The sequence below is a fragment of the Pseudolabrys sp. genome, from assembly GCF_035943735.1.
GTDB lineage: Bacteria > Pseudomonadota > Alphaproteobacteria > Rhizobiales > Xanthobacteraceae > Pseudolabrys.
The window spans coordinates 57,672-114,983 of sequence record NZ_DASZBV010000017.1; the positions used below are offsets into that span (position 1 = coordinate 57,672).

Annotated in this window: 51 protein-coding genes and 2 pseudogenes (1 of these 53 cut by a window edge); 39 read left to right on the forward strand and 14 right to left on the reverse strand. The window is 64.7% G+C overall.

The genetic code is table 11. From position 1 onward, the window contains the following. Positions 1 to 350: 350 nt before the first annotated feature. From VGV41_RS11385 to VGV41_RS11410, 6 genes are read left to right on the forward strand one after another with little or no spacing between them, the layout of a single operon-like run. Positions 351 to 1,916, forward strand: coding sequence for a GMC family oxidoreductase (locus VGV41_RS11385; RefSeq protein WP_326863953.1), 1,566 nt, complete (start codon positions 351 to 353; stop codon positions 1,914 to 1,916). Beyond that, positions 1,913 to 2,386, forward strand: a complete 474-nt coding sequence (locus VGV41_RS11390; protein ID WP_326863954.1) for a DoxX family membrane protein — start codon at positions 1,913 to 1,915, stop codon at positions 2,384 to 2,386. Before VGV41_RS11385 ends, VGV41_RS11390 begins: the two co-directional genes overlap by 4 nt. Beyond that, a complete protein-coding gene (locus VGV41_RS11395; protein ID WP_326863955.1) occupies positions 2,383 to 2,829 on the forward strand; it encodes a cupin domain-containing protein in 447 nt (148 codons plus the stop codon). Before VGV41_RS11390 ends, VGV41_RS11395 begins: the two co-directional genes overlap by 4 nt. 7 nt (positions 2,830 to 2,836) lie before the next feature. After that, on the forward strand, positions 2,837 to 3,739 hold the full coding sequence (locus tag VGV41_RS11400) for an SMP-30/gluconolactonase/LRE family protein (protein WP_326863956.1): 903 nt from the start codon (positions 2,837 to 2,839) through the stop codon (positions 3,737 to 3,739). After that, entirely contained in the window at positions 3,736 to 4,551 is an 816-nt protein-coding gene (locus VGV41_RS11405; protein WP_326863957.1) for a VOC family protein, read from the forward strand. The genes VGV41_RS11400 and VGV41_RS11405 overlap by 4 nt, the downstream gene beginning before the upstream one ends. Positions 4,552 to 4,555: 4 nt before the next feature. Further along, entirely contained in the window at positions 4,556 to 5,473 is a 918-nt protein-coding gene (locus VGV41_RS11410) for an SMP-30/gluconolactonase/LRE family protein (RefSeq protein WP_326863958.1), read from the forward strand. A gap of 139 nt (positions 5,474 to 5,612) precedes the next feature. On the opposite strand, the pseudogene VGV41_RS11415 reads toward VGV41_RS11410, so the two are convergent. Further along, positions 5,613 to 5,822: pseudogene (locus VGV41_RS11415) on the reverse strand (hypothetical protein); the annotation flags it as partial. Between the two features lie 5 nt (positions 5,823 to 5,827). On the opposite strand from VGV41_RS11415, the gene VGV41_RS11420 reads away from it, so the two are divergent. From VGV41_RS11420 to VGV41_RS11450, 7 genes and pseudogenes are all read left to right on the forward strand, one after another. Then, positions 5,828 to 6,238: a globin family protein gene (locus VGV41_RS11420; protein ID WP_326864107.1), complete on the forward strand. Its 411-nt coding sequence runs from the start codon at positions 5,828 to 5,830 to the stop codon at positions 6,236 to 6,238. A gap of 180 nt (positions 6,239 to 6,418) precedes the next feature. Further along, positions 6,419 to 6,991, forward strand: a complete 573-nt coding sequence (locus VGV41_RS11425) for an ANTAR domain-containing response regulator (RefSeq protein WP_326864108.1) — start codon at positions 6,419 to 6,421, stop codon at positions 6,989 to 6,991. Further along, the gene (locus VGV41_RS11430) at positions 6,988 to 8,175 is read left to right on the forward strand and encodes a CmpA/NrtA family ABC transporter substrate-binding protein (protein ID WP_326863959.1); all 1,188 of its coding nucleotides are present in this window, start codon (positions 6,988 to 6,990) and stop codon (positions 8,173 to 8,175) included. The genes VGV41_RS11425 and VGV41_RS11430 overlap by 4 nt, the downstream gene beginning before the upstream one ends. A gap of 344 nt (positions 8,176 to 8,519) precedes the next feature. Next, positions 8,520 to 9,176, forward strand: a pseudogene (locus VGV41_RS11435) (ABC transporter ATP-binding protein); the annotation flags it as partial. Next, positions 9,176 to 10,390, forward strand: a complete 1,215-nt coding sequence (locus VGV41_RS11440) for an NAD(P)/FAD-dependent oxidoreductase (protein WP_326863960.1) — start codon at positions 9,176 to 9,178, stop codon at positions 10,388 to 10,390. The pseudogene VGV41_RS11435 and the gene VGV41_RS11440, both read left to right, overlap by 1 nt. A gap of 8 nt (positions 10,391 to 10,398) precedes the next feature. Beyond that, positions 10,399 to 13,110 (forward strand): molybdopterin-dependent oxidoreductase, encoded by a 2,712-nt coding sequence (locus tag VGV41_RS11445; RefSeq protein ID WP_326863961.1) that lies wholly within the window; start codon positions 10,399 to 10,401, stop codon positions 13,108 to 13,110. A gap of 126 nt (positions 13,111 to 13,236) precedes the next feature. Beyond that, positions 13,237 to 14,331, forward strand: a complete 1,095-nt coding sequence (locus VGV41_RS11450) for a 2-hydroxyacid dehydrogenase (protein ID WP_326863962.1) — start codon at positions 13,237 to 13,239, stop codon at positions 14,329 to 14,331. 16 nt (positions 14,332 to 14,347) lie between these two features. Here VGV41_RS11450 and VGV41_RS11455 read toward each other — a convergent pair whose 3' ends face one another. The 6 genes from VGV41_RS11455 to VGV41_RS11480 form a co-directional block, all read right to left on the reverse strand. Next, on the reverse strand, positions 14,348 to 15,373 hold the full coding sequence (locus VGV41_RS11455; RefSeq protein ID WP_326863963.1) for a tripartite tricarboxylate transporter substrate binding protein: 1,026 nt from the start codon (positions 15,371 to 15,373) through the stop codon (positions 14,348 to 14,350). Next, positions 15,373 to 15,906 carry a carboxymuconolactone decarboxylase family protein gene (locus tag VGV41_RS11460; RefSeq protein WP_326863964.1) on the reverse strand — a complete coding sequence of 178 codons (534 nt, stop codon included), beginning with the start codon at positions 15,904 to 15,906 and terminating at the stop codon, positions 15,373 to 15,375. Before VGV41_RS11460 ends, VGV41_RS11455 begins: the two co-directional genes overlap by 1 nt. A 139-nt stretch (positions 15,907 to 16,045) precedes the next feature. After that, the gene (locus VGV41_RS11465; protein WP_326863965.1) at positions 16,046 to 17,776 is read right to left on the reverse strand and encodes a CocE/NonD family hydrolase; all 1,731 of its coding nucleotides are present in this window, start codon (positions 17,774 to 17,776) and stop codon (positions 16,046 to 16,048) included. A gap of 32 nt (positions 17,777 to 17,808) precedes the next feature. Continuing rightward, positions 17,809 to 18,555: a GntR family transcriptional regulator gene (locus VGV41_RS11470; protein ID WP_326863966.1), complete on the reverse strand. Its 747-nt coding sequence runs from the start codon at positions 18,553 to 18,555 to the stop codon at positions 17,809 to 17,811. 25 nt (positions 18,556 to 18,580) lie between these two features. Beyond that, positions 18,581 to 19,279, reverse strand: a complete 699-nt coding sequence (locus tag VGV41_RS11475) for a dienelactone hydrolase family protein (RefSeq protein WP_326863967.1) — start codon at positions 19,277 to 19,279, stop codon at positions 18,581 to 18,583. A gap of 8 nt (positions 19,280 to 19,287) precedes the next feature. After that, positions 19,288 to 20,289 carry an amidohydrolase family protein gene (locus tag VGV41_RS11480; protein WP_326863968.1) on the reverse strand — a complete coding sequence of 334 codons (1,002 nt, stop codon included), beginning with the start codon at positions 20,287 to 20,289 and terminating at the stop codon, positions 19,288 to 19,290. Positions 20,290 to 20,377: 88 nt separating this feature from the next. On the opposite strand from VGV41_RS11480, the gene VGV41_RS11485 reads away from it, so the two are divergent. From VGV41_RS11485 to yghU, 10 genes are all read left to right on the forward strand, one after another. Beyond that, complete coding sequence (locus VGV41_RS11485) at positions 20,378 to 21,151, forward strand: alpha/beta fold hydrolase (protein WP_326863969.1); 774 nt, start codon at positions 20,378 to 20,380, stop codon at positions 21,149 to 21,151. 96 nt (positions 21,152 to 21,247) lie between these two features. After that, positions 21,248 to 22,624, forward strand: coding sequence for an MFS transporter (locus VGV41_RS11490; RefSeq protein WP_326863970.1), 1,377 nt, complete (start codon positions 21,248 to 21,250; stop codon positions 22,622 to 22,624). A 237-nt stretch (positions 22,625 to 22,861) separates the two neighbouring features. Beyond that, positions 22,862 to 23,002 carry a hypothetical protein gene (locus VGV41_RS11495; protein ID WP_326863971.1) on the forward strand — a complete coding sequence of 47 codons (141 nt, stop codon included), beginning with the start codon at positions 22,862 to 22,864 and terminating at the stop codon, positions 23,000 to 23,002. Positions 23,003 to 23,011: 9 nt separating this feature from the next. Continuing rightward, complete coding sequence (locus VGV41_RS11500; RefSeq protein WP_326863972.1) at positions 23,012 to 23,101, forward strand: K(+)-transporting ATPase subunit F; 90 nt, start codon at positions 23,012 to 23,014, stop codon at positions 23,099 to 23,101. 70 nt (positions 23,102 to 23,171) lie between these two features. Beyond that, entirely contained in the window at positions 23,172 to 24,875 is a 1,704-nt protein-coding gene (gene kdpA / locus VGV41_RS11505; protein WP_326863973.1) for a potassium-transporting ATPase subunit KdpA, read from the forward strand. Positions 24,876 to 24,899: 24 nt separating this feature from the next. Beyond that, positions 24,900 to 26,972: a potassium-transporting ATPase subunit KdpB gene (gene kdpB / locus VGV41_RS11510; protein WP_326863974.1), complete on the forward strand. Its 2,073-nt coding sequence runs from the start codon at positions 24,900 to 24,902 to the stop codon at positions 26,970 to 26,972. 13 nt (positions 26,973 to 26,985) lie between these two features. Further along, positions 26,986 to 27,588, forward strand: a complete 603-nt coding sequence (locus VGV41_RS11515; RefSeq protein WP_326863975.1) for a K(+)-transporting ATPase subunit C — start codon at positions 26,986 to 26,988, stop codon at positions 27,586 to 27,588. 82 nt (positions 27,589 to 27,670) lie between these two features. Beyond that, positions 27,671 to 30,340, forward strand: a complete 2,670-nt coding sequence (locus VGV41_RS11520; protein ID WP_326863976.1) for a sensor histidine kinase KdpD — start codon at positions 27,671 to 27,673, stop codon at positions 30,338 to 30,340. Then, positions 30,337 to 31,026 carry a response regulator gene (locus VGV41_RS11525; protein WP_326863977.1) on the forward strand — a complete coding sequence of 230 codons (690 nt, stop codon included), beginning with the start codon at positions 30,337 to 30,339 and terminating at the stop codon, positions 31,024 to 31,026. The genes VGV41_RS11520 and VGV41_RS11525 overlap by 4 nt, the downstream gene beginning before the upstream one ends. A 155-nt stretch (positions 31,027 to 31,181) precedes the next feature. Beyond that, a complete protein-coding gene (gene yghU, locus VGV41_RS11530) occupies positions 31,182 to 32,060 on the forward strand; it encodes a glutathione-dependent disulfide-bond oxidoreductase (protein ID WP_326863978.1) in 879 nt (292 codons plus the stop codon). A 31-nt stretch (positions 32,061 to 32,091) separates the two neighbouring features. On the opposite strand, the gene VGV41_RS11535 is transcribed toward yghU, so the two are convergent. Further along, the gene (locus VGV41_RS11535; RefSeq protein ID WP_326863979.1) at positions 32,092 to 32,664 is read right to left on the reverse strand and encodes a sterol desaturase family protein; all 573 of its coding nucleotides are present in this window, start codon (positions 32,662 to 32,664) and stop codon (positions 32,092 to 32,094) included. Positions 32,665 to 32,975: 311 nt separating this feature from the next. Between VGV41_RS11535 and VGV41_RS11540 the strand changes: the two genes are divergently transcribed. Then, entirely contained in the window at positions 32,976 to 34,004 is a 1,029-nt protein-coding gene (locus tag VGV41_RS11540) for an alpha/beta fold hydrolase (protein ID WP_326863980.1), read from the forward strand. Positions 34,005 to 34,019: 15 nt separating this feature from the next. Here the strand turns inward: VGV41_RS11540 and VGV41_RS11545 are convergent, their stop codons facing one another. Continuing rightward, positions 34,020 to 35,276, reverse strand: coding sequence for an MFS transporter (locus VGV41_RS11545; protein ID WP_326863981.1), 1,257 nt, complete (start codon positions 35,274 to 35,276; stop codon positions 34,020 to 34,022). Between the two features lie 86 nt (positions 35,277 to 35,362). Between VGV41_RS11545 and VGV41_RS11550 the strand changes: the two genes are divergently transcribed. Continuing rightward, positions 35,363 to 35,920 (forward strand): MOSC domain-containing protein, encoded by a 558-nt coding sequence (locus VGV41_RS11550; protein ID WP_326863982.1) that lies wholly within the window; start codon positions 35,363 to 35,365, stop codon positions 35,918 to 35,920. Between the two features lie 133 nt (positions 35,921 to 36,053). Beyond that, positions 36,054 to 36,809, forward strand: coding sequence for a DUF1194 domain-containing protein (locus VGV41_RS11555; protein ID WP_326863983.1), 756 nt, complete (start codon positions 36,054 to 36,056; stop codon positions 36,807 to 36,809). Positions 36,810 to 36,818: 9 nt separating this feature from the next. Here the strand turns inward: VGV41_RS11555 and VGV41_RS11560 are convergent, their stop codons facing one another. Beyond that, positions 36,819 to 37,781 carry a tripartite tricarboxylate transporter substrate binding protein gene (locus VGV41_RS11560; protein ID WP_326863984.1) on the reverse strand — a complete coding sequence of 321 codons (963 nt, stop codon included), beginning with the start codon at positions 37,779 to 37,781 and terminating at the stop codon, positions 36,819 to 36,821. Positions 37,782 to 37,928: 147 nt separating this feature from the next. Between VGV41_RS11560 and VGV41_RS11565 the strand changes: the two genes are divergently transcribed. Continuing rightward, on the forward strand, positions 37,929 to 38,900 hold the full coding sequence (locus tag VGV41_RS11565) for a tripartite tricarboxylate transporter substrate binding protein (protein WP_326863985.1): 972 nt from the start codon (positions 37,929 to 37,931) through the stop codon (positions 38,898 to 38,900). A 159-nt stretch (positions 38,901 to 39,059) separates the two neighbouring features. Continuing rightward, positions 39,060 to 40,577, forward strand: coding sequence for a L,D-transpeptidase (locus tag VGV41_RS11570; RefSeq protein ID WP_326863986.1), 1,518 nt, complete (start codon positions 39,060 to 39,062; stop codon positions 40,575 to 40,577). A gap of 46 nt (positions 40,578 to 40,623) precedes the next feature. Here the strand turns inward: VGV41_RS11570 and VGV41_RS11575 are convergent, their stop codons facing one another. Then, positions 40,624 to 41,586, reverse strand: a complete 963-nt coding sequence (locus tag VGV41_RS11575; protein ID WP_326863987.1) for a hypothetical protein — start codon at positions 41,584 to 41,586, stop codon at positions 40,624 to 40,626. A gap of 224 nt (positions 41,587 to 41,810) precedes the next feature. On the opposite strand from VGV41_RS11575, the gene VGV41_RS11580 reads away from it, so the two are divergent. After that, complete coding sequence (locus tag VGV41_RS11580; RefSeq protein ID WP_326863988.1) at positions 41,811 to 42,449, forward strand: hypothetical protein; 639 nt, start codon at positions 41,811 to 41,813, stop codon at positions 42,447 to 42,449. A gap of 1 nt (position 42,450) precedes the next feature. Then, a complete protein-coding gene (locus tag VGV41_RS11585) occupies positions 42,451 to 42,927 on the forward strand; it encodes a hypothetical protein (protein ID WP_326863989.1) in 477 nt (158 codons plus the stop codon). A gap of 78 nt (positions 42,928 to 43,005) precedes the next feature. Here the strand turns inward: VGV41_RS11585 and VGV41_RS11590 are convergent, their stop codons facing one another. Continuing rightward, entirely contained in the window at positions 43,006 to 43,716 is a 711-nt protein-coding gene (locus tag VGV41_RS11590) for a Spy/CpxP family protein refolding chaperone (protein ID WP_326863990.1), read from the reverse strand. A gap of 195 nt (positions 43,717 to 43,911) precedes the next feature. Here VGV41_RS11590 and VGV41_RS11595 point away from each other — a divergent pair, with 195 nt between their 5' ends. Further along, positions 43,912 to 44,628, forward strand: coding sequence for a response regulator (locus tag VGV41_RS11595; RefSeq protein ID WP_326863991.1), 717 nt, complete (start codon positions 43,912 to 43,914; stop codon positions 44,626 to 44,628). Continuing rightward, positions 44,625 to 45,938, forward strand: coding sequence for a HAMP domain-containing sensor histidine kinase (locus VGV41_RS11600; RefSeq protein WP_326863992.1), 1,314 nt, complete (start codon positions 44,625 to 44,627; stop codon positions 45,936 to 45,938). The genes VGV41_RS11595 and VGV41_RS11600 overlap by 4 nt, the downstream gene beginning before the upstream one ends. Positions 45,939 to 45,979: 41 nt before the next feature. Here the strand turns inward: VGV41_RS11600 and VGV41_RS11605 are convergent, their stop codons facing one another. Further along, positions 45,980 to 46,888: a VOC family protein gene (locus VGV41_RS11605; protein WP_326863993.1), complete on the reverse strand. Its 909-nt coding sequence runs from the start codon at positions 46,886 to 46,888 to the stop codon at positions 45,980 to 45,982. Positions 46,889 to 47,037: 149 nt separating this feature from the next. Here VGV41_RS11605 and VGV41_RS11610 point away from each other — a divergent pair, with 149 nt between their 5' ends. The 6 genes from VGV41_RS11610 (at position 47,038) to VGV41_RS11635 (ending at position 53,923) form a co-directional block, all read left to right on the forward strand. Next, on the forward strand, positions 47,038 to 48,051 hold the full coding sequence (locus VGV41_RS11610) for an alpha/beta fold hydrolase (protein WP_326863994.1): 1,014 nt from the start codon (positions 47,038 to 47,040) through the stop codon (positions 48,049 to 48,051). 256 nt (positions 48,052 to 48,307) lie between these two features. Continuing rightward, entirely contained in the window at positions 48,308 to 49,624 is a 1,317-nt protein-coding gene (locus VGV41_RS11615; RefSeq protein WP_326863995.1) for a lipopolysaccharide biosynthesis protein, read from the forward strand. A 1-nt stretch (position 49,625) separates the two neighbouring features. Further along, on the forward strand, positions 49,626 to 50,924 hold the full coding sequence (locus VGV41_RS11620; protein WP_326863996.1) for a GNAT family N-acetyltransferase: 1,299 nt from the start codon (positions 49,626 to 49,628) through the stop codon (positions 50,922 to 50,924). After that, positions 50,917 to 52,116 carry an NAD(P)/FAD-dependent oxidoreductase gene (locus VGV41_RS11625; protein ID WP_326863997.1) on the forward strand — a complete coding sequence of 400 codons (1,200 nt, stop codon included), beginning with the start codon at positions 50,917 to 50,919 and terminating at the stop codon, positions 52,114 to 52,116. Before VGV41_RS11620 ends, VGV41_RS11625 begins: the two co-directional genes overlap by 8 nt. 47 nt (positions 52,117 to 52,163) lie before the next feature. After that, on the forward strand, positions 52,164 to 53,483 hold the full coding sequence (locus VGV41_RS11630) for a GNAT family N-acetyltransferase (RefSeq protein WP_326863998.1): 1,320 nt from the start codon (positions 52,164 to 52,166) through the stop codon (positions 53,481 to 53,483). 137 nt (positions 53,484 to 53,620) lie between these two features. After that, positions 53,621 to 53,923, forward strand: a complete 303-nt coding sequence (locus VGV41_RS11635; protein ID WP_326863999.1) for a hypothetical protein — start codon at positions 53,621 to 53,623, stop codon at positions 53,921 to 53,923. Here the strand turns inward: VGV41_RS11635 and VGV41_RS11640 are convergent. Next, positions 53,920 to 54,393 (reverse strand): DUF6455 family protein, encoded by a 474-nt coding sequence (locus VGV41_RS11640; RefSeq protein ID WP_326864000.1) that lies wholly within the window; start codon positions 54,391 to 54,393, stop codon positions 53,920 to 53,922. The genes VGV41_RS11635 and VGV41_RS11640 overlap by 4 nt on opposite strands. A gap of 524 nt (positions 54,394 to 54,917) precedes the next feature. On the opposite strand from VGV41_RS11640, the gene VGV41_RS11645 reads away from it, so the two are divergent. Beyond that, positions 54,918 to 57,312, forward strand: partial view of a HAMP domain-containing protein gene (locus tag VGV41_RS11645; RefSeq protein WP_326864109.1) — the beginning only. It continues 3,779 nt past the right edge of the window; the window shows 2,395 of its 6,174 coding nt (coding positions 1-2,395); the start codon lies at positions 54,918 to 54,920; its stop codon lies off the right edge, out of view.

Sequence of the window (57,312 nt, forward strand, 5' to 3'; positions counted from 1 at the left end):
AAAAAGCCTGGCGGTCAGCCTACCGTAGTACCGGGTCGGTTGGGGAATGCCTTCGTCTCGCTGGCAAATCTGCGGTTCGTGCATGCCACGGGCGGAGCCGCTTAGCCGTGACCAGCAAGCTTGTGCCCCGCCAGGGGCGCGCACCCGCCACCGCTCCTCGGCGCGTGCACTTGCGATGGCGCTTTTCCGACCCAGGAGCAGGATGCCTCGGGCGAATAATGGCCGCACGGGGGCGCTAGGTTACTACCGGCGCGGAACTGCGAGGTTGCCCGGTCGTTCCCCACTGGGGCGAAGCGTGCCGGCCAAATTGGTCGAACACCAGTCTCGGCATTTAGCGCAGAGGTCTACGGTTGGGCTCGGATCATTTCGACGTCATTGTCATTGGTACCGGACCCGGTGGTGCCTCGCTGGCGCATCGGCTGGCTCCATCCGGCAAGCGTATTTTGCTCCTGGAAAGAGGGGGCTACCTGCCGCGCAGCGAGCGAAATTGGAATTCGCAGACCGTTTTCGTCGATGCGGCCTATCAGGCCGAGGAGACCTGGACAAACTCGACCGGAGATACGTTTAGACCCGCATTGCACTATTATGTTGGCGGCAATTCGAAAGTTTATGGGGGAGCGCTTTTTCGCCTTCGCGAGCGCGACTTCGGCGAGGTCGCTCATTCGGGCGGCCTATCGCCTGCTTGGCCCGTCGGGTACGACGTCTTCGAACCTTATTATACGCAAGCGGAACGACTGTTTCACGTGCACGGCGAGCGCGGTGAAGATCCTCTCGAGCCGTGGACGAGCGGACCGTACCCGTTTCCCGCCGTAAGCCACGAGCCGAAAGTTGCGGAGCTCGTTCATAACCTCCGTGGCATCGGTCTTCGCCCGTTTCATATCCCCCTCGGCATCCTCCTCGATGAAAAGGACGGCCTGGCCACCCCAACGAGCCCCTGCATTCGTTGCAGCTTTTACGACGGGTTTCCCTGCCCGTTGAACGGCAAGGCTGATGCGCAGGTCATTTGTGTCGATCCGATGCTTGCCAAGCATCCGAACGTGACACTTCTTACCGGCGCCTACGTTTCGAAGCTTGGAACGGATTCGACCGGACGAGCGGTTAAAGGCGTTCACGTAACGCGAGGGGGCCGCGAGGAGGTCTATTCCGCCGACATTGTTGTTGTGGCCTGCGGCGCGCTCTCATCCGCGCTGCTGCTACTGCGATCGGCATGCGATACACATCCGCATGGCCTCGCAAACCAGTCAGGACAACTCGGACGCAACTACATGCGGCACAACATGAGCGTGCTCATGGCGGTGATGCCTGAGGCGAACGAAACCGTGTTTCAAAAGACAATGGCCTTTAGCGATTACTATTTCGGGTCCGATGATTGGGAGTATCCGCTCGGGCTTGTGCAGATGTGTGCGACGAGTCATTCCGATCAGGTCCGCGGCGAGGCCCTGCCGGAATGGCTGCACTGGCTACCCGAAATGCCGTTTGAGGAGATTGCCAGGCATTCCATGGACTTCTGGCTGCAGGCCGAAGATCTTCCGCATCCCGACAATCGCGTCTATTACAGAGACGGGAAAGTGCATCTCGATTTGATCGAAACAAACACGGAGGCGCTGGCGCATCTCAAGCGCAAACTGAAGCAGGTATTGGACCGATGTGGTCATAATGCGATCTTTCTGAACCGTAGCTTGTACCTCGGCAAAGATATTCCACTCGGGGGGACCGCGCATCAGGCCGGAACGGCGCGTTTCGGAGTAGACCCCGCCAGTTCAGTTCTCGATCTCGACTGCAAGGCGCACGATTTGGATAATCTCTACCTGGCCGATGCGAGCTTTTTCCCCTCCATCGCGGCGGTTAACCCGACATTGACGATTATAGCCAACGCGTTGCGTGTCGCCGACTGCATTGCGGAGCGATTGAAATGACCGTCGCCGGCGTCGTCACTCTTGTCGTTCGATACGGGCTTGTCATGCTGTTTCTGCCGTTCAGCGCCCTCGACAAGGTTTTGAACTTCCAAGGAGCCGTTACCCAGGCCCAAGAGGTCTTTAAGCCTCGCGCCATCGCGACCATTGTTTTGATGTGTGGGCTTTCTATCGAGGTCTTGGCGTCTCTCGGCGTGGTCACCGGCGTCGCCGATCGCTTTTGCGCGCTTCTGATTGCGGGGTATTGCGCGGCCACTGCGGTGCTCTACAAGCGGTTCTGGGCTCCCGGAGATTTCTGGGCGCGGGGCGACAGCAAGGCCCGCAACCTGTTCTGGGATTTTCTCAAGAACCTGTCGCTGGGAGCCGGCTTTCTTTTGCTTGTCATCGGCACCACTGGCGCCGGACTGAAGCCCTTCCTCGCGCATCCATTCGAATCGAGCCACCCCTATGCATTAGCGGGGCATCATCCATGAGCGATATCGGATCCAAGCCATCGATTGCATATTGGCACTTGTGGGTGGATGCAGATGGCGTAAGCCACCAGACGCAATGCCATCTTACAAACTTCGATATGAAGCAAATCGGACCTGCGGACCCGCAGTGGAATAACGAGCAGCGCAGCCATTCCTCTACAGTGGTGTTCACAGTTCAGCCGGTCGGCTGGATCGGCGAATGGCACGAGAACCCGGCCCCACAGTGGATCGTTGTGCTTTCCGGACGTTGGTTCATCGAGAGCATGGACGGGACGCGCATCGAGCAAGGGCCGGGCGAATTCTCGTTCGGCGAAGATCAGAACTGCGTGGAAAAGAAGGGAAAAAAAGGCCACCGCTCCGGTACCATCGGCGACGAACCGGCCGTGTTGATGACGGTCCAGTTGCACGTTTCGCCGTCGCGCGATCCTTGTCGTATCAAATAGACCTTCCATGAACAGTTTCGAAATCAGCCTCGACCCGTTCCGCGCCATGGTGCTGATGAACGCACCGATTGAGCTCCTGGGGGAGGGCTTCCGCTGGTTGGAAGGGCCCGTGTGGTTTGCCGATCATGATTGCCTCTACGTCAGCGACATCCCGAACGACAGGGTTCTGCGGTGGACGCAGGATGGCGGCGTGTCAGTCTTCCGGCGCCCTTCGGGCTTCGCGAACGGTCACGCGCGGGACAGGGAAGGGCGTTTGATCGGCTGTTCACACCAGAATCGTTGCATCACCCGGCTCGAACTTGACGGCACATTGACGGTGCTGGCGAGCCATTATCGCGGCAAACGCCTCAATTCACCCAATGACATCGTTTGCAAATCGGACGGCTCGATATGGTTCAGTGATCCGCCCTACGGCATCAACACCGACTACGAAGGCGGAAAGCAGGCTTCGGAGTTGCCGCCTTCGCTTTATCGCCTGGACGGCGTGACCGGCGCCCTATCGGTTGTGGCAGATGATTTCAATGGGCCGAATGGATTGGCGTTTTCCCCCGACGAAAGACTGCTTTACGTCGCGGAGACCGGCCGCCAGTTCGATCCAGCGGCAAGCCAGTACATCCGCCGGTTCAACGTCTCTGCTGACGGCCGGCTCTCCGGCGGCGATCGTTTCTACAAGGTCCACCCCGGCTTTGCGGACGGGTTTCGTCTGGATGAGGATGGCAATATTTGGTCCAGCGCAGGAGATGGGGTGCATTGCATCAGCCCGCAGGGAGAATTGCTCGGTAAGATCTTGACCGGCTGTGTCGTCTCGAACGTCGCTTTTGGGGGACGCAACCGCTCGCGGCTGTTTATCTGTGCTTCGCAGCAACTGCTGGCGATCTACACGAACGTCAGAGGTTGCATAAGGCCGTGAGCGCCCGTGTTTCCGGCATCATCTCGTTTGGGCTCACAACGCAGAGTTTGGAGCGACTTGGACACTTCTATGAGGACTTGGGGTTCACGGCGGGTCCGTCGGAGCGCATTCCCTCGCACGAGACCGCGCTCTTAGGACTGACCGGCGGCGGGACGCGCCTGCCACTGCGGCTTGGGAAGGCGTGCGTCGCGTTGGATTGCTTCGACGAACGTGGCCGCGAATACCCGGCAGACGCGAGCGCTGCCGATCTCTGCTTTCAGCACTTCGCGCTTGTCACTTCTGATGCTGCTGCTGCCTGGGAGCGCGCGCTAAAGAGTGGGGCGACGGCAATCTCGAAGCACGGCCCGGTCACATTGCCCGAGTCGGCAGGCGGAGTGACAGCCTGCAAATTTCGCGATCCTGAGGGCCACCCGCTTGAGCTATTGCAATTTCCCGCCGCGACCCAAATGAAGTGGCAAGGCGATGGCATGCTCGGAATCGACCATTCCGCGATCAGCGTGTCCGATGCTGCCGCGAGCGAACGTTTCTATGTGGCGCTCGGCCTGTCGGTGCGCAGCACAACGCTAAACCAGGGCGAAGCTCAAGCGGCTCTTGACGGGCTGCCGAAGCCGATCGTTCAGGTCGTGCCGATGCTGCCGCCTCAGGCCCCCCCGCATCTTGAGCTACTCGCCTACCGGGTTCCGCTCGGCCTGTCGGCCGGCCCGGTAAGGGCGAATGACGTCGCCGGGACGCGTACGGTCTGGGCGTCCGATCGGGACGCCCTCTTATGTGACCCCGACGGGCATCTCCACGTGCTCAGAAAACGGAGTTGACCCAATGATCGATGTGGAAGTCGCGGTTGCCGCACATGCCACGATAGGAGAGTCGCCGACCTGGTCGGCGTCCGAGCGAGCGCTCTACTGGATTGATATTAAGAAGCCTGCACTGCATCAATATATTCCAGAAAGCGAGGCCCTTCGGACTTGGCCGCTGACGAGCGATGTCGGCGCTTTTGCGTTTTGTGAAGATGACTCCGCAATCGTTGCGCTGCGTCACGGAATCTACCATCTTGACTTGTCTTCCGGAGAACTCGATTTACTCGCGCCGCCGCCTTTCGACCCGAGGCTGTTTCGCTTCAACGAGGGAATTTGCGATCGCACCGGACGCTTTTGGGTGGGTGTCATGTTCGACCCCGTCGCGCCCGCTCCCGCGCACCAGAAAGGGCACCTGCACAGCTTTACCTTCCAGGGCGGCCTCAGGTGCGAAGACGATATTGCAGAATTGCACAACGGCATGGCGATAAGCGAAGACGGGAAGCAGTTCTTCCTGTCGCACAGTCGGGAAGGCATCATCTACAGATTCGACTTTGATTCCGCATTGGGCGGCCTCGGCGGCCGCAAGGACTTTGCGCAAATCCCGACCGGTATCGGACTGCCGGACGGGGCGGCCATTGATCGTGAAGGTTGCTATTGGTGCGCGCTCCACGGGGCCGGCCGTCTTCGGCGCTACACACCAGATGGCAACGTAGATCGCGAGATCAAACTGCCCGTGAGCAAGCCGACGATGTGCGCATTCGGTGGAGAGGATCTCGACGAGATGTATGTGACGAGCGCTGCTGAGGGGATCGATATTGCCGAGGAACCTCTCGCCGGGGCTTTGCTGCGGTTTCGCCCCGGCGTGAAGGGAATAGCACGATCGTGCAATACGGGCGCTGTCGCAAAAATGGCGCGTGTTGCGAAACGGCGCATTGATTAAGTTCGAAGCTAAGTTGACGTGGTGCGTCGACCGCCGGTGGCGCGAATGCCCATCCGCCAGTGGCGAATCCCGGATACAATGTCATGCCGCCGTCAACAAAAAGGGTGGCGCCGGTCACATAATCGGCGGCATCGGACACCAGCCAAGCCGCAGCTCGCGCAACGTCATCGGGCTCGCCGATGCGCTTGTAGGGCACCAAGGTCATCAGGTCGCGATAGGCGTCAGTCGTGGCCCAAGCATCGGTATTGATGGGTTTGCGGATCGCGCCCGGAGCGACGGCAATACCTCGTGCGTGGCGGACGCGGGCGCGTCGGCGCGCGTGTCGATGCCGCGGCCAATGACGCAGCAGCCGAGATGAGCCCCGACCAGATCGCGCTCGTTCAGGACAGCTTCAGGAAGGTGGTGCTGATCGCAGCGACCGCCGCCGACGTCTTCTACGACCGTCTGTTCGAAATCGCGCCGGACGTCCGGCCACTGTTCCCGGACGACCTGAAGGAGCAAAAGAAGAAGCTCGTCGCCATGCTCGCGACCGCCGTCACCAACCTGCATCAGGTCGAAATCATCGCGCCCGCCGTGGCCGACCGTGGCAAGCGGCACGCCGCCTACGGCGTCAAACTGGAGCACTACGAACCGGTCGGTGCAGCGCTTTTGTGGACGCTGGAGCAGGGGCTCGGACCGGCCTTCACGCCGCCGGTCAAGGACGCCTGGACCAGCGCCTATCTCCTGCTCGCGGGCGTCATGCAGGACGCGACCGCGGCCGCCTGAGCCAGGTCGATGGTATCTTCTAACCCATTGAAGGGCCGCAAATTCCGCGCCGGTCGCGTGGAACGGGACTTGCTTGGCAAGGACGGGGGAAGGCCAGCAGGACCAGGAGCCGTGGCTGAATTTCATAAGGATGCAGCGACCGCGCGTGCACCGTCGGCAGACGGTGCGCGCGACGCGTCGTTGAAAATCCTCATCGTCGACGAAAGCCCGATCCGTGCCGCCATTCTGGCCGACGGGTTGCGCGAGGCCGGATTCCTTCTGGTGGAGCGGCTAGCGGAGACGCGCAATCTGCTCGACCGCATCTACACCATCGATCCGGACGTGATCCTCATCGATCTGGAGAACCCCAACCGCGACACGCTGGAGCAGATGTTCCAGATGAGCCGTGCGGTGCGCCGGCCCGTGGCGATGTTCGTCGACCACAGCGACCGCGCCTCCATTCAGGCGGCGGTCGACGCCGGCGTCTCCGCCTATATCGTCGGTGACCTGAAGAAGGAGCGCGTCACCAGCATCCTCGATCTCTGCATCTCGCGCTTCAATGCCTTCTCGCGGCTTCAGGCCGAGCTCGAAAGCGCGAAGGATGCGTTGGCAGAGCGCAAGGTCATCGACCGCGCCAAGGGTCTGTTGATGAAGGCGAAAGGCCTGAGCGAGGAGGGCGCCTACGCGCTGCTACGCAAGACGGCCATGAACGAGAACAAGAAGATCGTCGACATCGCCCAGTCGGTGGTCACGGCGGCGGAATTGCTCAAATGAGCACGCGATTGCGCATCGGCTTTATCCCGCTCGTCGACGCGGCTGCCCTGATCGTCGCCGTGGAATGCGGCTTCACCGCCGCGGAAGGCCTCGACGTGTCGCTCGTCCGCGAGGTGTCGTGGTCGAACGTGCGCGACAAGCTCAACATCGGCCTGTTCGATGCGGCGCATATGCTCTCGCCGATGGCTATCGCCTCCAGCCTCGGCATCGGCCACCTGCGGGTGCCGCTCATCGCGCCGTTCAATCTCGGCCTGAACGGCAACGCGATCACTGTTTCCGAGCCGCTTTATGCCGCCATCCTGGCGCATGCCGATGGCGACATCACCGATCCGGGAGTGTCGGCGCGCGCGCTTGCCCGCATCGCCGCCGAGCGCAAGACCGCCGGCGAGGACCAGCTTACCTTCGGCATCACCTTTCCGTTCTCGAACCACAATTACCAGACTCGTTTCTGGATGGCGGTCGGCGGCATCGATCCCGACGAAGACGTCAGCCTGGTGGTCTTGCCGCCGCCATACATGGTCGAGAGCCTGCAAAGCGGGCAGATCGACGGCTACTGTGTCGGCGCGCCGTGGAATTCGGTGGCGGTCGGGCAGGGCATCGGCCGCATCCTGCTTTTCGGATGCGCCATCATGGCGCGCGCGTCGGAGAAGGTGCTGGCCGTGCGCGAGCGCTGGGCTGACAAAAATCGCGACACGCTCGATGCGCTGCTGCGCGGGCTGGCCCGCGCGGCTGCTTTCGTCGAGGACGCCGGCAACCGTGCCGACGTTGCGCGCATGGTGGCGGCGCGGCTGGACGTCGCGGACGGCATCATCGCGCGCACGCTCGCCGGGGACCTGCAAATTGCCGTCGATGGATCGACGCGGAGCAGTGACCGCTACCTGATAATCGGCCGCGACGGCGCCGGCCGGCCCGACACCGTGCAGGCGGCCTGGATCTACGCGCAGATGGTGCGCTGGCGGCAAACGCCATACAGCGACGCGTTGCTGAACGATGCGCGCGCCGTGTTCCGGCCGGACCTGTACGATGCGGCGCTGGGACTGCAGGCCTCGCCCGCCGGCAACCTGCCGCCCGACGGCATAGGCTGCTTCTCCGGGCCGGCGTTCGGCCCTGCAGACGTTTGCGGCCACCTCGCGGCATGGCCGAAGCGCCCGGCGGCGCGCCCGCGTCTGTCGGTGGTGCGCTGACTGCCGCGTTGCACAAACTTTCTGCATTCGCCGCCTGAGCTTCACGCAGCGGTACCGGCGCGGACCGCTCCGGAAATCATCGCCGTATGCCGCCAACCCTCTGAAAAAGTTGATGTCTTTCCGAAGCCGTGCCGTCTGGCACGACACTTGTATTGTACCGGTTGAACGGCGCCCCGCTTGGGTCGCCGGGTCCAACGATGGGCCATCAGCAACGCCGCTGTCCTGACACCGCGCATGCGGTTCGCAGGGCTGCGGCTTTTTTATTGGTGCGAACGGCGAGGCGATCATCGATGGCGAACAGCGACAGGCGTGGCCGCAACGGCATCAGCCGCCGCAATCTGCTCAGGGCCGGCCTCAACGAGCTCACCTCCGGCGGCATCGTGCTCGACAACAAGGAGGTGACGAGCGCCGGCCCGGATCGTGCCGTCGTGTTCCAGAACCCTTCGCTACTGCCGTGGATGAGCGTGCGCGAGAACATCGCACTCGGGGTCGACCGCGTCTATCCGAAGGCGAGCCGCGCCGAGCGCGCGGATATCGTCTCATATTATCTGTCGCGCGTGGGCCTCGCCGACGCGATGGACAAGCGCGCCTCCGAACTGTCCAACGGCATGAAGCAGCGCGTCGGCATAGCGCGCGCCTTCGCGCTCTCGCCGAAACTGCTGTTGCTCGACGAGCCCTTCGGCATGCTCGACACGCTAACCCGCTGGGAGCTCCAGGAGGTGTTGATGGACGTGTGGTCACGCACCAAGATGACGGCGATCTGCGTCACCCACGACGTCGACGAGGCCATTCTGCTCTCCGATCGCGTGGTGATGATGACGAACGGCCCCAAGGCGCGCATCGGCTGCGTGATGGCCGTCGATATCCCGCGGCCGCGCACGCGGCGCGAACTGCTCGATCATCCCCGCTATTACGATTATCGCCGCGAGCTGCTCGACTTCCTGGCCGAGTACGAGCATGGCAACACGTCCGCCGCGCCCAAACAGCCGGCGGCCGCGTGATGAGCGAGCCACTGGTCATCGTTGGCAACGGCATGGCGACGGCGCGGCTCGTCGATGAACTCAGCCGCCGTGCCCTTGGCCGCTACGCCATCGCCGTCGTCGGCGCGGAGCCGAGGCTCGCCTACAACCGCGTGCTGCTGTCGTCGGTGCTGGCCAAGGAGGTGGCGCCGGCCGAGATCGAGTTGCGCAGCGCCGACTGGTGGCGGACGCGTGGCGTCACGCTGCTCTATGGACGGCAGGCGGTGAGCATCGATCCGTCGCTGCGGCGCCTGCGGCTCGACGGCGGCGCAACCCTGCCTTACACGCGGCTCGTGCTCGCGACCGGCTCGCAGCCGATCCGCCTCGACGCGCCCGGCATGGGACTGGCTGGCGTGATGACCTTCCGCGATCTCGCCGACGTCACCGCGATGGAGGCGGCCGTCGCCAGACACAGGAACGTCGTGGTGATCGGCGGCGGCCTGCTCGGCCTCGAGGCCGCCTACGGCCTCGCCATAGCGGGCGCCAATGTCAGCGTCGTTCACCTGATGGACCGGCTGATGGAACGCCAGCTCGATGCGCGCGCCGCGGCCATGCTCAAGCACGAGGTCGAGGGCCGCGGCATCGCCGTGCATCTGAACGCCCAGACGACCGCCATTCGCGGCCGCGGCCGCGTCGAAGCAGTCACGCTGGAAGACGGACGCAATCTCGCCGCCGATCTGGTGGTGGTCGCGGCCGGCATCCGTCCGAGCGTCGACCTCGCTCGCACCGCCGATCTCGACATCAACCGCGGCATTGTGGTCGACGATCATCTACAGACCAGCCGTCCCGGTATCTTTGCCATCGGCGAATGCGCCGAGCACCGTGGCGTCTGCTACGGGTTGGTCGAGCCGGCCTACGAACAGGCGCGCGTGCTCGCCGAACATCTCGCCGGCGCTCCTGCCGCCTACCAGGGCAGCGCCATTGCCGCCAATCTCAAGGTCGCGGGCGTCAGCGTCTATTCTGCCGGCGACTTTCTCGGCGGCGCGGGCAGCGAAGCGATCGTCTTCTCCGATCCCGGTCTCGGCCTCTACAAGAAGCTGGTGCTGCGCGACGGCCGGCTGACAGGCGCCGTGTTGTTCGGCGATACTTCCGACGGCCTCTGGTATCTCGACCTCATCCGCTCCGGGGCGGCAGTGGCCGCGTTTCGTGACGATCTGGCGTTCGGCCCACCGCCGGTACAACGCCGGGCGGCGTGAGGCGCGCGGTGAACGCTCCCCTCCAGCACCCGCCGCCGATCCGCAGCACGTGTCCGTATTGCGGCGTCGGTTGCGGCGTGCTGGCGCGGCCCGACGGAGAAGGCGGCGCGGCGATATCCGGCGATCCCGACCATTCGTCGAATTTCGGACGTCTATGCTCGAAGGGCTTGGCGCTCGGAGAGACGCTCGGCCTCGCGCCGCGCCTGCTGCATCCGATGCTGCGTGCGGCCGACGGATCGCTGCAGCAGATTGCATGGGACACGGCCATCGATCGGGTCGCGAGTGGCTTCGCCGAGACGCTGGCGAAGCACGGGCCCGATTCGATCGCCTTCTATCTGTCCGGACAATTGCTGACCGAGGACTACTACGTCGCCAACAAATTGATGAAAGGCTTCCTCGGCTCGGCGAACGTCGACACCAATTCGCGGCTCTGCATGGCGTCGTCGGTCGCCGGCCATCGCCGCGCCTTCGGCAGCGACACGGTGCCCGGTTGCTACGAGGATCTCGACGAAGCCGATCTCATCATCCTCGTCGGATCGAATGCCGCCTGGTGCCATCCGGTGCTCTACCAGCGCATGGTCGCCAACCGGCGCAGGCGCGGAGCGCTGATCGTCGTCATCGATCCGCGCCGCACCGCAAGCGCGGAAGACGCCGATCTGTTCCTGCCGATCGCGCCGGGCATGGATACCGCGCTGTTCAGCGGCCTGCTGGTTCACCTCGCCGACACGCTCGCGCTCGACTACGTCTATATCGAGCGGCACACGACCGGCCTCGCCGATGCTTTGGCGCGCGCGCGGGAAATCGCACCCGACCTCGACGCGACGGCCGCCGCGACCGGCCTCGATCCCGCCGACGTGGGCCGCTTCTTCGACCTGTTCCGCACGATCCCGCGCGTCGTGACCTGCTATTCGCAGGGCGTGAACCAGTCGGCGCAAGGCACCGACAAGGTCAACGCTATCGTCAATTGCCACCTTGTCACCGGCCGCATCGGCAAGACCGGCACGGGGCCGTTCTCGCTCACCGGCCAGCCGAACGCCATGGGCGGCCGCGAGGTCGGCGGACTCGCCAACCAGCTCGCCGCGCATATGGACTTCGTGCCTCTCGACGTCGATCGCGTCGGCCGCTTCTGGGGCGCGCCCAACATCGCGCGCCGCGAAGGGCTGAAGGCGGTGCGCATGTTCGAGGCGATCGAGCGCGGGCAGATCAAGGCGTTGTGGGTGATGGCCACCAACCCCGCGGTGTCGCTGCCGCGCGCCGCGTCCGTGCGGCGCGCGCTCGGCAAACTCGACCTGTTCGTCGTCTCGGAAAACGTGCGCGACAATGACACGGTCAATGCCGGCGCGCATGTGCTGTTGCCGGCGGCGGCGTGGGGCGAAAAAGACGGGACGGTGACCAATTCCGAGCGGCGGATCTCGCGGCAGCGGCCGTTCCTGCCGCTGCCGGGCGAGGCGCGGCCCGACTGGCGGATCGTCACCCAAGTCGCGCGTAGCCTCGGATTTGCGAACGCGTTTCCTTATGAAAGCGCCGCCGACATTTTCCGCGAACACGCCGCGCTCTCGGCGTTCGAGAACTACGGCACGCGCGCATTCGACATCGGCGCGGTGGCGGATGTCGGCGACGACGCCTTCGACGCGCTCGCGCCGATGCAGTGGCCGGCGCGCAAGCACGAGGCGCCGGCGGCGCGCATCTTCGGGCGCGGTGGTTATTTCACCATGAACGGCAAGGCCCGGCTGGTCGCGGTGGACAAGCCGGCGCCGCGCGCGGCGACCTCGCGGCAATTCCGTTTTCGCCTCAACACCGGCCGCGTGCGCGACCAATGGCACACGATGACGCGATCGGGCTTGAGCCCGCGGCTCGCCGACCACCTGCCGGAGCCGTTCGTCGAGGTGCATCCGCGCGACGCCGCGCAGGCGCAGCTCGCCGATGGCGGCTACGCGCGCGTGAGCACGGCGCATGGGTTATGCGTGCTCAAGGTCGTGGTCAGCGCCGGCCAGCGGCGCGGCTCGCTGTTCGCGCCCATCCACTGGAGCGACGCGACCGCCTCGTCTGCGCGAGTATGCGATCTCGTGGCGCCGGCCTGCGATCCGCATTCTGGCCAGCCGGAGGCGAAGGCGACGCCGGCGGCGATTGGACCGGTCGATTTCCGCTACGCCGGCTTCGCGCTCGGCTTGACGGCGGGCGATCTTCCGCCCGGCACCTGGTGGGCGCGCGTGACCGTGCCGAATGGAATGGGCTTGCTACTGGCGAGCAACGACGCGCCGGACAAGTGGCGCGCGCATGCCGCGGCCGCTTTCGCCGGAGCCGAAATCGCCGAGTACTCCGACGAGGGCGGCGTCTACCGCGTAGCCGCGTTCCGTGACGGGCGGCTTGCCGGCTGCATCTTCATCGGACCGCAGGCGGCGGCGCCGCGCTGGGACGCGGTAAAGCCGCTGTTCGCCACCGAAGCGCTTGCGCCGGCGGAGCGCCGCGCCGTGCTGTCCGGCAAATCGCCGGACGGCCGTGCCGCCGACGGCCCGCAGGTCTGCGCCTGCTTCGGCGTCCGCCTCGGCGCCATCCGGCACGCCGTCGATCAGGGTGCGCGCACGACCGAGGACATTGGCGTGGCGCTGCGCGCCGGCACCAATTGCGGCTCGTGCCTGCCCGAGCTCAAGGCCACTCTCGATCGCCTCGCTCGCGCAGAGTCCATCCAGACTGTGATAGAGGCTGAGGGGCACGCGTGAGGGCCGTTGAGCGGGTGAGTGAAAATGGCTTGACGCCTTGCAGCGGAAATGGCGCTCGCCTGACACAATGGTAACATGCGCGTCGGCGAGTCAGCCGGCGTCGCCGTTTGTGTCCGATAGGGAAAAATGAAGAAAATTGTTGTAGAGGACGATCATTTCCTGAAGATTCTCGGGGTCATTCTCGACCCAACGACGGCTGAATCGCACCGCGAGGCTGTATGCCGGTTCTTTGCGCACGACGTGCCGGATTTCCTCGGATGGTGTGAGCAGCTGCGCGCCCGCTTTCCCGGCCTGTATCCGGTCGAAGTGGTGTTCGTCGCCGATCAGGAAGAGCTTGCGGCGAAGATCCGGGAGGCCGACGCAGCCATCGTCGAAAGCCTTATCATAGATCGCTCTGTTCTGGCCGCGGCGCCACGGCTTGCCCTGGTCCACAAGTTTGGCACGATCACGAACAATATCGACCTTGCTGCGTGTGCCGAGCACAATGTACCGGTCGCGACCGTGCGGCGGCACGTCAATATCGCGGTGGCCGAGCAGGCGTTTTCGCTAGCGATGGCGCTGGCCAAGCGTATTCGGCCGCTTGCTGGTCTCGTCGAAGCAGGTGCTTTGGAAGCTGCGGGCTGGCACGTGCGCGAGCGCAGCCCCTTCGCGGGCTATTCGAATTTCTCCGGGATTACCGGGCTTAAGATGCTGTTCGGGGCGACGCTCGGCATCATAGGGCTTGGTGAAGTCGGTCGCGAGCTGGCACGCCGCGCACAAGCCTTCGAAATGAAAACGTTGTACTTCCAGCGCAGGCGTCTTGCGGAACAAGATGAATTGTCGCTCGGCGCGACTTATGCGCGGCTGGACGATTTGATGGCCAGGTCTGATTTTATAGTCGTCCAGTTGCCGCTGAACGAATCCACGCGCGGGCTGATCGGCCGGAACGAATTGGCCCGCGTCAAACCGGGCGCGGTCCTCATCAACGTGGCGCGCGCCGAACTGATCGATCACGACGCGCTTATCGAGGCTCTTGAACACGGCCGCTTGGGGGGCTTCGGTCTGGACGTGGGCTACAACGAGCCGACCGATCCAGCCGAGCCGTTGCTGCAGTATCGCGACGGAAACGTCATTTTGATGCCGCACACTGCGATCGGCGCCCGCGACAATGCCCTGTACGATCTGGATCGGCTGTGCTCGAACGTGTGGCACGCCGTCACCGGCCGGCACGCCTCGAACTGAGCCTCTCCAGCAAACGCTAATGCTGCGCGTCTACCCTCGGCGCAGTTGTGAGGCTACGCCACTTGGCCGTCTCCGCACGGATACGCGCGCGTAGCGCCGCGGGCGTCGTGTGGCCGGGCTCCATTCCCTGCGCTTTTAGCGCGGCAACGACATCCTTTGCGGCAAGCGCGTCGCCCATGGCCTGATTAAGGCGTGTCGCGATTGCAGGCGGCGCATGAGCCGGCATGACGACCGCCATCCACAAGACGACCTCGTAACCGGTGAGCCCCGCTTCCTGCAGCGTCGGCACGTTCGGCAACGACTCGATCCGTCCAGCGCTGGTCACCGCCAGAGGGCGTACCTTGCCCGCTCGTATTTGTCCCAGCGTAGGGGCGAGCGTGCCAAATTGGATTTGGATGCGATCCTCAGCCAGGTCGAGAATTGCCTGGCTGGAACTCTTGTAGGGGACTTCGGTCAGTTCGACGTCGGTAAGAAGCTGGAAGAATGAGCCGGCAATATGGGCCAGACTCGAGGGTCCGGCTGAGGCGTAATTAAGCGTGCGCGGCTTCGCTTTCGCCAAAGCGATCAAGCCGGCAACATCTTTCGCGGGCAGGGTCGGGGATACCAAGAGCACGTAGGGCTCGGTGCCGATCATCGATACCGGCGTAAAGTCAGCGACCGGATCATAGGGGAGCTTGGGATTGAGAGCCGCAGAAACAGCATGGGTGCTGCTGGTGGCGAGACCGATCGTATATCCGTCGGGCGCGGCGTGCGCGACTAGCGAGGTCCCGATCTCTCCGCTTGCACCGGCGCGATTGTCGATGACGAAAGGCTGGCCGAGTTCGCTCCCCAGCTTTTGCGCGACGATTCGCGCAACGGTGTCTGTTGCGCTGCCGGCAGGAAACGGCACGACGAAATGCACCGGACGGTCCGGCCATTTGCCGCCCTTGTCCTGCGCGGTTGCACTGCCGGCAGCCGAGATCAATGTCACCCCCAGAAGCAAAATCAATGCGCATCGGGAGCGATGAAACGGGCGGTTGCTTCGCTGAAATATCATGTTCATCACCGTGAATTCTCTAGATCAATCTGCAACGCCAGCATAACGCGATTATGCATGTTATAGGTGCCTATCAGGACCGACAACTCCACGATCTGACGGTCGTCGAAATGTTTCCGAACGGCTGCAAAGACATCGTCCGGCACGGCGACGTCCCGCGTCATGGCATCGGCATATGCGAGCGCCGCTCTTTCATCGGGAGAGAACAGGTCCGAGGCGGACCATTCACGCAATGCCTCGCATTCGTCGAGGGATACGCCATCCGCGAGCGCGAGCTTCGGTATGTGTTGAGCAATCACATAATCGACGCGATTGATTAGAGCGATGCGAATAATAAGGAGTTCTCGCAGTCTTCCGGAGAGTGTGGTCTTCCACCGAACCGCGTTGAGATGCTCGAACCAGCTCGCCGCAATTGGTGGGCTATGGAGCAACAAACGATAGACGTTGATGAGGTTTCCGCGTCGTCCGGCGCTGATACGCGCGGCAAGATCTGCGGTTTCGGGCGTATCTTCGCCCTCAATGTAAGGTATGCGACTCATGAGGCGACTTCACAACATCCACTGGGTCATGATCAAGCACTCGTCTGTGATATCGGCGCGGACGAGCACATTATACTCCTCCTGAAACGACGCTGCCGCCAATGCCAGAAAGGGTTTTCGATCGAGGCGCCCTCAGTATTCAGCTTGGAATGATTGGCAGCATGATCCAGTTCGACGAGTCTCTCTCGAAATGAATCGCATTTTGAGCCTGAAAGATCGACGGGGGACGGTTACCCGCGTCCGCGTGCAGGTACGGCCCAACTCCTGAAAGAGGAAACGGGACCCCCGGCATTTTTGCAGGCCCGCCGGGATATTCGTAATCCCTTCCGCGCACCGTGAGCGCAAGGCGATAGCCCGCCGGAATAGCGATGGACGTTGACCAGAGCTCGATATCGAGGCCGACAGGTTCGCCGGGAACGAGCGGCTGCTCCTCGTCGTGCGCATGATAGGGCCGATACGGCAGGCTGCGGGTCATGTCGAGCTTGCGTCGTGAGGCGCGGAGCCATCCGAAGGCGATCGGGGTGTGCGGATCGTGCGCGCCTTGGAAAACGACCTCGTCGCCGTTCGGTGCGAACACGCGCAGGATCAAGAAAACATCAGCATCGATGGTAGCGGACGAGATGTGAAGTCGTGCGGAGAGGGGGCCGGTGATTTCCAGCGGCTCCGACAGTGGAGGCGTCGAGAAGGTCAGTCCGTCGCCGGAGCTGTCGTAGCTAAGTACTGCCTGTCGCGCAGGCGGTTCCGGTTGAAGCACGCCCGCGGCGGGATCAAGATAGAACCTGGTCCATGTTGTCCGTGCGAGCGGCCACTCGTTCTCATGCCTCAAAATGAATTTTTCGCCGGGGTGGCGGACCTGCAGTTGAACGCGCGGCTGTTTGTCCCAACCGGTTCGCTCACCCTTCAGGAAATGGCCGAAAAAGCGCTTCTGCAGTTGGAGGCCATAATCGGTGTAAAAATGCGTCCAGTGGGTGTCGCCATGAAACTCGAGCCATTTTTGCGCAGACGCCGCGCGCATGAACGCTTCGGTGTTGCCCCGCAAGTGCAGCGCATGGCCGCCCCAATTTGCCGCCGAGAGGAAAGGGACGGTGATGCGCTCGAGTTCGGGCGAGCGCGCCCGGTGGTAATCGTCCTCGAGCGGGTGTGCGAGCGCGCTGGCGACGATGTCATTGCGGTTCTCGGCTAGCGCCTCATCTGGAAGGGTTTCCGGTCCGGTGACGAGGTCGCCGGTGAGGGGGCTGCGCGAACCGCGACCGCCGTAGCCGTGCTGCATCGGAATGACACCGCGCGCATACCAATTGGTCAGGAATTGGCAGAAGATGCCTCCATGGTAGCAGACGTCCCGGTAGTGATCTGCCGCGCCCTCCCAGGCGCAGATCGCAGCGAGATGCGGCGGATTGAGCGCGGCCACCTGCCAGGCATTCATCGCGTAGTACGAAATGCCGTTGAGCCCGACTTTGCCGCTGCACCAGGGCTGTCGAGCAGCCCATTCGATGCACTCGTAGAGGTCACGGGTCTCGCGCGGAGACCACGGGTCGAGGAAGCCGGGGGAGCGGCCGCTGCCGCGGGAGTCGACGCGTACGACGGCATAGCCGTCCGGGACCCATTTCTCCGGATCGACGACCTCCCAGGCCTGATAGCGGTTCGATGAGCCCTGCGTTACCTCGGGGTGGCCCTCTGCAAGATGCTTCCACGCATAGGGGCGGCTGTCGGGAAACGACATCCCTTTGGCATACGGCCCATAGCTCATGATGACCGGATAGCGCCCCGCCGCGGCCGGACGATACACGTCGGCGCGCAAGACCAGGCCGTCATCCGCTTCGATGGGAGCATCGAACTCGATCCGCATGTCGTCGTAAATTTCGTTTTCCACTTTTGCGATCGCTCCGTACTGCGGTGCGGGAATCAGCGCGTCCTGCGGGGCAGGATGATTTCAAAGACAAACCGGTCTGGCCGGCAGATGGTCTCGCCCAGAATAAAAGTTGCGCCTCGTCGGTCGACGCCAGTGTAATCGACCCGGAAGATCGGAAAGCCGGTCGGCATCTGGAGAAGCCGGGCTTCATCTTCGCTCAGCGTCGATGCGCTAAACTCGCAGCGCAGGCTTGCGATCGGAATGCGTTTCTTCTTGAGCAACGTGAAAATGAATTCGCTGCCGAGGTCGGCGCCCAAACGCCGCGCGAGCGCAGGCCGCATGTGCAGGCGATGGAGGGCGACAGGAACGTCGCTGGCGAACGTAAGCTTCCGGTGCCGAAAGATCGTGCTTCCGCTGCGCAGCCCGAGCCTGGTGGCGACGGACCCGGTCGCGCGCGTCGGGCCATGATCCACCTCGACAAGGCGTGGCACGAAACCAGCGCGCCTGATTTCGTCGCCGATGGATCGGTCGGGATCTCCCGCAAGGACGCGATGGATGCGCGGCTTCGACCGCACGAAGACGCCGAGCCCTTGGTGGCCTTCCACCAGTCCTTCGTAAACGAGTTCGCGGAGCGCGCGACGGACGGTGATCGCGCTGACGCGAAACGACTTTGTCAGCTCGGCGAGACTCGGCAGGCGGCTGCCGGATGGATAAGTGCCATCCGCTATGCGCGCCCGGAGAGCTGAAAGCAAATCGGAATAGAGGAAGCTCCGCGGTTTCGACAAACGTGTCTTAGCCATCCGATGGCCGTCCCATACCTCTGTTTTAGCCAAGATGTTGACGGAAGAAATCGAGCGTGAGCCCCAGCGCGCGGTCTGCCTCGGGCTTGCTGTACGTTTTTCCGCCGATGCGGGCGAAGGCGTGATCGGCGCCGGGATATTTGTGGATCGTCACGAGGGGATTAGCCGATAGCCTTCGTTCCAAAAGCTCGTTGACTTCGGCCTGCACCCACCGGTCCTTCATCGCCATGTGCAGCACAAACGGCCGGTGCAGATTCGGCGCCTCCCGGATATTGTGCTCAATGTAAGTGCCGTAATATGCGACGGCGCAATCGATGTCGGTGCGGCAGCACATGAGGTAGCAGAGCTTGCCGCCAAGGCAGTATCCGACCGCGCCAACCTTGCCGTTGCACTCGGGCAACTTCTCCAAAAAGTGCCACGTGTCTTCCATGTCGCGGACGGCGAGATCGTAGTCGAAGTCGTAGTATAGATCGAACGCCCTCTTCACATGCTCGAGATTGCCGTCGGAGAGCTCCACGCCGGGGTCTTGCCGCCAGAACAGGTCCGGGACGAGACAGATGAAGCCGGCTTGCGCGAATTCATGCGCGTGGTGCCGCATCGTGTCATTGACGCCCCAGATTTCCATGATGGCGATGATCGCGCCGGCCGGCTTGCCGTCGGGAATCGCGAGATAAGCCCCCATTTCCCCGTCGCGAAGCTTGATCTTGATGTTTTGTGTTTTCATGTCCGCACTCATAGATTCAGTAAGGTGCGGGCGTTGCCCGCAAAGATGGCGTCAGTATCGTCTTTCGGCAAACAGAGGGCACGCACGCCGCGGATCGTGTCGCGAATGAGCGCGCGTCCGCGCTCCGGGTCGAATGGCGCGTCGGTCGCGAAAAGACACCTCGAAGTGCCGAAAAAGGCGTGCCCGCATCTCGTCGGCGCTTCCTCGCCGCCGAGCGCAGTGTCGGCATAGAGCATCTTGTAGTAATCGAGCGGCGGCCGCTTGAGCCCGCAGTCTTCCGCGACCGGATTGCGATCGACGGTTCCGAAGAAGATCTGCCTGAAGCCGAGCTTAATCTTCGCCGGGAAATATGGGATCATACCGCCCATATGGTGGCTGATGATCTTCAGCGTCGGTAGTTCATCGAACAGCCCGGAATAGATCAGCCGCGTCATGCACGCGGTCGTCTCGTAGGGCCATCCGAACGAGAACCAGACTTCGGCTTCGGAGGTTTTCTCGGTGGCATAGTCCGGAAAATCCGGGCCGCGCATCGGGTGGACCCAGACCGGCAAGTTCTTTTCGGTCATACGACGGAAAATCGGCCGAAATTTCGGATCGCTGAGTGGCGTGCCGGCGACATTCGTGAAGACTTGAATGCCGCGCGCCCCGAGTTCGCCCGTCGCCCGGTCGATCTCGCGCAAGGTCGCATCGACATCGTTCATCGGCAAGGCAGCGATGAAGGTCGGAAAGGCGTAGGGATGACGGCGGCAAATGTCCGCCAGGCAATCGTTTGCAATCTTGGCAAGCTCGACTGACACCGCTGGTGGCCCGAGCAGTTCGAGCGGCGGATTTGCCAGCGAAAGGACTTGCCGCAGGCCGTCGAATTCTTCAACCAGTCGCAGGCGGGCATCGACATCGACCAGCGTATCGAGCCGAGGAAAGGCCTTTGCCGCGACGTGGTCTGGGGCGATCTTTTGCAGCCGTTCGAGGTAAGGTCGCGGCATGAAATGGTTGAACACGTCGATGATCACGTCGACTCCCGGTCCCCGGCTGCGGATAAACCTGGTATACAAAGAGACGAAATTTGAGTAAAGGCGCGCGTTCACAGGACAGGTGCCCATGCCGCGGCTCGATCCCGACTCTGTCGTGCTACATTCGACCGGCAGCGGAGCGCCGGTTTTGCTGCTGCATTGCCTCGGGGTTGACCGGCGCTTCTGGGATTTCGCTGAAGGACTTGCGGAAAAGTTTCGCCTCCTCGGCTTTGACCTCCCGGGCCATGGCGAAACGCCGGTGCCCTCGGATGCATATAGCATTGAAGATCTGGCCGACCTCGCCGTTCAGGTGCTTCGCCGCGAAGGAATATCGCGCACGCATGTTATAGGCATCTCACTCGGCGGATTGATTGCGCAGAGACTTGCGGCCGCTTACCCCGATTTAGTGGATCGATCGGTGCTGATCGACACGACGCCGCGCTACACCGATGAGTTGCGCAGCATGTGGGCCTTGCGCGCGAAAGCCGCACGAGAGCAGGGCGTCGGCTCGCTCGTCGATGGCTTACTGCCAATCTGGTTCACTCCGCAGGCCATTGCCCAAGACAGTCCGGAAGTCCGCTACGTGCGCGAAGCGCTCGCGCGCTGTCCAGGCGAGGGGTATGCGTTGGCCTGCGAAGCGCTCGCTGCAGCCGATTTGCGCGACGACGTCAAGCGGATCAAGGCACCGACGCTCGTTATCTGCGGGGACGAGGATATCCTGAGCTTCCTCGAGGCTGCGCGCTGGCTTGCCGCGACCGTCGTGGGCGCCAAGATCGGCTGGATAGCGCGGGCGCGGCACGCGTCCGTCCTTGAACGGCCGACGGAAGCGCTCCGGCTGATTTCCGATTTTCTGAGCGGCTAAGCATCCACAGCCGCCACTTGTCATACAAAGTGAAATGTAGCACGTTACCTCCAAAAACAGGGTCGCAAATACGCGGCCGCGCTCGGAGGGAACGCAATGACATCCACAACTGTGGAGCAGAGATCCGCCCAACTCGTTGCGCGGTTCGAACGCCTGCCATTCTCGCGGTGGCATCGCAATTTCTTCATTCTCGCATTCTGCGGAATTGCTTTCGACGCCGCCGACTTCGCCCTGTTCGGCGCTGCGCTGCCACCGGTCGCCAGAGAGTTTGGGCTCGGGCCTGCCCAGAGTGGTCTGCTTGCGACGGTCGGATTGGTCGGCGCCTTCCTCGGCGCGCTGTTCTGGGGAACGCTGTCGGATTACATCGGCCGGCGCACCGCGTTCCAATCGACTGTCGGTCTATTCGCCATATTTAGCGGCCTCGTGGCGGTCTCCTGGAACGTGGCATCCCTCGGCGTCTTCCGCTTCTTGTCGAATTTCGGTCTCGGCGGAGAAGTGCCTGTCACCTTGACGCTCAGCTCCGAGTTCAGCCCGGGGCGCATCCGCGGCGGGATGGCCGGCAACATCATGGCCGCCTTTCCGGTCGGGCTTGTGATCGCGGCCGGGCTCAGTCTTCTCATCATTCCGCGGTGGGGATGGCGAGGTCTTTTCGTCGTCAGCGTGGTGCCGGCAGTCCTTCTATTCTTTGTGCGAAGATACATGCCGGAATCCGTCCGCTATCTGCTCGCGAAAGGGCGGATTGCCGAAGCTGAGAAGACCGTCGATGACATTGAGAGGCAGGCCATCGGCCGCACGCTAACGGCTGCTGAAATCGACGCGCTGCCGAATCTCCGGCCGGAGGTAGCGACCGAGACGAAGGTCACAGTCTTCGAGTTGCTGGCTCCCGGGCGCGCGAAGAACACGCTGCTGCTCTGGGTCGTCTCATTCGGCTTCCTGTGGTCTTCGAACGGCATCCTGTTCATGCTTCCCACGATTCTGCAGCAGCGCGGCATTCCGCTCAGCCAAGCGATCAGTTTCATGCTCGTTCAGGCGATCGCCGCCGTGTTCGGATATTCGGCCTGCGGCTTCCTGATCGACAAATATGGGCGCCGGCCGGTGCTGTTCCTGTATTATTTCATTGGCGCGTTTTGCCATCTGTGGTTCGCAATGGCGAGCGGGATGTGGCTGTACTTCGCCGCGGCGGCAGTAGGCTGGGTCAATCCGGGGGTCTATGGCGCGACCGGAATCTATGTCAGCGAACTGCATCCGACCCATCTGCGGGCGACGGCGGTGGGCTGGTTCTTCGGGATCGGCCGCATCGGCTCGTTCCTGGCGCCCACTGTGGTCGGCTTCATGCTCGCCTACGGAGCCGGCGCCTATGTGCTGCACACATTTGCTCTCTCATTCCTGGTTGCAGCATTCGCGCTGCTCGCGATCGGTGTTGAAACGCGTGGCAAAGCGCTCGAGGAGATTTCCCAAGCCCGAGCAAGTTAGCAGGCGGAACGACCGTTCTTCTGTCGGGTTGCCCACGCGTCTCTTGGACGGCCAGGTGACCCGAGCCGGACGCGATTTTGGCTTCCTACGTTGGGCCCTTTGTGGGCCACAGGTGAGCGCGCGCCGACCGCAATTCGGCCGGAAAATCAGGCGCAAAGGATGAGCGACGCATAAAGGGGGCGCGGCGCTCTTTATAGCTCTTTGATACCCCTCAAAATCATTCCGCATCGCTTCCTTATGGTCGGGGCCTTATTTCCAGGCCCGAACCAGAACCATCCCGAAAGGGAGGAAGCCATGCTCGACATTCTTATGCTGGCGCTCGCCGCCGGCCTCTTCGTCCTCACCATCGGCTACGCCTACGCCTGCGACCGCCTCTGAAGGTGCGCCATGCCCATCGACTATTCGCTCGCCGCCCTCGTGACCGCGGGGCTGCTGATCTACCTCACCTACGCGCTTCTGCGTCCCGAACGCTTCTGAGGACGCGCATGATCCCGAAAGGTGTGACGCGGCTTTCGGAAAAGATCGCGCGTAACGAAAGAGACATGCCATGACCGTCATCGGTTGGGTCCAGATCGTTCTTTATTGCGCGATCATCGTCGCGCTCACGCCCGTCCTGGGCGGCTACATGACGCGCGTGTTCAACGGCGAACGTACGTTCCTGTCGCCGGTGCTGCGGCCGGTCGAGGCGCTGCTGTATCGCGTCGGCGGCGTCAACGAGAAGAGCGAGCAGGGCTGGCTCGCTTATACGATCGCCATGCTGCTGTTCCACGTCGGCGGCTTCGTCATTCTCTATGCGCTGATGCGGCTGCAGGCATCGCTCCCGTTCAACCCGGCGGACCAGTCCGCCGTCGCGCCCGATCTGTCGTTCAATACGGCGATCAGCTTCATCACCAACACCAACTGGCAGAACTACGGCGGCGAAAGCACGATGTCCGACCTCGTGCAGATGCTCGGCCTGACGCACCAGAATTTCCTGTCGGCGGCGACCGGCATCGTGCTCGCGGTCGCGCTCATCCGCGGCTTCGCGCGCGCTTCGGCGCGCACGGTCGGCAACTTCTGGGTCGATATCACCCGCTGCACGCTCTACGTCCTGCTGCCGATCTGCGTCGTCTACACGCTGTTCCTGGTCTGGCAGGGTATCCCGCAGACGCTCGGCGCTTACGTTGATGCAACGACGCTCGAAGGCGCCAAGCAGACCATCGCCGTCGGCCCGGTCGCCTCCCAGGTGGCGATCAAGATGCTCGGCACCAATGGCGGTGGCTTCTTCAACGCCAACGCCGCGCATCCGTTCGAGAACCCGACCGCGTTGTCGAACTTCGTACAGATGCTGTCGATCTTCGTGCTCGGCGCGGCGCTCACCAACGTGTTCGGCCGCATGGTCGGGAACCAGCGCCAGGGCTGGGCGATCCTCGCCGCCATGGGCGTGCTGTTCATTGCGGGCGTCGCGGTCTGCTACTGGGCGGAGGCCAACGGCACCAGCCTCCTGAACTCGCTCGGTCTCACCGGCGGCAACATGGAAGGCAAGGAAGTCCGCTTCGGCATCGTCGCCTCGGCGCTGTTCGCGGTGATCACCACCGCCGCCTCCTGCGGCGCCGTCAACGCCATGCATGACTCGTTCACCGCGCTCGGCGGCATGATCCCGCTTATCAACATGGAGCTCGGCGAGATCGTCGTCGGCGGCGTCGGCGCCGGCCTCTATGGCATGCTGTTGTTCGTCATCGTTACCGTATTCGTCGCGGGCCTGATGGTCGGCCGTACGCCGGAATATGTCGGCAAGAAGATCGAGGCGCGCGAGGTGAAGATGGCGATGCTCGCCATCCTGATCCTGCCGCTGATGATGCTCGGCTGGACTGCGGTGGCGGCCGTCAATCCGCAAGCGCTGCCGCAGCTCGGCAACAGCGGGCCGCACGGCTTCTCCGAGATGCTCTATCTCTACGTGTCCAGCGCAGCCAATAACGGCTCTGCATTCGGCGGCATCACGGCGAATACGCTGTTCTTCAATATCACCGGTGCGGTCGCGATGTTCTTCGGACGCTTCTGGATGATCGTGCCAGCCATGGCGATCGCCGGCTCGCTCGCCGCCAAAAAGTCCGTGCCGCCCTCGCTCGGCACGTTCCCGACCACCGGCGGCTTGTTCGTCGGCCTGCTCGTCGGCGTCATCCTCATCGTCGGCGGCCTCACCTTCTTCCCCGCGCTCGCGCTCGGCCCCATCGTCGAACATCTGGCGATGCAGGCCGGCCAAGTCTTCTGAGCAAAAGATTCGGAGTTCAAGACGATGGACACCTCGAAACTGCGCAAGCGGATGCCGGCCTCGACTCTGCTCGATCCGAAGATCGTGTTGCCGGCGATCGGAGAATCCTTCGTGAAGCTCGATCCGCGCACGCTGGCGAAGAACCCGGTGATGTTCGTGCTCGAAATCGTCACCGTGCTGACGACCGTGCTACTCGTGCGCGATCTCGTGAGCGGCGGCCAGTCGATCGTCTTCGAATTCCAGATCGTCATCTGGCTGTGGTTCACGGTGCTGTTCGCCAACTTCGCCGAGGCGGTGGCGGAGGGCCGCGGCAAGGCGCAGGCCGACACGTTGCGCAAGACGCGCACCGAGACGGTCGCCAAGCGTCTGCTGATGCCGGACAACCGTGAGGTTTTCGAGAGCGTGCCGGCGACCGAACTCGAGGCCGGCGACCTCGTCGTCTGCGAGACGGGCGACGTCATCCCCGGCGACGGTGAGATCATCGAGGGCATCGCGTCGGTCAACGAGGCGGCGATCACCGGCGAGTCCGCGCCGGTCATCCGCGAGTCCGGGGGCGACCGTTCGGCGGTGACCGGCGGCACCACTGTCATCTCCGACCGCATCATCGTTCGCATCACGTCCTCGCCCGGCTCGTCCTTCCTCGACCGCATGATCAAGCTGGTGGAGGGCGCCGAGCGGCAGAAAACGCCGAACGAGATCGCGCTCACCATTCTGCTGGTCGGACTGACCATCATCTTCGTCTTCGCCACCGCGACGATCCCGAGTTATGCGACCTACGCCGGCGGCGCCATCTCGGTCGTCGTGCTGGTGGCGCTGTTCGTCACGCTGATCCCGACCACGATCGGCGCGCTCCTCTCGGCGATCGGCATCGCGGGCATGGACCGTCTCGTGCGCTTCAATGTGCTGGCCATGTCCGGCCGCGCGGTTGAGGCCGCCGGCGACGTCGACACGCTGCTGCTCGACAAGACCGGCACCATCACCTTCGGCAATCGTCTTGCGACCGAGATCATCCCGGTGCCGGGTGTGAGCGAGCGCGAGGCCGCGGAGGCCGCGCTGCTCGCCAGCGACGCCGATGAGACGGCGGAGGGCCGCTCGATCATCACTTTGGTGCAGGAAAGTTACGGCTTGACGCGGCAAGCGCCCGCAGCCGATGCACGCTTCATCGAGTTCTCGGCAACCACGCGACTGTCGGGGGTTGACGTCGGCGGGCGCCGCCTGCGCAAAGGCGCGATCGACTCGGTGCTCAAATTTGCGTCCGAGCAAGCCGGCCAGAGCGTTCAGGAGCCGCAGGCTTTCCGCGTAGCGGTAGACCGGATCGCCCGCTCCGGCGGCACGCCGCTCGGCCTCGTCGATGGCGGCCGCATCCTCGGTGTCATCCACCTCAAGGACGTGGTGAAGCCGGACGTGAAGGATCGCTTCGCCGCGCTGCGCCGCATGGGCATCAAGACGGTAATGATCACCGGCGACAATCCGGTCACCGCCGCCTCGATCGCCTCGGAGGCGGGCGTCGACGATTTCATCGCCGAGGCGACGCCGGAAGACAAGCTGCGCTACATCCGCAACGAGCAGGCGAACGGCAGGCTGATCGCCATGTGCGGCGACGGCACCAACGATGCGCCGGCGCTCGCCCAGGCCGACGTCGGTGTCGCCATGCAGACCGGCACGCAGGCGGCGCGCGAGGCCGGCAACATGGTCGACCTCGATTCCGATCCGACCAAGCTCATCGAGGTGGTGGAGATCGGCAAACAGCTCCTGATGACGCGCGGCTCGCTGACGACCTTCTCGATCGCCAATGACGTGGCGAAATACTTCGCCATCATCCCGGCGATGTTCGCCGCCTTCTACCCGCAGCTCGGCGTGCTCAACATCATGGGCCTGTCGACGCCGCAGAGCGCCATCCTGTCGGCGATCATCTTCAACGCGCTCATCATCATCGCGCTGATCCCGCTGGCGCTGAAGGGCGTGAAATACCGGCCGATCGGCGCCGCCGCGTTGCTCCGCCAGAATCTCATGGTCTACGGCATCGGCGGCATCGTCCTGCCGTTCATCGGCATCAAGGCGATCGATGTCATCGTCACCGCGCTGCACCTGGCTTAACGAGGTTACGGTCATGTTGAAGGAAATCCGCCCCGCCATCGTGTTCATCGTCGCACTGACGATCATCACCGGCCTCATCTATCCGCTGGCGATGACCGGCCTCGCCGGCCTCGTCTTCCCCTCGGAGGCGCAGGGCAGCCTGATCGAGAAGGACGGCAAGGTGATCGGCTCGGCGCTGATCGGCCAGAACTTCACGAGCGACAAGTATTTCCACGGTCGTCCGTCGGCGACGACGGCCCCCGATCCGAAGGATGCCAGCAAGACGATTGAGGCGCCGTACAACGCGGCCAATTCGGGCGGCTCTAACCTCGGGCCGACCAGCAAGGCCCTTGCCGAGCGCGTGAGGGCCGACGTCGCCAAGCTCAAGGCCGAGAATCCGAACGCGGCCGTGCCCATCGATCTCGTCACCACCTCCGGCAGCGGTCTCGACCCCGATATCTCACCCGACGCCGCCTATTTCCAGGTGCCGCGCGTTGCGAAGGCGAGGGGCCTTGCGGAGTCCAAGGTCCGCGACCTGATCACCGGTCATGTCGCCGGACGCACCTTCGGGCTGCTCGGCGAGCAGCGAGTCAACGTGCTCGAACTCAATCTGGCGCTGGATGCCATCAAGTCCTGATCGACACGGGATTCCCCGCTGCCCGCCGCGGACGCAAATCGGCCGCGGGTTTTTTCGTGTATGATCCGCACGAGGAAACGGCATGGCCAGCGTTGAAACGCCCCGCGCGTCGCCCGACGCCCTTCTCGCCCTGGCGAAAAAGGAGGGGCGCGGGCATCTGAAGATATTTCTCGGCGCCGCGCCCGGCGTCGGCAAGACCTATGCCATGCTCACGGCAGCGCGCAGCGAAATGCAGGGCGGCCGCGACGTCGCGGCCGGCCTCATCGAGACGCACGGCCGCCGCGAGACGGAAGCCCTGGTCGAAGGCCTCCCGCTGCTCCCACGCAAGCCGGTCGTCTACCGCAACCAGATGGTGCGCGAGTTCGACCTCGACGGCGCGCTTGCACGACGGCCGAGCCTGCTTCTGGTGGATGAATACGCGCACACCAACGTGCCCGGCAGCCGCCATCCCAAGCGCTGGCAGGACATCGACGAACTGCTCGACGCCGGCATCGATGTCTGGACCACGCTCAACATCCAGCATCTGGAGAGCTTGAACGACGTTGTCCAGAAGATCAGCAAGGTCCGTGTACGCGAGACCGTGCCGGACAGCGTGTTCGACAAGGCCGACGAGATCGTGCTGGTCGACTTCCCGCCCGACGAGCTCCTGAAGCGCCTCGCCGAAGGCAAGGTCTACGTGCAGGACACGGCGGCGCGCGCGGTCGAGCATTTCTTCAAGCCGCAAAACCTGACCGCGCTACGCGAATTAGCGCTGCGCCGCGCCGCCGAGCGCGTCGACGCCTCGCTGATCGAGCGCATGCAGGCGCAGGCGATCGAGGGCCCGTGGGCGGCGGGCGAGCGCATCCTCGCCTGCATAGGCCCGGACCAGATCTCGCCAGCGGTGATCCGCACCGCCAAGCGTCTCGCCGATCTCATGGACGCGCCGTGGCTCGCGGTCACGGTTGAGCGGCCCGGCGCGAGTCTGGACGAGGCCGCCCGGCAGCGCATCGACGAGGCCATGGCGCTGGCGCAAAGCCTCGGCGGCGAGACCCAGACGCTCACCGGTACCGACGTGCCGGCGGAACTGCTGCGTTTCGCCAAGTTCGAGAACGTGACGCAGATCGTCATCGGCCGCTCGCGCGGCGGCTATTTGAGCGAAGTCCTGCGGCGCTCGCTGCCGCACGAGCTCGTGCGGCGCACGCAGGATATCGCCATTCACGTGGTGACGCGGGAGACCGAGGCGGTGGCAGAGGCGAAACGCCCGCCGAGCTCGACCCGGATCGCGCCGCTGCCGTTTCTCTATGCCGCGCTCGCCGTCATGGCGGCGCTGGCGGTCGGTAAAGGCCTCACCGCCCTGACGCCGATCCCGAATCTGTCGATGGTGTTCATGCTGGCGGTGCTGTTGATTGCCGTCTCGTTCGGCGTGGGGCCGGCGATCTTCGCGTCGTTCCTGTCTTTCCTCGTCTACAACTTCTTCTTCATCCCGCCGCTCTACACCTTCACCATTGCCGAGCCTTTCGAGCTGCTGGCGCTCGTCATCTTCCTGATCGTCGCCATCATCTCTTCCGCCCTGGCCGGCCGCGTGCGCCAGCAGGCGACTGTCGCCGCCACACGCATGCGCGCGACGCGGCGGCTTTACGAGTTCACCCGGCGGCTCTCCGGCCTCGCAAGTCTCGACGCAGTGGCGGAGGGGGCGGCGGGTGAAATCCATGTGAGCCTTGGCCGCGGCGTCATCGTGCTGCTGGCGCAGGGCGACGACGATCTCGCGCTCGCGGCCGCCTGGCCACCCGAGGACACGCTCGATGCGGCGGCGACGACCGCCGCGCGTTGGGCCTACACGCACCGCGAGCCGGCAGGCGCCGACACCGGCACGCTGCCGACCATTCCCTGGTATTTCACTCCTTTGCGCATCGGTGCCAAGACGCTCGGCGTCATCGGCGTCGCCCGCGGCGAGGGCCAGCTCGATTCCGAGGCGCGGGCGCTGCTCGACACGCTGACCGAGCAAACCGCGGCGGCGCTGGAACGCGCGCTCCTGTCGCGCGAGATGGTGACGGCGAAGACCGCGACCGAGACCGAGCGCGTGCGCAATACCCTGCTTGCCTCGATCTCGCACGACTTCCGTACGCCTTTGTCGTCGATCCTCGGCGCGGCGACGAGCCTGATCGATTATCGTGACAGGATGCCGGATGCGGCGCAAAAGGACTTGCTGAGCCAGATCAAGACTGAAGCCGAAGGGCTCGACGAGATGGTGCGCAACCTGCTCGCCATCACCCGCATCGACGCCGGCGCACTGGAACTTCGGCGGGACTGGGTCGACCTGCGCGAGATCGTTGCGCGGGTGGTAAACGCCGCGCGCCGCCGCGGCGCCGCGCAGGCGATCGAGGTCGAGATGCCCGAAAACCTGCCGCTGGTGCGCGCCGATGCGACGCTCGCCGAGCAGGCGATCGGAAACGTGGTCGCTAACGCCGTCGTCCATACGCCCAAGGAGGCTCGCATCGCGATCGATGCCGCCATCGCCTATGGCGACATTGTGCTCCGCGTGACTGACGACGGACCTGGCGTCGCCGCGGAGGTGCAGTCGCATATCTTCGATAAGTTCGCCAAGGCCGCCGGCGGGCCGGCCGATGGCGGCGAGAGCACCGGGCTTGGACTCGCGATCGCCAAAGGGATCATGGACGCGCATGGCGGGTCGATCCGGGTCGAGAGCCCGGTTGCGAAAGGCCGCGGCGCGCGCTTCATTCTCGTCTTCCCGTGCGAGGTCCCGCCCACATGAGCAACAATCGGCGCGTGCTCCTGGTCGATGATGAGGCGGCGATCGTCCGGTTTCTGCGGCCGGCGCTCGAAGCGAACGATTTCGAGATCGTCAGCGCCGGCACGGTGGCGGAGGCCATCAAACGTGTGGCTGCCGACTCGCCCGATATAGTCCTTCTCGATCTCGGGTTGCCCGATGGCGACGGCAAGGACGTCATCCGCCGGACCCGCGAATGGTCCGACGTGCCGATCATCGTTCTCTCGGCGCGCGAACGCGAGACGGAGAAAATCGAGTCCCTCGATCTCGGCGCCGACGATTACGTAAACAAGCCATTCAATGTCGGCGAGCTGATGGCGCGGATGCGAACCGCGCTTCGGCATCGCATGCAGCGCAAGGCCGAGCCGCCGATTCTCCGTATCGACGACCTCGAAATCGATGCCGTTCGCCACCGGGTGACCCGCGCCGGCACCGAATTGCGGCTGACGCCGAAGGAATTCGAGCTGTTGTCATTCCTGGCGCGGCACGCGGGCCGGGTGGTGACGCACAGGCAAATCCTCGCCGCGGTCTGGGGCCCGGCGCATACGGATGATACGCAATACCTGCGCGTCTATATCGGCCAGCTTCGGCAGAAGATCGAAGCAAAGGCCGACGACCCGCGGATCATCCTCACCGAGCCGGGCATCGGCTATCGGATCGTGGAGGCCTGAAGGGCTGCGATGTCCGGTACTGCCACCCCAGCCTGCGGTTGCACGTCCTGTCCAACATTCGGCGCGCCGGGCAGCGCATCCCGGTCCTGCGCTTCCGGCAGTATCGGCCGGCGACTGCGCATCCTATCGTATGGATGGATTTGTGGAGATCGAGCATGAGCGACGTTACCGACTACACGCCACCGAAGGTGTGGACCTGGACCAAGCCGAACGGCGGCCGCTTCGCCAGCATCAACCGGCCCATTGCCGGGCCGACGCATGAGAAGGAATTGCCGGTCGGGCGCCATCCGCTGCAGCTCTATTCCCTGGCCACGCCGAACGGCCAGAAGGTCACCATCATGCTCGAGGAGCTCCTGGCGCTCGGGCACAAAGGTGCGGAATACGACGCCTGGCTGATCAAGATCAGCGAGGGTGAACAGTTCGGCAGCGGCTTCGTCGCCGTGAACCCGAACTCGAAGATTCCCGCGCTCATGGATCGCAGCGGAGAGAAGCCGATCCGCGTGTTCGAATCCGGCGCGATCCTGCTCTACCTTGCCGAGAAGTTCGGTGCTTTCATGCCGAAGGAGCCGGCGCAGCGCGCCGAATGTCTGTCCTGGCTGTTCTGGCAGATGGGCAGCGCGCCGTATCTCGGCGGCGGCTTTGGTCATTTCTACGCCTACGCGCCGACGAAGATTGAATACGCCATCGATCGATTCGCCATGGAGGTAAAGCGGCAGCTCGACGTGCTTGATCGCCGCCTCGCCGAGAGCGAGTACATTGCCGGCGGCGACTACACGATTGCCGACATGGCGATCTTTCCTTGGTACGGCGGTCTGGTGAAAGGCTGGCAGTACGGCGACTCGGCGCAATTCCTGAGTGCGCACGAGTACAAGAACGTGCACCGCTGGGCGGACATGTTGCTCGCGCGCCCGGCGCTGAAGCGCGGCCGCATGGTCAACCGTATCAGCGGCGAGCCGGCGAACCAGCTACACGAGCGGCACGAAGCCGCCGATTTCGCGACCAAGACGCAGGACAAGATCGCCGCGGCTCCATGAGTCCGGTTGAAAAGGACGGGATGGGACTGCGCTAATGCAATTCGCGGGGCGGCCGCACGCGGCTTCGCTCTGTTTTCCATGCCGTGCCGAACACGTAATCCCAAAATCCGGTGGTGACGCCGAAGTTGACGTCGCCGCCGCGGTAGTGGTGCGCCGCGTGGCGCAGTCGCGCGCGGTACAAGTAGGAATTCGGCTGTACTCGGAAGTGGTGCGTCGCGTAATGAACGAACACATAGGCGAGGTAGCCGGTCATGAGGCCGGACGTCATCGCCGCCGCGGGTTCGGTGCCAATCAGGAAATACAGGGGAACCGCAAAGCCGAATATGGCGGCGACAACGCTGACCCAGGCGGGCGTGCCGATCAGCTCGAGCGGGCGATGATGATGCTTTTCATGCAGTTCGGACAGGACCGGGACGTGGTGGAAGACGAACCTGTGCAGCAGGTATTCGATCAACGTCCACGCCGTGAGGCCGAGCAGATAGCTTGCCAGCCAAGCCTGTACGTGGCCGCGCAGCGTCGCGATGAGCAGGATCGATATCAGCGGCGGAAACAGGAAGAATTCAGCGAAATACGTGAGTTTACTCATTCTCATGGCGCCGCTCACATGTGCTCGCCCGGCGAGGCGCGGTCGGCCCGCATCAGGGCAAACTAGCGCGTTGGGAAGCCAGCGACATTAAGATTCTGTCATGATCACACCGACGTCCCGTGTCCTGACGGCCTGGCGCGGGGCGGCCGGTCGCCGCCATCCGTCCGGTTCGTCCGCTCCTTCGGCCCGCAAGCAGGAGGCATTGCCGAGCCCGGTAATCGACGGTGGGAAGTCGCGTGCGCGGTATATTGCAGCGGTTCCGGCGCGGCCGCATAATCCGGAGTGTCGAAGCCGCCTCGAAGCGGTTTCGTGACACGAAAGAAATCGACATGTCCAAGATCGACGATGGCAAAGGCGTTGCGCGGCGGGCGGTACTGCAGGGCGCCGGGGCGGGGATCGGAATGGGACTCATGGCCGGCATGACAGGCGCGGCGGCGGCCGCGCCGGAAACGGCGATCTGGAGCAGCGAATACTGGGCGCACAAGGGCAGCGTGAAGCTCAATCTCTGGCGCAAGCGTCTCGGCGCGCCGGCGGCCGGCGAGGCCGCGCGCCCGGTCGTCTTCCTGGTCCACGGCTCCTCGAATTCATCGCGTACGTCCTACGATCTCTCGGTGCCGGGCCACGGCGAGTACTCGCTGATGAACGTGCTTGCCCGCGAGGGCTACGACGTCTGGACCATGGACCATGACGGCTATGGCCGCTCCGGCTCGTCCGGCAATAACTCCGACATCGCCAGCGGCGTCGAGGACCTCAAGGCGGCGATGCCCGTCGTGCAGAAAGAGAGCGGGCGGGCGAAGGTCCATCTCTACGGCACGTCGTCCGGCGGCATTCGCGCCGCGGCCTACGCGCAGGCGCAGCCCGAGCACGTCGACCGGCTGATGCTCAGCGCCTTCACCTACAAGGGCAACGGCGCGGCCGAGATCGAACGCCGGCGCAAGCGCATCGACCAGTTGCGCGCCAATAACCGCCGCAAGCGCGACGCCGCCATGATCCGTTCGATCTTTACCCGCGACGGCCATCCGCAGTTCTACGATCCGGCGGTGGCCGAGGCGATCATCGCCGACGAGATGAAGTTCGGCGACACGGTGCCGACCGGCACCTATCTCGACATGGCGGCGAACCTGCCGATCGTCGATCCGAAAAAGGTCATGGCGCCGGTGCTGATGCTGCGCGGCGAGTTCGACGGCAACTCGACCAACGACGACCTGCTCGACTTCTACCGGCAGCTTCCGAATGGCGACCGCCAGTTCGTCATCCTGCCGCAGACCGCGCACAGCGCCGGCTGGGGCAAGAACCGGCATCTCTTGTTCTATGCGCTGCGCAACTTCCTCGCCGAGCCGGCGCCGATCGCGAGCTGACGCAGCGCGCGCTCCTCAACGCATGCGGTCGAGGCTGCCGAAGAAAATGCCGTAGAGCACGACGTAGGCGGCCTGCAATCCGGCCGCGATCAGGAACGGCAGCGCGAGGTCGCCGCGGTGGAGGAGCCAGCCGCCCAACAACGGGCCGATGGCGCGCGGGATCTGCAGCGACAGGTTCTGGATGCTGGCGGCCATGCCGCGGCGTTCGGCTCGCGTGAGATCGGCGGTGACGGCCTGCCGCGCGCCGACCGTGCCGCGATTGAAGGCGGAGCGGACGGCGTAGAGCCCCACGGCGATGCCGAAGGCCGGCGCGAACGGCATCGCCGCCAGGCAGAGGATGCCGAAGCCGCGCATCAGGAGTACGGCGCGGACCGGTCCGAAGCGGCTGGCGAGACGCCCGCTGAGCAGCGAGCCGAATGCGGCAAGCACGAAGCCGACGGCCATTGCCGGACCGATCGAACTCAAGCCCTTTCCGTAGCGGAGCGCGAACCAGTAGGCCATCAACGGGCCGATCATGCCGATGCCGAAGCCGTTGACGACGTTGGCGATGGCCAGCCGCCGCAATTGGCGGTTCTCCTGCCGCGTGATGTGGTCCCCGGACAACGGATGGAGCGTGGGCGGCGCGGGTGGCGCTTGCGTTTCCTGCGTCAGCGCGAGCGCAGCGACGGCGACCAGCGAGCTGAGCGCCGGCACGACGAACAGGAGCCGATAGCCGTTGACGGTGATGTCGCCCGACAAGACGCCGGGGAGCAAAGCGAGGGTCGCGCCGGCGGCCATGCCGAGGAAGCCGACGGTGGCGTTGAACGAGAGCGCCTGGCGTCTCGTCGCGCCTTCAACCTCGCGCGCGATCCACGCCTGCTCCACCGGCGCGAACGGGCCGGCCGCGCCGTTGGCACCACGGCCGAAGCCGGCAATCGTCGCCGCGGCGAACAGGACAACGTCGCTGCTTATGACCATGACGGCAAGCGCGGCGAGGCCGGACACGACCTCGTAGATCAGCAGCATCGCGCGCCGGCTGCGCCGGTCGCTCAAGGGACCGACGATGGCCGTCAGCGTGGCGCCGAAAACGAGGCCGGCGGTGAGCACTGCGCCGATGACGGTGCCGCCGAAACCGAGCGCATGCAGATAAAGCGCGAAGCTCGCGACGGTGACGCCTTGGCCGACGCTGCGGGCGAACCGCGACACGATCAGCAGGCGAATATTGCGGGGGAAGGCCCGGTATCCGGTTCCGCTCTGGCGCATGGCCGCCGGACAGTACGGGCGGCGGCGCATCGACGCAAACGCCGCTTCCAAATTGCAAATAGTGTGGTGCCGGCGGATCGCTACGTCTAGAAAGGAGCGGGGGCTAGAGGTCCATGATGGCTGAAACGGCAGCGTCCGGAGTGGTCGTGGCGGTGTCTCTTGACGCTGACCATCGCTTCAGCAAGCCGGTGCGTGAGCGCATCAGGCTGCTGGCCGGCCTCGGGGTCGAGGGCGACGCCCATCTCGGGGTCACGGTTCGGCACCGCTCGCGCGTGCGCAAGGATCCGACGCAGCCGAACCTGCGCCAGGTTCACCTGATCCATGAGGAACTGTTTGCGGAGCTTCGCGCCGGAGGCTTTGAGCTGGCGCCGGGCGTCATTGGCGAAAACATCACCACTCGCGGCATCGATCTGCTTGCGCTTCCGCAGGGGACGCGGCTGCACCTCGGCGCGGACGCGGTTGTCGGCGTCACCGGGCTGCGCGATCCGTGCCGGCAGCTCAATGACTTCCAGCCCGGCCTGATGGCCGCCGTTCTCGACAAGGACGAATCCGGCGACGTCGTGCGCAAGGCCGGCATTATGGCTGTCGTCCTTGTCGGCGGCGACATACGCGCCGGCGATGCCATTCGCGTCGAACTGCCGCCGGAACCACATCGGCGGCTCGAGCGCGTCTGAACTTTCCTCCGCACTCTAAAGGCGCGTGCGGCTGTGTTCGCCGCTGGCCGTTTTCAAAGTTTTGCGGCACAATAGCCGTCGTTGGCGATGTCGCGGGGACAAGGTGATCCGCCCGACTGCAGCATGGGCTTTCTTGGCGATTGCGGCAGGCGTGCTGCTCGGACCTCCGATGCCGGCGCGGGCGCAGACCGTCGATGCTGCGGTGGCGCTGGCCGCCGATGTTTCGCGCAGCATCGACGAAGACGAATTCAAGCTGCAGCGGCAGGGCTATGCTGCTGCCATCACCAGCAAGCAGTTCCTCGCCGTCCTCGCCTCGATGCGGCACGGTGCCGTGGCGCTCTGCTTCATCGAATGGGCCGGCATCGGCGATCAGACGGTTGTCGTCGATTGGACGGTGGTCCGCGACCGCGACAGCGCCGAGGTCTTCGCCAAACGCCTGCTGGATGCGCCGCGCTCGAGCTCTGGCCGCACCGCGATCGGCGACGGCATTGATTTTGCGGTCAAGCGTCTCGCGGCGGCGAAATTCATGACCGAACGTCAGGTCATCGACGTCTCCGGCGACGGCACCAGTAATTCGGGACGTGCCGTGTCCATGGCGCGCGACGAAGCGGTCGAGAAGGGGATAACGATCAACGGCCTCGCCATCATCAACGAGAAGACCGGCGGCGAATTCGGCACGTATCTTTATGCCCATACGCATCCGCCGGGCGGCCTTCAGCATTACTACCACGACAACGTAATCGGCGGGCCCGGCGCCTTCGTGCTGCAGATCGTCAATTTCGACGCCTTCGCGCAGGCAATGACGGACAAGCTTGTCGCCGAAGTTTCGATGCGCAATGCGCCGCGCAGACGCGCAAGCTTGTCCGCGCCGGGCGCGGGCGATCGCTGACGCGACGCTTCATTCGAGCTTGATGCCGGCGCGGGCGATCACGTCGCCCCACTTGGCGGAATCCTTGGCGATGGTGGCGGCGAACTCCTCAGGCGTGCCGCCGCCGGGCTCGTCGCCGGTCTTCTCGAACTTCTGCAGGAAGGCCGGCGATTTCAGCGCCCTGTTGATCGCGGCATTGAGTTTGTCGACGATCGGACGCGGCACGCCCGCGGGCGCGATCACGCCGGTCCAGGTCGCGGCGTCGTAGCCTGGCACGCCGGCCTCGGCGACGGTCGGCAAGTCGGGAAATGCCGGCGAGCGATGGTCCGCCGTCACCGCCAGCGCATGCACCTTGCCGGCATGCGCGAAGGGCGCGATCGACTGCAGGCTTTCGAACATCACGTCGACGCGGCCGGCCATCAGATCCTGGATGGCGAGGGCGCCGCCGCGATAGGGGACGTGGACAATCTGAACTCCGGTCATGAATTTGAACAGTTCGCCGCCGATGTGGCCGGGCGAACCGTTGCTGGAGGAGGCGTTGGTGAGCTTGCCCGGATGCGCCTTGGCATAGGCGATCAGGTCCTTGACCGATTTCACCGGCAGCTGCGGCGACACCGCGAGCAGCATCTGCCCTCGCGTCACCAGCGCGATCGGCTGGAAATCGCGCTCGATGGTGTAGGGCAGCTTTTTCACCATGTGACGGGTGATGGCGAGCGCCCCGATCGGCCCCATGCCGAGCGTGTAGCCGTCCGGCGGCGCCTTGGCGACGAGGTCGAGCCCGATGGTCAGCGCGCCGCCGGGGCGGTCGTCGATGATGACCTGCTGCCCCAGTTCCTGCGACAGCACGGCGCCGAGCAGCCGCGCGGCGTTGTCGGTGGCGCTGCCCGCCGCCTGCGGCACGATCAGCCGGATCGGATGATCCGGAAAATCCGCCGCAACCGCAGCCCTGCAAGCGCAGATCAGTGCAATCGTCGTGAGAACAAGCCGGCGCATTTTCTCTCCCCCAAGTCTCGTTTTTCTTTGTCGCCAAGCTCACACAAAATCGCCCGCGCTGCCATCCCCGTCGCGCGCGAACGCGCCTGCCGAATTGACAGGGCGAGTGCCGCCGCTAGTCTCGCCGCAAAACAGTCGGGGGGAGACATGTTTCGCACCACACGCAGGATTTTTCTGGCTGGCGCGCTGGCGACGGCGATGGGCACGGGCGCCTGGGCGCAGACCTATCCGGACCGGCCGATCCACATCATCGCGCCGTTTCCGCCCGGCGGGCTGGTCGACGTTTTGGCGCGCGCGCTCGGCGACGAGATGTCCCGCTCGATGGGGCAGCCGGTCGTCGTCGAAAACAAGCCGGGCGCCGGCGGCAATATCGGCGCCGACATCGCCGCCAAGGCGGCGCCTGACGGCTACACGCTGCTGATGACCTCGCCGGGCATCCAGAGCATCAACCAGTTCCTCTACAAGTCGATGCCGTTCGATCCGGACAAGGCCTTCGTGCCGATTTCGATGGTCGCCGACATGTCGATGGTCGTGGTCGTGCATCCGAAGACCGGCATCACCACGCTCAAGCAACTGGTCGATTTCGCGCACGCGCATCCGGGCAAGCTGAATTTCGGTTCGGCCGGCATCGGCACCACCGGCCATCTCGGTCTCGAGCTGTTGATGCATGCCGGGCACATGAAATTCACGCACGTGCCGTACAAGGGCGCGGCGCCGTCGGTGACCGACCTCATCGCCGGTCAGATCGACGGCGTGGTCGACAACCCGCCGACTGTGCTCGCCCACATCAAGGCCGGCTCGATCAGGGCGCTGGCGGTCGCCGGCAAGGAGCGCCTGTCGGTGCTGCCCGACGTGCCGACGGCGGCGGAAGCCGGACTGCCGGACTGGGAAGCGTCGTCATGGTTCGGACTGGTGGCGCCGGCCGGCACGTCGAAGGCCATCGTCGATCGGCTGCATGCCGAGGTGGTCAAGGCGGTGAAGTCGCCCCGCATTCAGAAAATGCGCGATCGCGGCATGCGCATTGTCGGCGACACGCCCAAGGAGTTCGGCGACCTGATCGTTGCCGAGCGCAAGAAGTGGGGCGAGATCATCACCAGCGCGCACATCACGGTGCAGTGAGGTGCGTCACCGCCTACCGCGGCCCAAGATCCGTAGCCGCGGTTGGCTGCCCGGCGCAGTACGGCGGCAGGCGAGCATGTTGTTTTGGAGGGGCAGGCAGCGGTAGGCTACCGAGACCACGGACCGGGCAGCCGGGCAGACATGCAATCCGGAGGGCGGATGGTCAATCGATTGGCAGCGGCACATTTCACCGCGGCGATGCGGCATTGGCGGCCTCCTGCCCTCGTAGCGCTCGCGGCGGTGGCCGCGCTGACAGCCCTGACCGCCGACGCCCTGGCGAAGCAGCCACGTCACACGCAACCCGCAGAGACGGCGGCGCCGCGCGCTGCAGGTGAGCCGATCATGGCGATCGTGTCCATCAAGACCCAGCAAGTCACGTTCTACGACGCCGACGGCTGGATTCTGCGTGCACCGGTATCGACCGGCATCAAGGGGCGCGAGACGCCCGCTGGCGTCTTCGCCGTCCTGGAGAAGGAAAGAGACCACCACTCCACCATGTACGACGATGCCTGGATGCCGAACATGCAGCGCATCACCTGGAACGGCATCGCGCTGCACGGCGGGCCGCTGCCTGGGTATGCCGCCTCGCACGGCTGCATTCGGATGCCCTACGGCTTTGCCGAGAAGCTGTACGACAAGACGCGGATCGGGATGCGCGTGATCATCGCGCCGAACGACGCCGCCCCGGTGGAGATTTCCCATCCGGCGTTGTTGACGCCGAATGCGGAGGCTCTCGCCGCGGCCCCGATGCGTGCCGAGACGCTCGCCCGCGAGGCCGCCAAGGCCAAAAAGGCGGCCGACGAGGCAAAGAAAGCTGCGGCGCGCGCAACACGCGAGACGGCATCGCGCACGGCATCGCTACGCAAACTGAAATCGCTCAAGACCCGCGCCGACGCCGAGCTCGCGTTCGCCGACAAGGCGCTCGCCGCGGCAAAGACCGACCAAGCCAAGGCGCGGGCCGAGGAGCGGCGGCGCAAGGCCGCGTCCAGGGCCGCGGAAGCGGGGATGCGGCTCGACGCCGCCACGGCCGATGCGAGCTCGGAACGCGATGCGTATGCGGCCGCAAAAGACGCCGTGAAGGCGGCCGAAACCAAAAAGGTTGCCGCTGCCAAAGCCGCGAACGAAGCGAAGCTCGCTCTCGAACCGGTTTCGATCTACATCAGCCGCGCCACGCAGAAGCTCTACGTTCGACGCAACACGCGCAAGCACTGGCCTGACGGAGGTGAGGTATTCGACGCAACCATCGAAGTTCCGGTCACCATCCGCAATCCCGACAAACCGATCGGCACGCATGTGTTCACCGCGATGGCCCGAACCGGCGCGGGCCTGCGCTGGACCGTGGTCACGATCGACAACGGGGATGACGCCAAGAACGCGCTCGACCGCGTCACCATCCCGCAGGAGGTGCTCGGCCGCATTGCGCCGACCGCCTCGCCTCGATCCTCGATCGTCATCTCGGACGAGCCGCTGAGTAGCGAGACCAACTATCGCACCGAATTCGTCGCGGTGCTGAGCAACCAGCCGCAGGGCGGGTTCATCACGCGCAAGCCCAGCACCAACATTGACGTTGCCGGCGACGACGACGTCCGACGCAGCGGCTTCCCTGCTTTTGAGGACGGTTGGCGTAATGCGCCTCGGCGCCGCGGCTATTATCGGGCGCCATGGAGCTGGTGGTAGCGCGTTGGCGGATATCCGTTCGTCCCTGACAGAACGTGCCGAGATGTCAGTTCGCAGCGGCTTCGGAATATCGCGCGTAAAACTGGGACACCCGCTGTCGCCACATAGCGACAAAGGCGCCAGAGGTGACGTTATTGACGTTTTTCCAGATGCGTTTGACCGCCGGAAGCGTATTGCCCCAGATGGCGCGCTTGCACCACTTCTCGCCTTTTTCCCTGCCTTCGTCCGTCGCGCACATTGACCGCCACGCAAGCCGATGCGGGTGGCTTACGTGCTCTGCCGCGCCATCGATCCCCTGCTGATGAATGAGGTAGACGTCGCTCAAGGTCGGCTTCCTGTGCGTGAAGATCTCAAACAGGATGCCTTCGGTCATGAACTTCAGTGCGGCGGCGATAGTATTGTCACGCGCATCAAGAATGTCGCCGTCGCCGTACTTTTGGAATTCGCTCCTGCTCAGTTGGTACAGGCCAATATACGACCCGGTGCGCTGCTTGGGGTCGAAGCCGGACTCGATCTTCGCCACGGCCTTCATGAAAGTGAAGTCGAGTCCCAGGAGGTCGGATACCCGCTTGATTTCGTCGATCGGTGTCCCCGGCGGGATGTCCTTGAGAGACTCCAGAACAGTATCCGCCGGCTTGGTGTCGGGAGGCACTTCCGAATAAGCGTAATAGGACAAGTACGGTAGATTTCGCTTTGCATCGTTCCGCTCGGAATGCTCGATCGTAGCGGCGCCGGCAGCCTCCTCCAGACGCGCTTCCTTCCGAGCATCGGCCGGTTGATCGGGCTCCAAAGCAGCAGCCGAGTCGCTGTCCGGGTTCCGCTCGTCGTTCAGCGGCCCGTCGTCTGTGTAACGCGGCGGCAGCTCCGCCTTTTGCGCGAGCGGATGTCGGTCAGGCTGCTTCGATGATCCCGCTGACCCGGCCGGCCACGACGGCTGATCGACGTGTTGATACCCTGCCGCGCATGCCAGAACCGCTACGAATATGTAGGCCCACCAGGACGTTCGCATTCCCGCACCCCCAGCCGCCGGGTCAGGTTCCAGCTCATATCACCCGCGAGCCACATCATAATCTGCAATACCTGTTGGATTGCAATAGCGCCAGATAACGGTGCCGGTGGGGCGAGATCATCATCAGCGCGCACATCGCGGTGCAGTGAGGCGCGTCACCGCCTGCCGCGGCTCGAGACCCGTGTCCGCGGTTGGCTGCTCCGCGCGGTCAAGCAGACCTGTGCATGATCGGCCCGATGGTCTGCGTCGAGCCATATGCGGCCCCCGGTCGCCTCGCGCCAACTGAGGTCTGGTGGGGTGTAGCGTTGCTAGAAGTCGCCGTCCAAAGGCGCATCGCAGTGATCGCCCTCGACGCGCGCCGTGTATCTGTTCACTGCATGGTCCAGGCCGCACGCCATGCAGGCGAGACGCACGAACGCGTCCTGGACCCGTTGATCCTCGAACGTGGCTTGGACTTTGTACCCTGTCTCCGGGCATCGAAACACGATTTCCGGCATCTGTCCCCCAGTGCAGAATCGATCGCTTCATGTTTGCGCGAGATGCGAAGCGCCGCCGCGCTGAAGACGCGGGCCGGTCGCGGCAACCTCACCGAACAAACTCTTCGCTATCAGGCGAGAGCAGTGAGGGAGGATTCGCCGGCGTCGCGAAGCACGACTTTGTTTCTGATTGTTTCCGGAGCGCCATTAGAAACAATCCTGAACCGAATGTTCAGGCCTTTTAGCCTGTGGTTAATGAGCGACGCCTACCGTCCCTCTCGAAATGGCGCTGGGGTATGCCAGCAAATTTGGGGGACTGCCTATGTCTGCAATTTCGTCCAGTATGGCCTCGTCGTCCTTCTCGCCGCTTGCGCGACTGCAAGATGAATTGAACTCGGAGGTATCCTCCGGCACGATCAATTCGTCCGACCAGAACGCACTCAGCGCGGCGCTCACCGACATCGACTCTTCGCTCAAGAGCGATGCCACCAGCGGCGGCAAGCCGTCGCGGACCGACATGCAGTCGAAGATCAACGACCTGATCTCGAACGAAGTCACCAATGGCAAGCTCACCAGCTCGCAGGCCGACGAACTCAAGCAGGTCTTCGCCAACGCCTTCAAGGGCGGGCCCGGTGGTCCTGGCGGCCCCGGCGGACCGGGAGGCCCCGGCGGCCAGGACGCTTTGGCCGCCAGCACCGGTTCGAGCGCGTCGGATTCGAGTTCGTCGAGCTCCGACATCACCACGCTTCTGACCGACTTCCTGAATTCGCTGAAGAGCTCGAACGGAGGCTCGTCGACCTACGACACCAGCGGCAGCAGCCTCGCCGCGCAAATCCAGTCGCTGGTCCTGAACGTTCAGGCCTGATCCTGTTAGTCGGCCTGATCTGTGAAAACGACGCCGCAGGCCCCACCCGGCGTCGTTTTTTTTCGACGCGTGGCGCGGTCAGCGCATCGGCATCGGCATCGGCATCGGCATCGGCGGCGGCATGGCCGGACGCAATTCGGCGCGCTGCTCCGGCGTCAGCATCTGATACAAGGCAAGCACAGGCCCGTGCGTCGCCCGCACGAGATCGAGTCTTGCCGAAGCCTGCGCCTCCAGCACATCGAGCTCGTTCGGCACGTTCTTGGCGTCGCCCGGCCCGCGCGCCAAGCGGTCGCACGCGGCGTGCAGCTTGGCGATCGCCGGCTGGGCCGCGTCCTCCACCTTCCGCCAGGCCTGCCGCTGCTCGTCGGTGAGACGCAATTTGCTCGTCAGATAGCCAGCCATGCCTGCTTGAAAATCGAGACGCGTCTCGCAGGCGATGCGCGACATCATCATCGGCCGCGGTCCGGCGAAAAACGGCGGCTCGGGCGGCGGGCCGAACGGTCCCGCGGCGGCGTCGTGCGGCGGCAGCGGTCGCGGCGGCAATTGATGCGCCGGTCCCAGCGGGACTCCGGCCGGACCCGAGGCCTGCGCGAGTTGCGTGAGCAAGCCCGCTTCGTCGAAACCGGGGGCCGCCTGCGCGACACGCGCCTGATCTTTCCAGCGCACCGCCGCGACAGCGGCAGTCCCCGTCTCCGAGGCGCCGGCCGGCGCCCGGTCGCCATTGCCGAGCGCCAGCATCAAAATGCCTGCCGCGGCGGCGACCGTTAGAACTCTGGTTGCGAGGCTCATGACAACTCCTTTCGTGAAGGCGCCCGGAATAGCGGCGGAGCCTCGCCGAAATGCGTCGATCATTTAGTGTTTTGTTTCGCGGCTTTCGTGCAATGTCTCCGGATCCGCAAAATCCCGAGGGTTTCTTCGGTCTAGAAACATTTGGAAACAAAACGGGCGCGTTGACTGGCGCGCTGAACGCGCTATCCGGTACCGATGAGCTTACAGCCCCACATCCTCGTCGTCGAAGACGACCGCGAAGTGAGCACTCTCGTTTCGCGATTTCTGCGCGCCAACGGCATGCGGGTGTCGCTTGCCAGTGACGGCCGGGCCATGGACAAGGAGCTCAGGGACGCGCGAATCGACCTGATTGTGCTCGACGTCATGCTGCCGGCCGAGGATGGGCTCAGTATATGCCGGCGCCTGCGCGCAAGCTCGATGATGCCGATCATCATGCTCACCGCGAAGGCCGAGGACATCGACCGCATCGTGGGGCTCGAAATGGGCGCCGACGACTATCTCGCCAAGCCGTTCAACCCGCGCGAATTGCTGGCGCGCATCCGTTCGGTGTTGCGGCGAACATCCGTCCACGGCGCTGAGGTGGCACCGCAAAGTGGCGTCTTCAATTTCGCGGGTTGGCGGCTCGATCGCCACGCGCGGCAATTGTTCAATCCCGACGGCGCGCATGTCGCGCTCACCGGCGCCGAGTTCGACCTGCTGCTCGTCCTCTGCGAGCGACCGCGCCGGGTGCTGCGGCGCGAGCAGCTGATCGATCTCACGCAGGGCCGCGCGGCACATCCGTTCGAACGCAGCGTCGATATCCTCGTCAGCCGACTACGGCAGAAGATGGAGCAGAATCCGAAGGTGCCGGTGCTGTTCCAGACGATACGCTCCGGCGGCTACATGTTCTCGCCTGAGGTGACCGTGGCATGAACGCGTTCATGCAGCGCATCATGCCGAGCCGTATCGGTACGCAGATTGCCGTTCTGGTGGTCACCGCGATCGTCGTCGCGCACGTCGCGATCACGACCGTCATCTTCTTCGGCCACAGCCACGCGCCGGAGCCGCCGTTCCTGGAGATAGAGAGCCTCGTCACAACGCAGCGGCTTATTGCGGCCGAGCCGGACGAGACGCTGCGCGCGGCGATGCTGATCGCTGCGCAGCGCGCTTACCCGGATCTGCTGGTGCTGTCGCAGGCGCCGGCGGCGGACAACGCGTCGCCGGAGGACCGTTTCCTCCCCGATCTGATCGGCCGCGTCAACGGTGTGGGGGTCTTCATCGCACATGTCCCGGCCGGCGACGCTTCGCAGCAAATCGCCGTCGCCCGCCTCGCCGATGGCCGAGCGCTGGCCGTACCTCTTCGCGCGCCCCCTCGGCACCCCTTCCTGTCGCCGGTGGTGTTGGGCACGCTCGCCTTCATGGCGAGCGCGCTCATCCTTCTGTCGCTTTGGGCGGCGCGGCAACTCGCGGCTCCGCTAGCGCGCGTCGCCAGTGCCGCCGACCGTTTCACGGTCACGGCCCGCAGTCCGCTCCTGTCCGAAGCCGGCCCGGTCGAAGTGCGCCGTGTCGCCAAGGCGCTGAACGACATGCAGGCGCGAGTCGTGACGCTGATCGAGGATCGCACGCGCATGCTCGCGGCGGTCAGTCATGACCTGCGGACGCCGATCACCCGGCTGCGCCTCCGCGCCGAAGACATTGACGACGTGAACCGGCGTGCTCCGATCCTGCGCGACCTATCGACCATGGAAAACCTGGTGCAATCCGCGCTCTGGTTCCTGCGCGGCGAGCTCGAACCGACGCCGCGCGTAACCACCGATCTGCCGCCGCTGGTGCAAACCGTCTGTGACGACTTTTCCGATGCCGGCCATGCCCTGCGCTACGACGCTCCGGCGCACCTCTACGTGCGATGCGCGCCTGAGCAATTGATGCGCGCGATCCAGAACCTCATCGACAACTCGCTGAAATTCGGCGGATCGGTCGAGGTTCGCGTGCGCAGCGCGGGCGCCGAGGCGCTGATCGAGGTGGAAGATGACGGCCCCGGCATCCCGGCCGTAGAGAAGGACCGTGTCCTCGAGCCGTTCTACCGGGGTGACGCGGCGCGCAGCCTGAATGACGGCGACAGCTTCGGCCTAGGTTTGTCGATCGCGCGCTCCATCGCGGTGCAGAACGGTGGCCGGCTCGAACTCGTCGATGCGAAGCCGCACGGCCTCATTGCACGCATTGCGGTCCCGCTTGAGGTCTGAGGGCTGCGTACGATCTGGGAGAAAGTGACCCCGCGCCTCGCTCAGCCGAGCCGGTAGCCCTCAGGCGAGCAGCGGAACAAGGTCTGCGCGCGCTTCACCCGCGCGCTCGGACCGGGCGTGAGGCCCCAGTGGTCGACGCGTCCCGGCGGCCAGACCCATTCTTCCGGCTTGCGCGGCCGGTGGTCCTCGCCGACCTGCTGCATGTCCGAGGTGTATTCCAGCGGCATCTCTTCCGGACCGCAGAAATAGGCGAAGACATTGTTGCCCGGCCCGTGCCGTCCCGGGCCCCATTCCACCGGATAGCCGTGGTCGCGCATGCGGCCGATGCCGCGCATTGTGGAATCGTCGTCCGGCATCTCGAAGGCGACATGATTGAGCGTCGCGGCCGTGTTGAAGCCGATGACCATGCTGTGGTGGTCGGTGTTGTCGCAGCGCAGAAAACGGAATTGCCTGGTCTGGTCGGACAGGCGGAAGCCGAGCGCGTCGCGCATGAAGGCGAAGGTCGCCTCGTTGTCCGCGCAATTGAGATTGACGTGGGAGATCTTGCGTGGCCGGTCGGCCCGGTCGGCGGCATCGGCATGATCGGCGAGGCCGCAGACGACGGCGAAGCTACGGCCTTCCGGATCGCGGCAGCCGAAGCCGTAGCCGCCCGCGGCGAGCGCGCGCGGCGAACCGTCGACCGTGCCGCCGGCGCCCACGACCTGGCGATGCAGGCCGTCGACCGTGGCCCGGTCGGCCGCATCGAGGACCATGCGCGTGAGGCCGAGGTGCGGCGCCCGGTGCAGCCGGAGGATATGATGAAACGCGCCGGTGCCCCGCATCAGCACTTCGTCGGCCGGACCGGCGATCGGCGTCAGATTCCACACGTCCGAGAAGAACCGCGCTGCCGTCTCCAGACCGGTGACGCCAAAGTCCACAGCGCGGACGGCGCGTACGCTATAGGTCGGCATGGGAATTCCGTGTGTGGAGGAGGGACGTCGTGGACCCTCCGGATGAGCTCATGCTAAAGCTCGTAGCGCAAAGCAGGGCGGATTGTGAAGGCCGCGGGATAAGCATTTGCACCAACAATACGCGCGTCTCCCCCCGCCACCGAGGCACCATGACATCCTGGCCTAACCAGACCGAGCATCTTTTCATCCTCAAAAACTTTGTCTTCGCCAGCGGTGAGCCACTCGCCGAGCTGAAGCAGCATGTCGTCACGTTCGGCACGCCAACGCGCAATGCCGCCGGCGAGATCACGAATGCCGTGCTCCTGCTGCACAATACGACCGGCAGTGGCGCGACGTGGCTGTCGCCGGAGATCGCCGATCATCTGTTCGCGCCGGGCCAGCCGCTCGACGCCGGCAAGTTTTTTCTGGTCGCCGGCGACATGATCGGCTTCGGCCGCTCGAGCAAGCCGAGCAACGGCCTGCGCGCGCGGTTTCCGCATTATCGGTACGCCGACATGGTCACGGCGCAGCATCAGGTGCTCACCAAGCATCTCGGCGTCCGGCACTTGCGGCTCGTGCTGGGCCTGTCGATGGGCGGCATGCTGACCTGGATGTTCGGCGAAATGTATCCGGATTTTATGGACGCGCTGATGCCGATCGCCAGCCAGCCCGGACCGATGAGCGGCCGCAACTGGATCCAGCGTCGCATCAATATCGAGGCGATCCGCAGCGATCCGGAGTGGAATAACGGCGACTACGAACGCAATCCGACGCGCTGGGTGCTGACGGCGCCGATCGGCGCCTTGATGACGCAGAGCGTGGTGCGCATCCAGGAGATGGCGCCGACGCGCGCCGCGGCCGACGAGCTCTACCGCCGCTTCGTGGAGCGGGCGGCGAAAGGCGACGCCAACGACCGGCTCTACCAGCTCGAGGCCTCGATGGATTACGATCCGTCCGGCGCGCTCGACCGCATCAAGGCGCGGCTGTTCGCCCTCAATTTCGCCGACGACGCGCTCAATCCGCCCGAGCTCGGCGTGCTGGAGCCGGCCATCGCCAGGATTCCCGGGGCGCGGTGCAAGACGCTGCCGGCGGGAGCGTTAACGCAGGGTCACTATACGACCATGCGCGCCGAGCTCTGGCAGGGCCATCTGGGCGCCTTTCTCGCCGGGCTGCCGCCCGCGTGATGGTAAATAAACGCTTGTCATTTACCGACCAATGCAAGGCACCCGCGACGGTGTGGTGCAAAGCCGCAGATCGCTAAAATTTTAGCCGATGAATTGAGCCAAAATCGATTGATCCGCCCTAGGTTCCACCCGGATGAGGTGGACGGGGATGAGTGCCGGATCAAAAGCAACGATCGGAGCGTTTGCACGTGCACAAATCGCGTGCGTGCGCGCGCGCCTCGCCGCGTCGGGCGGGCGGGTGCGTGCGACGCAGCAGATGGCCGGCGCAGCGTTCATGATCCGCGTTGCCGGCGCCGGCATCGTCTTCGTGTCGCAGGCGCTCCTGGCGCGCTGGATGGGCGAGCACGCTTTCGGCAATTACGTCTATGTCTGGACCTGGCTGCTTCTTCTCGGTGACCTCTTCCATTTCGGCCTGCCGCTGACGGCGCAGCGTTACGTGCCGGCCTATACGGAGGCGGGGGCATTGCCGCTGTTGCGCGGCTATCTGCAAGCCAGCCGCTGGATCGTGTTTCTGATCGGCGCGGCCGCGGGTGCAATCGGTCTTCTCATGATCTCCCTTGCCCGCGGCGCATTCGACCGCGACCTCATCGTGCCGCTGATCTGCGGCTGCGTCGCGTTGCCGTTCTTCGTCCTTACCTTCATGTCGGACGCGCTGGCGCGCTCCTATGACTGGGTGCGGCTGGCGCTGCTGCCGGCCTATATCGTGCGGCCGCTTGGTCTCATCGTCGTCATCGGCGTGCTGCATTTCGCCGGCATGCGCGTCGACGACATCTCGGTGCTGGCAACGTTGGCGATCGTGTCGGCGCTGGTCGCCTGCGCCCAGACCATCCTGCTCGACCGCGGCATTGCCGGCATCGTCCCGCGCGGTCCGAGCCAATTCGCGCTCGGCGAGTGGCTGCGCACGGCGGCGCCGATCGTGCTTGTCTGGGGCATGTACACGCTGCTGACGTCGACCGACGTGCTCGTGCTCAAGCATTTCCGTCCGGCCGAGGATGTCGGCCACTACTTCGCGGCGGCGAAAATCATCGCTCTGGTCAGCATCATCAACTTCTCGGTCGGCGCGGCGGCCGCGCACCAGTTCACGCGGCTGCACGTCGCCGGCGACCATGACGGTCTGTCCGCCTACGCCGCCGACACGGTGCGGCTGATGTTCTGGCCCTCGCTCGCGGTCACCTTGTGTGTGCTGGCGCTCGGTCGCCCCTTGCTGATGTTGTTCGGACCCGGCTTCGCCGGCGCCTATCCCATCATGGCCGTGCTCGCGGTCGGCCAGCTCGCGCGCGCCTCGGTCGGCCCCGCCGAACGCCTGCTCAATATGGTCGGCCAGCAGAACCGCTGCGCGCTGGCTTATGTCGCCGCCTTCGCCGTCAACATCGTCGGCTGCATCGTCCTGGCGCCGCGCTTCGGCGGCATGGGCGCCGCGGTCGCGACCGCCGCCGCCTTCGTCACGGAAGCCGTGTTGTTGGCACTGATCGCCAAGCGGAGCGCCGGCGTGTGGCTGTTCGTCTGGCGGCCGAAGCGCCGCTCCGACGCGCGTCTGAACGCGCTGCGGCCGCAGCTTGGGACGGAGAGGTAGCATGACCGCTCAGCTCTTCGTTCTCGACGCCGCGCGCCCGACCGACACACCCAAGGTCGGGCAGGGCGCTGCTCGCTCAATCGATGCCAAGGGTAGCGCGCTCATTACCGTCGACATCCTTCGTGGCGAGCGCCTGCGCCAGCTCGATCTGCAGCCATACTGGCAGGATCTGGTGAGGCGCGCCGAAACGCCGAACGTCTTCATGAGCCCGGCCGTGATCGCCGCAGCGGCCGCCGTCGATCCCGATCTTGTCGCCTTGGCGGCGTGGCAACCGGCGGCCGGCGGACCACGGCTTGCCGGTCTGTGGGTGTTCTCGATCGGACGGCCTAACCGGTCGCCGCTGCCGATCCGCGTGTTGCGCGCGCCGCCGATCGACCATGCCTATCTGTCGTCACCGGTAATCGACCGCGACGTGGCCGAAATCACATTTGGTGCCATGCTCGACGCCGTCGCCAATGCGCCCGACCTGCCGAAGATCGTCGCCCTCGATGCGCTGAGTGCGGAGCCCGCCGCGCGCGATGCGCTGATGCGCGTGCCTGCGGCGCGCGGCTATGCGGTGCACACGTTCACGAGCGGCGAGCGGCCGATGCTCGCCTCCGGGCTCGATGCGAAGTCCTATTTCGAGGCCGCTTTGTCCGCCTCGAGCCGCAAGAAGCTGCGCCAATACCGCCGCCGGCTTGGCGAGAAGGGGCGGCTGGAGACGCGCCACCTGACCGCGCCGGAGAGCGTATGTGCCGCATTCGAACAATTCCTTGCGCTGGAAGCGCAGGGCTGGAAGGGCCGCGCCGGCACCGCTCTGGTGAGCAGTGCCAACGACGCCGCGGTCGCGCGCACGATGGTCGCGGCGCTGGCGCGCGAGGGCGCCGCATCGATCTTCGCGCTCGAGCTCGATGGGCGTCCGGTCAGCATGCAGGTCGTGCTGCGCGCCGGCTCCATCGCCTTCACCTGGAAGACAACCTACGACGAGGCCTTCGGCGATTTCTCGCCCGGTATGCTGCTGCTCGAGGATTACACCGCGGCGCTGCTCGAGGACCGCCAGGTCGGCGCCGTCGATTCTTGTGCCTTCGATGCGAACTCCTACATGGGCACGTGGATGGAACGCCGCCACGTCGCCAATGTGTGGATTGGCGTCGGTCCGAACAGTCAATTCCGTCTTGCCACCCAGTTGCAGAGCGCCTTCCTGCGCGTGCGCGCGACGGCCAAGACGCTCTATCTGCGCGCCCGCAAAGGCGCGAAGTCGCTGAACACCCGAATTCGTCTCAACAACACACCCGCAGCGCGGGAGAGCAGCAATGCATGACACGCAAGTAGCAATCGTCGGCGGGGGCCTTGCGGGCTCGCTCGCCGCGGCGATGCTGGGACGGGACGGCGTCGACGTCGTCTTCATCGACCCGAACAAGCAGTATCCGGCCGAATTCCGCTGCGAGAAGCTCGACGGCGACCAGATGGCCATCCTGCGCCGGACCGGGCTGGCCGATGCGGTGGTGAGCAACTCGACGCATGACCGCGAAGCCTGGGTTGCGCGCTACGGGCGCATCGTCGAGAAGCGTCCGGGTGACCAGCAGGGCATCTTCTATGCGTCGCTCGTCAACACGGTGCGTGCGGAGATTCCCACCAATGTGCGCCACATCGAGGCGAAGGCGACCGGCATCACCACAAGCGTCGACCGCCAGACGGTGACGTTGTCGAACGGTGAAGAAGTGCGGGCACGGCTCGTCATTTTGGCGAACGGCCTGAGCCTGTCGCTGCGCGACGCGCTCAAGCTCGGCCGCGAGACGGTCAGTAAATGCCATTCGATCAGCATTGGCTTCAACATGAAGCCGCTCGGGCGCGAGGCGTTTCCGTTCCCGGCGCTGACCTATTACAGCGAGACGCCGGCGAACCGTGCGGCGTTGATCACCATGTTCCCGATCGGCGAGGCGATGCGCGCGAACCTCTTCGTCTACCGCGACATGGACGATCCGTGGCTGAAGGCGTTCCGCACCGCTCCGAAGGAGACGCTGCTGGCGATGATGCCATCGCTAGCAGGCCTCGCCGGCGATTTCGCCGTCGACGGCTTCGTGCAGATCCGGCCGGTCGATCTTTATGTCAGCACCGGCCACGAGCAGGACGGTATCGTGCTGGTCGGCGACGCCTTCTCGACCTCGTGCCCGGCCGCCGGCACCGGCGCGCGCAAGGCGCTCAACGATATTGAGCGCCTGTGCAACCACTACGTCCGCGCCTGGCTGGAGACGCCTGGCATGGAACGGCAGAAGGTCGCCCAATTCTACGCCGATCCGGTCAAGCGCGCCTGCGACGATTTCGCCAAGGACAAGGCGTTCCAGCTCAAGTCGTTCTCGCTCGACCCGAGCCTCACTTGGAACCTGCGGCGCTGGGGCAAATTTTTCGCGCAATCCGGTCGCTGGGCGCTGCGCGAGGCGATGAAGAACGAAGTGGCGCCGGCGCGCGAGGCGCGCGTGCTGGCGGGCGATGAACAGCCGTCCCTGAACTGACACGATCCGAGCAAACATCCGGGCATCCGGCAGGAAAGATCGCACCAATGACACAGGCCGCCGTCGTTCGCGTCGAACGCGCGCCCCCGCCACAGGCGGACGCGGCCTCGCGCTCGCGCGCGCCGGAAGGTGCGCTGCTGTTGTCGGTGCACGCCGACCTCGGCGAAATCGAGCGGGTATGGCGGGAGTTCGAGCGGCATGCCGACTGCACCGTCTTCCAGAGCTTCGACTGGCTGTCGACTTGGCAGGAGCAGGTCGGGCTTCTGAACGCGGTGGCGCCGCGCGTCGTAATGGGGCGTGCAGCGAACGGCGCGGTCGCCTTCATCGCGCCGTTCGCCATCGCGCGGAAGTCGACGCACAGGGAACTGGTCTGGCTCGGTTCCGACCTCAACGATTGCAATGCGCCGCTGCTCGCGCGCGGCTTCGCGCAACGGTGGGACGCCGTCGCCGACCTGTGGCCGCGCGTGCTCGACTGTATCCGCGGCTTTTCGGACTCGGCGTTCGATGTCGTGCGGCTGGAAAAGATGCCGGCGACCGTCGCAGCGCAGGCCAATCCGTTTGCCGCGCTGGAGACCACGATTCATCCAAGCGGCTATTACGCAACGCCGCTGGGGTCCGACTGGGAGACCTTCTACACGTCGAAGCGCTCCTCTTCGACGCGTCGCCGCGACCGCACCAAGCGCAACCGGCTCGGTGACTTCGGCGCGGTAGCTTTTTCATCGCTACCCAGCGGGCCGGACGCCGTCGCCGCGCTCGACGTGCTGGTTGCTCAGAAGTCCGCGACCTTCGCCAGCCGCGGCATTCCCAATTTCTTCGCCAAGCCCGGCTATCTCGCCTTCTATCGCGCGCTGGCCTCGAGCGCGCGCACCGGCAGCCTCGTCCACGTCAGCGAACTGCGCGTCGGCAGCGAGGTGGCGGCCGCCAGTTTCTGTCTGATGTTCGGCGGCCGCTATTATTATCTGCTGTCCAGCTACACGGACAAAGAAATGGCGCGCTTCGGGCCAGGCGCCGTGCACCTGCACGAACTGATGCGCTACGCCATCGGCCAGGGCGTCAATGTCTTCGATTTCACCATCGGCGACGAGACCTACAAGCGCGACTGGTGCGAGGAGACGGAGAGGCTCTACGACCACATCGCCGTCGCCAGTTGGCGTGGCGCGCTTGCCGTGCTGCCGATGCGCGTCGCGCGCAACGCGAAACGCACGATCAAGCAGACGCCTGTGCTGTGGGCGGCGTTCACCTGGCTGCGGAAGGCAACGTCGCGGATCGCGCAAGTGCTGCGCTTCGGCGGTCGCTCGGCCCCGGCGCCTGGTGCGGACGCTATCGTCTTGTCCGAGCCGTCGGCTCAGACGGGCCAGATGCCCTAACGCACATTCGCCGCGGCCAGTGGCGGCGCCTGTCAGGGCTTCGCATGGCCGCACCGCAGCAAATGCCGTAGCCGCCGATCCTGCGCCACGGAACCTCTGCCGCGACCGATCGGTTGAAGGTGGGGGAGAGGATCGACATGCCGCGCTCCGCGACCATCACGCGTTTTCCCGGACTCAGGCTCGGCCGAGCCAACGACAACGACGTCGGCCCGTTAAACTGGCGTCGCGGCCTGTTCCGCATGTGGGTGCTGGTTTCGAGCGCGTGGGTGCTGGGCTGGGCCGTCTACCTGGCGATCTGGGCCCTGCGCTGGGGTTTCGACCGCCTGGGCGACCTGCTTGCAATCCCCGTGCTGCTGTTCGGACCGCCGCTTGCGCTGCTGCTGTTCGGGCTGGCGACGGTCTGGGCGTTCCGCGGCTTCGCGCCCGACAAGCGGGCTTAGGCCTGCGCGACGTCCTTGCCGGCGTCCTCTCGCGCGAAGGTCGGCGCCGTGCGGTCGAAGAGTATCTCCAGCGTATAAGCGTTCGGGCAATAGTCGTGATAACTCTCCGCGAGCTTGCTGTCGGCAAGGTCACGCTCGCATTGCCGCTTGTAGCCGCAGTTGATGCACAGCCGCTGCAAATCGCGCATGACCAGCGGGTCCTTCTGCGCCAGGGCAGCGGGATCGACGCCGAGCGCCTTCAGCATCTCCTGCAGCAGGCGGGCGCCGTCCGGTCCGCGTCGGGTGAGGGTCAGCAGATCGGGCGGCGCGAGCGCCAAATCGCGCGCGATGGCGGCGACCTCCTCGGGTCCGCAAGCGCCGAGCTGGCGGCCGGTGTCGACGGTGTCGCGGTAATTCCTTACCCAGCGGGCGATCGCGCCGAAGACGCTGTCGAAGCCGGAATAGTGCGGTTCAGCCGGACGGTTTTCCATCGCTGGGTCCTCCATAACGAATGCTAGGAGTCGCCGCGGTGGCGGCCTTGACCTGGGTCAATCGCCGGCCGGCGCCCGCTTTTTTGATCCGATTTTCGCCCTTCAGAATGCCGGAATAATTTTACAGCCTGCCGGAACCAAACCCGGTGCGGAGCATTACGCCCTTGGCGTGAGGTATTACTGGGGGGCTCGGTTCAATCGCCGCCGTTACGACAATAACCAGACAGATGCCATGGGTTCGGCCTTCCGTCGCAGCCCTGGCTCGACGCTGCCGATGAACCGGATTGTCCTGTTCGAAGATAGGTTTAAGGGTCGAGCCGTCCGGCTCGCGGAGGAGGCTTACGATGGCGCGTCATAGCGGCGAGAGCCGACAGGCGAAGGCCAGGTCTGAATCCAAGGTCGCGGAGGCCATCGCGGCCGGCGGCGTGCTCGAGGTGGAGCGGAACGGCGCTGTCAAAGCCAACGGCACAACGAACGGCAAGGACGCCACGGAACTCCACGAGTTCCTGCACGCGCTCCAGGCCATGCGCGCCGGCGACTTCTCCGTACGCATGGCGGGGGACCACGACGGCATTGTCGGCAAGATCGCCGACACCTTCAACGAGATCGTCGCGGCCAATCAGCGTATGGCGCACGAACTCGAACGCGCGGGCGAAATCGTCGGCCGCGAAGGCAAGACGCGCCACCGCGTGAAATTCGGCTTGTCGAGCGGCGCCTGGAGCGAGATGGAGGGCTCCGTCAACACGCTGATCGACGATCTCTTGTGGCCGACCAAGGAAGTGACGCGGGCGGTCGCCGCTGTGGCGCAGGGCGATCTGATCAAGACGGTGCGCACCGAGGTCGACGGCCGGCCGCTCAAGGGCGAGTTCCTGGAGTCGGCGAACATCGTCAACACGATGATCAAGCAGCTCTCCGTGTTCACCTCGGAAGTGACGCGCGTGGCGCGCGAAGTGGGCACCGAAGGCAAGCTCGGCGGTCAGGCGCAGGTGCGCGAAGTGTCGGGCGTGTGGAAGGATCTGACCGAGTCGGTCAACTCCATGGCCTCCAACCTCACCGCCCAGGTGCGCAACATCGCCGAGGTGACGATCGCGGTCGCCAACGGCGATTTGTCGAAGAAGATCACCGTCGACGTGCGCGGCGAAATCCTGCAGCTCAAGGAAGCCATCAACACGATGGTGGATCAGTTGCGCTCATTCGCCTCGGAAGTGACGCGCGTGGCGCGCGAGGTCGGCACCGACGGCAAGCTCGGCGGCCAGGCGATCGTGCCCGGCGTCGCCGGCACTTGGAAGGACCTGACCGACTCGGTCAACGCGATGTGCGGCAACCTGACCGACCAGGTTCGTAACATCGCGCAGGTGACCACCGCCGTGGCGCGCGGCGACCTGTCGCGCAAGATCACCGTCGACGTGCGCGGCGAAATTCTCGAGCTCAAAGACACCATCAACACGATGGTGGATCAGTTGAACGGCTTCGCTTCCGAAGTCACACGCGTGGCGCGCGAAGTGGGCACCGAAGGCAAGCTCGGCGGTCAGGCGCAGGTGCCCGGCGTCGCCGGCACCTGGAAGGATCTGACCGACAACGTCAACTTCATGGCGTCGAACCTGACGGCGCAGGTGCGCAACATCGCCGAAGTGGCCACCGCCATCGCCGGCGGCGACCTGTCGAAGAAGATCACCGTCAACGTCTCGGGCGAAATCCTGCAGCTGAAGGAAACCATCAACACGATGGTGGACCAGCTCAACGCCTTCGCCGGCGAGGTGACGCGCGTGGCGCGCGAGGTCGGCACCGAAGGCCGCCTCGGCGGCCAGGCCAACGTGCTCGGCGTTGCCGGCACCTGGAAGGACTTGACCGACTCCGTCAACTCGATGGCATCCAACCTGACGGCGCAAGTTCGCAACATCGCCGAAGTGACGACCGCGGTCGCCGGCGGCGACCTGTCGAAGAAGATCACCGTCGACGTGCGCGGCGAAATTCTCGAGCTCAAGGACACCATCAACACGATGGTGGACCAGCTCAATGCCTTCGCCGGCGAGGTGACGCGCGTGGCGCGCGAGGTCGGCACCGAAGGCAAGCTCGGCGGCCAGGCCATGGTGCGCGGCGTCGCCGGCACCTGGAAGGACTTGACCGATAGCGTGAACTCGATGGCGTCGAACCTGACCGGGCAGGTCCGCAACATCGCCGAGGTGGCGACCGCGGTCGCGCAGGGCGACCTGTCGAAGAAGATCACCGTCAACGTGTCCGGCGAAATCCTGCGCCTGAAGGAAACGCTGAACACGATGGTGGACCAGCTCAACGCCTTCGCGTCGGAAGTCACGCGTGTCGCGCGCGAGGTCGGCACCGAAGGCAAGCTTGGCGGTCAGGCGCAGGTCCCGGGCGTCGCCGGCACCTGGAAGGACCTGACCGACAACGTGAACTCGATGGCCGGCAACCTGACCGGCCAGGTGCGCAACATCGCCGAAGTGACGACCGCCGTGGCCAACGGCGACCTGTCGAAGAAGATCACCGTCGACGTGCGCGGCGAAATTCTGCAGCTCAAGGACACCATCAACACGATGGTGGACCAGCTCAACCGCTTTGCCGGCGAAGTGACGCGCGTCGCGCGCGAGGTCGGTACCGACGGCCGTCTCGGCGGTCAGGCCAACGTGCCCGGCGTCGCCGGTACGTGGAAGGACTTGACCGACTCCGTGAACTCGATGGCCGGCAACCTGACGGCGCAGGTGCGTAACATCGCCGAGGTGACCACCGCCGTGGCGCGTGGCGATCTCGGCCGCAAGATCACGGTGGACGTGAAGGGCGAAATCCTCGAGCTGAAGAACACCATCAACACAATGGTGGATCAGCTCAATGCCTTCGCCGGCGAAGTGACGCGCGTGGCGCGCGAAGTCGGCACCGAAGGCAAGCTCGGCGGTCAGGCGGAAG

Coding starts and splice junctions, on each gene's coding strand:
- VGV41_RS11525 (WP_326863977.1), top strand. CDS start 30,337: ATGAGCAACAATCGGCGCGTGCTCCTGGTCGATGATGAGGCGGCGATC.
- VGV41_RS11605 (WP_326863993.1), bottom strand. CDS start 46,888: ATGCCGACCTATAGCGTACGCGCCGTCCGCGCTGTGGACTTTGGCGTC.
- VGV41_RS11485 (WP_326863969.1), top strand. CDS start 20,378: ATGCCGCGGCTCGATCCCGACTCTGTCGTGCTACATTCGACCGGCAGC.
- VGV41_RS11635 (WP_326863999.1), top strand. CDS start 53,621: ATGCCGCGCTCCGCGACCATCACGCGTTTTCCCGGACTCAGGCTCGGC.
- VGV41_RS11495 (WP_326863971.1), top strand. CDS start 22,862: ATGGTCGGGGCCTTATTTCCAGGCCCGAACCAGAACCATCCCGAAAGG.
- kdpA (WP_326863973.1), top strand. CDS start 23,172: ATGACCGTCATCGGTTGGGTCCAGATCGTTCTTTATTGCGCGATCATC.
- VGV41_RS11630 (WP_326863998.1), top strand. CDS start 52,164: ATGACACAGGCCGCCGTCGTTCGCGTCGAACGCGCGCCCCCGCCACAG.
- VGV41_RS11550 (WP_326863982.1), top strand. CDS start 35,363: ATGGCTGAAACGGCAGCGTCCGGAGTGGTCGTGGCGGTGTCTCTTGAC.
- VGV41_RS11570 (WP_326863986.1), top strand. CDS start 39,060: ATGGTCAATCGATTGGCAGCGGCACATTTCACCGCGGCGATGCGGCAT.
- VGV41_RS11575 (WP_326863987.1), bottom strand. CDS start 41,586: ATGCGAACGTCCTGGTGGGCCTACATATTCGTAGCGGTTCTGGCATGC.
- VGV41_RS11455 (WP_326863963.1), bottom strand. CDS start 15,373: ATGAACATGATATTTCAGCGAAGCAACCGCCCGTTTCATCGCTCCCGA.
- VGV41_RS11600 (WP_326863992.1), top strand. CDS start 44,625: ATGAACGCGTTCATGCAGCGCATCATGCCGAGCCGTATCGGTACGCAG.
- yghU (WP_326863978.1), top strand. CDS start 31,182: ATGAGCGACGTTACCGACTACACGCCACCGAAGGTGTGGACCTGGACC.
- VGV41_RS11565 (WP_326863985.1), top strand. CDS start 37,929: ATGTTTCGCACCACACGCAGGATTTTTCTGGCTGGCGCGCTGGCGACG.
- VGV41_RS11390 (WP_326863954.1), top strand. CDS start 1,913: ATGACCGTCGCCGGCGTCGTCACTCTTGTCGTTCGATACGGGCTTGTC.
- VGV41_RS11615 (WP_326863995.1), top strand. CDS start 48,308: ATGGCCGGCGCAGCGTTCATGATCCGCGTTGCCGGCGCCGGCATCGTC.
- VGV41_RS11430 (WP_326863959.1), top strand. CDS start 6,988: ATGAGCACGCGATTGCGCATCGGCTTTATCCCGCTCGTCGACGCGGCT.
- VGV41_RS11440 (WP_326863960.1), top strand. CDS start 9,176: ATGAGCGAGCCACTGGTCATCGTTGGCAACGGCATGGCGACGGCGCGG.
- kdpB (WP_326863974.1), top strand. CDS start 24,900: ATGGACACCTCGAAACTGCGCAAGCGGATGCCGGCCTCGACTCTGCTC.
- VGV41_RS11515 (WP_326863975.1), top strand. CDS start 26,986: ATGTTGAAGGAAATCCGCCCCGCCATCGTGTTCATCGTCGCACTGACG.
- VGV41_RS11610 (WP_326863994.1), top strand. CDS start 47,038: ATGACATCCTGGCCTAACCAGACCGAGCATCTTTTCATCCTCAAAAAC.
- VGV41_RS11545 (WP_326863981.1), bottom strand. CDS start 35,276: ATGCGCCGCCGCCCGTACTGTCCGGCGGCCATGCGCCAGAGCGGAACC.
- VGV41_RS11395 (WP_326863955.1), top strand. CDS start 2,383: ATGAGCGATATCGGATCCAAGCCATCGATTGCATATTGGCACTTGTGG.
- VGV41_RS11420 (WP_326864107.1), top strand. CDS start 5,828: ATGAGCCCCGACCAGATCGCGCTCGTTCAGGACAGCTTCAGGAAGGTG.
- VGV41_RS11580 (WP_326863988.1), top strand. CDS start 41,811: ATGATCGGCCCGATGGTCTGCGTCGAGCCATATGCGGCCCCCGGTCGC.
- VGV41_RS11475 (WP_326863967.1), bottom strand. CDS start 19,279: ATGAAAACACAAAACATCAAGATCAAGCTTCGCGACGGGGAAATGGGG.
- VGV41_RS11490 (WP_326863970.1), top strand. CDS start 21,248: ATGACATCCACAACTGTGGAGCAGAGATCCGCCCAACTCGTTGCGCGG.
- VGV41_RS11625 (WP_326863997.1), top strand. CDS start 50,917: ATGCATGACACGCAAGTAGCAATCGTCGGCGGGGGCCTTGCGGGCTCG.
- VGV41_RS11640 (WP_326864000.1), bottom strand. CDS start 54,393: ATGGAAAACCGTCCGGCTGAACCGCACTATTCCGGCTTCGACAGCGTC.
- VGV41_RS11590 (WP_326863990.1), bottom strand. CDS start 43,716: ATGAGCCTCGCAACCAGAGTTCTAACGGTCGCCGCCGCGGCAGGCATT.
- VGV41_RS11450 (WP_326863962.1), top strand. CDS start 13,237: ATGAAGAAAATTGTTGTAGAGGACGATCATTTCCTGAAGATTCTCGGG.
- VGV41_RS11560 (WP_326863984.1), bottom strand. CDS start 37,781: ATGCGCCGGCTTGTTCTCACGACGATTGCACTGATCTGCGCTTGCAGG.
- VGV41_RS11500 (WP_326863972.1), top strand. CDS start 23,012: ATGCCCATCGACTATTCGCTCGCCGCCCTCGTGACCGCGGGGCTGCTG.
- VGV41_RS11400 (WP_326863956.1), top strand. CDS start 2,837: ATGAACAGTTTCGAAATCAGCCTCGACCCGTTCCGCGCCATGGTGCTG.
- VGV41_RS11470 (WP_326863966.1), bottom strand. CDS start 18,555: ATGGCTAAGACACGTTTGTCGAAACCGCGGAGCTTCCTCTATTCCGAT.
- VGV41_RS11540 (WP_326863980.1), top strand. CDS start 32,976: ATGTCCAAGATCGACGATGGCAAAGGCGTTGCGCGGCGGGCGGTACTG.
- VGV41_RS11595 (WP_326863991.1), top strand. CDS start 43,912: ATGAGCTTACAGCCCCACATCCTCGTCGTCGAAGACGACCGCGAAGTG.
- VGV41_RS11620 (WP_326863996.1), top strand. CDS start 49,626: ATGACCGCTCAGCTCTTCGTTCTCGACGCCGCGCGCCCGACCGACACA.
- VGV41_RS11410 (WP_326863958.1), top strand. CDS start 4,556: ATGATCGATGTGGAAGTCGCGGTTGCCGCACATGCCACGATAGGAGAG.
- VGV41_RS11520 (WP_326863976.1), top strand. CDS start 27,671: ATGGCCAGCGTTGAAACGCCCCGCGCGTCGCCCGACGCCCTTCTCGCC.
- VGV41_RS11460 (WP_326863964.1), bottom strand. CDS start 15,906: ATGAGTCGCATACCTTACATTGAGGGCGAAGATACGCCCGAAACCGCA.